This window comes from Blastococcus sp. OS1-29 (genome assembly GCF_057628075.1).
This window is the reverse complement of sequence record NZ_JBXXJK010000004.1, coordinates 445,354-495,628: the sequence shown is the minus strand read 5'-3', so window position 1 is coordinate 495,628 and position 50,275 is coordinate 445,354. Positions and strand designations below refer to the sequence as shown.

Genomic DNA, 50,275 nt, shown 5'->3' with positions numbered 1-50,275 from the left:
TGCGCCAGCTCGTTGTGCGGGCGGGTGGCGGCGGCGTCGGCCAGCACCGCATCCACCGCGGCCAGCTCCACCCCGGCAGCCGCGGCCGCGGCCCGGTGCTCGTCGCGGGCGACCGGCGCGATCGCGGCGACCGCCTCGGCGGTCACCCGCCCGGCGGCGAACGCCGCCGCCACGGCGGGCAGGTGGGCCAGCGCCCGCCCGGAGTGCACCAGCCGCCGCGCCGCGCCCTCCGAGAAACGGCCGTGCCCGCGCAGCCAGGCCTGCATCGTCTTCGCCCCGTCGTGCTCGGACGCCTGCGTCAGCTCCCCTTCCCGCACGGTGCGGGCCAGCTGCGCATCCAGCCGGTTCTTCGCGGTCAGCAGCGAGCGGGACCGCTCCAGCAGCTGCGGGCCGAACAGGCTGCTCAGGTCCTGGTCGGCCAGACGCTCGAGGGCGGACACGAGATCCGTCAGCGGGTCACCCGAACCGTTCGAACACATGTACGAATAATACCGGTCCCGCCGACCGTTCAACCCCAGAATCCCCAGATCAAAGGCTTGTCCACAGATGCGGGAACCCCCTTGCGCCTACGCGTCCATCCGGTGCAGGCATCGACCGGTCGTCGTCCCAACCCTGGGCACGCGGCGCCTGCGGCGCTAGCGTGCCGCCATCCTCGTTCCGACGAAGGGACAGACGTGCTGCGCAGGCTCGGTTTTCTCGCCGCGACGACCGTCGCTGCCGTGACGGTGGGCTTCTCCCTGACCGGCCCCGCCACCGCGGCCCCGCCGTCCCAGACGGGCGAGCACGACTGCCGGTCGACGGCGGTGTGCAACCCGGGTCAACACCTGGGCTGGGACCACCACCGCAACGTAGGAGGCTGACTGAGGTGAGGGCCACGCACCGCAGACTCGCTGTGCTCCTGACCGCCACGGCGATCGTGCTGGGCGGTGGCGTTGTCACAGCGGCCACGGCGAGCGCCGCCCCGAACGCCAACAGCCAGCACGGCCAGTGCACCAGCGCGGCCGCCGGCAAGCACCTGGGCTGGGCCAAGCAGGCGGACGGCGGCCGGAACATCGGGGGTACCTGCGAGGGGCCATCCTAGAGGCTCACCCCCCGGGGCAGCATGCGTTCGGAGCTTGCGTGCCCTCAGGGGATGATGAACGCATGACCCACGTGCTCGATCCCGACGCGCTGCCCGATGACGCGCGCGCGTTGACCGCACCCCTGCCGCCCTACGACGACGTCACCCGCTCCGACGCCGCCTTCCGTGCGTTCCTGCACGGTCTGCCCGGCGTCGACCAGGTCGGCGCGGAGCAGCGGGTCGCGATGCTGGGCACGCGGTCGATCAAGACGACGTCGAAGGCCTGGGCGATCGACACCGCCATCTCGATGGTCGACCTCACCACCCTCGAGGGGTCGGACACACCCGGCAAGGTGCGGTCCCTCGCCGCGAAGGCCCGCCGCCCCGATCCGGGCGACCCGACCACCCCTCAGGTCGCGGCCGTGTGCGTCTACGGCGACCTCGCCGGCGTCGCCCGGGAGGCGCTCGGGGACAGCGGCATCCACGTCGCAGCGGTCGCCACCGCCTTCCCGAGTGGACGGGCGAGCCGCGCGGTCAAGCTGGCCGACGTGAAGGACGCCGTCGCCAACGGCGCGGACGAGATCGACATGGTCATCGACCGCGGAGCCTTCCTGGCCGGGCGCTATCTCGACGTGTTCGAGGAGATCGTGGCCGTGAAGGAGGCCTGCGGGAGCGCGCACCTCAAGGTCATCCTCGAGACCGGCGAGCTGGTCACCCTCGACAACGTCCGGCGCGCGAGCTGGCTGGCGATGCTCGCCGGCGGCGACTTCATCAAGACCTCCACCGGCAAGATCTCTCCCGCGGCCACGCTCCCGGTCTGCCTGGTCATGCTCGAGGCGGTCCGCGACTTCCGCGCCGCGACCGGTACCCAGATCGGCGTGAAGCCCGCCGGTGGCATCCGGACGACGAAGGACGCCATGAAGCACCTCGTCCTGGTCAACGAGACCGCCGGGCCCGACTGGCTCTCCCCCGACTGGTTCCGCTTCGGCGCCTCCAGCCTGCTGAACGACCTCCTGCTCCAGCGGCAGAAGCTCCGCACCGGCCACTACTCCGGTCCCGACTACGTCACGGTGGACTGACCCCAGATGAGCAGCCCCTTCCAGTACGCCCCCGCGCCCGAGTCGCGCTCGATCGTCGACATCGCGCCGTCCTACGGCCTCTTCATCGACGGCGAGTTCGTCGACGGCACCGGCGAGCCGTTCAAGACGCTCAACCCGGCCACCGAGGAGGTCCTCACCGAGGTCTCCAGCGGCAGCGAGGCGGACGTCGACCGTGCTGTGGCCGCCGCCCGCCGAGCGTTCACCCGCGTCTGGGGCCCGATGCGCCCCGCCGACCGCGGCAAGTACCTGTTCCGCATCGCGCGCATCCTGCAGGAGCGCGCCCGCGAGTTCGCCGTCCTCGAGTCGCTGGACAACGGCAAGCCGATCCGGGAGTCGCGGGACGTCGACATCCCCCTCGCCGCGGCGCACTTCTTCTACCACGCCGGCTGGGCCGACAAGCTCGACTTCGCGGGCCTCGGGGCGAACCCCCGGCCGCTCGGCGTAGCCGGTCAGGTCATCCCGTGGAACTTCCCGATGCTGATGCTGGCGTGGAAGGTGGCGCCGGCGCTGGCGACCGGCAACACCGTCGTCCTCAAGCCGGCGGAGACCACCCCGCTGACGGCCCTGCTCTTCGCCGAGGTCTGCCGGCAGGCCGACCTCCCACCCGGCGTCGTCAACATCGTCACCGGTGCCGGCGAGACCGGCCGCGCCGTCGTCGAGCATCGGGACGTCGACAAGGTCGCCTTCACCGGATCCACGGACGTCGGCCGGTCGATCGCCCGCGCGGTCGCCGGCACCCGCAAGTCGCTGACCCTAGAGCTCGGCGGCAAGGCGGCGAACATCGTGTTCGACGACGCCCCGATCGACCAGGCCGTCGAGGGCATCGTTCAGGGCATCTTCTTCAACCAGGGCCACGTCTGCTGCGCCGGGTCGCGGCTGCTCGTGCAGGAGAACATCCACGACGAGGTCATCGCCTCGTTGCAGCGACGCATCGGCACCCTGCGCGTCGGCGACCCGCTGGACAAGAACACCGACATCGGCGCGATCAACTCCGCGGAGCAATTGGCCCGCATCAAGGAGCTGTCGGACTACGGCGAGGCGGAGGGGGCCAACCGCTGGCAGCCCGCCTGCGACCTGCCCGAGCGCGGCTACTGGTTCCCGCCGACGGTGTTCACCGACGTATCCCCCGCGCACCGCATCGCGCGCGAGGAGGTCTTCGGCCCGGTGCTGTCGGTGCTGACCTTTCGCACTCCTGACGAAGCCGTCGCCAAGGCGAACAACACGACCTTCGGCCTCTCGGCCGGCATCTGGACGGAGAAGGGCTCGCGGATCCTCAAGATCGCGAACCAGCTCCGCGCCGGCGTCGTGTGGGCCAACACGTTCAACAAGTTCGACCCGACGTCGCCCTTCGGCGGCTACAAGCAGTCCGGGTACGGCCGCGAGGGCGGCCGCCACGGGCTGACCGGCTACCTGAAGGGTGCAGCGCAGTGAGTGCCGACCGTCTCGCCGTCCGCAAGACCTACAAGCTCTACGTCAACGGCGCCTTCCCGCGCTCGGAGTCCGGCCGCAGCTACGAGGTCACCGACACCAAGGGGCACTTCCTGGCCAACGCCGCGTGGGCCTCGCGCAAGGACGCCCGGGACGCCGTGGTGGCGGCGCGGGGCGCCTTCGGGAAGTGGTCGGCGATGACCGCCTACAACCGCGGGCAGGTGCTCTACCGCGTGGCCGAGGTGATGGAGGGCCGGCACGTCCAGTTCTGCGAGGAGGTCGCCGCCGGCGAGGGCTTGTCGCAGTCGAAGGCCCGGGCCGCCGTGGACGCCGCGATCGACCGCTGGGTCTGGTACGCCGGGTGGACCGACAAGCTGGCCGCCGTCCTCGGTGGCGCCAACCCGGTCGCCGGCCCGTACTTCGACTTCTCGATGCCCGAGCCGACGGGTGTGGTCGCGGTCCTGGCGCCTCAGCAGTCGTCGCTGCTGGGGCTGGTCAGCGTGCTCGCGCCGGTGCTCGCCGGGGGGAACACTGCGGTCGTCGTGACGTCGAAGGAGCGCCCGCTGCCCGCCGTGACGCTCGGCGAGGTGCTGGCGACCAGCGACGTCCCCGGTGGCGTGGTCAACCTGCTCACCGGCGACTCGGCTGAGCTGGGGCCCTGGCTCGCCGAGCACGCGGACGTCGACGGAATCGACCTCACCGGCGCTCCCGCCGGCCGGGCGATGGAGTTCGAGCGGGAGGCGGCCGGCACGATCAAGCGCGTCGTCCGTCCGCCGGCGGCCGAGCCCGACTGGATGGCCGACCCCGGGCTCTCCCGGATGACGCCGTTCCTGGAGACGAAGACCGTCTGGCACCCGATCGGCGTCTGACCGACGACCGGCTGACTAGGGCATGTCTTCCACGTCCCGCGTCGAGTAGACGACATGCGTCGCGTTCGGCGACGCGTGCACCTCGATCGGCCGCAGCCGGAGGTTCGTGAGGCCGGCGAAGGGCGACTCGCCGCCGCCGAGGACGATCGGCGCGTGGTTGAGCATGATCTCGTCGATCACGCCCGCCTCGAAGCCCTGCCGGACCGCGCTCGCTCCCCCGGCGATGGTCACCGTGTCGTCCCCGGCCGCCTCGAGTGCGCGCTCCATCGCCTCGTCGAACCCGGTCACGAAGTGGAAGGTGGTGCCGCCTTCCATCTCGACCGGGTCGTGCGGGTAATGGGTGAGCACGAAGACCGGCGCATGGTAGGGCGGGTTCTCGCCCCACCAGCCGCGCCACATCTCGCCCCCGGCGGCGTCTGCCCACTCGCCACGGTCCGGGGCGTACATGTTGCGGCCCATCACGTAGGCGCCGCGCGGCGCAAGGAGCCGCGCGGTCATCGCGCGGTCGACGTCGTTGTCGCCCTGGCCGAAGTGCCAGAGGTGCAGGTCCTCGCCGAGAACGCCCAGCGGCTCCTCCCGGGTCTGGTGGGGTCCGGCGACGTATCCGTCGAGGGAGATGGACAGGTGCGCGGTGACCTTCGGCATGCGGGGCTGACTCCTGCCCGGCCCCGGACTCATCGGCCGGCGCCGGCTGAACGACACGTTCTGATCAACCCGGGGGCGCGGCGCCAGGGAGACCTGGCAGGGTGTCCCCGTGGCCAGGCCGAGCATCGTTCCCATCGCACTGACCCTCGACGACCGCACCGGGTACACCCTGTGGGCACCGCCGTGGGAGGAGGACGGCGAGGAGTGGCAGGCGTTCCTCGGCACCACCGAGGACGACATCGCGACGGTGCACCTGTTCCCCACGCCGTCCGCCCTCGCCGCGTACTGCAAGACGCACACCGACCACGACCTGGCCGACCACCCGGTCTGGCCGGTCGTGACCCAGCTCGACGCCGCGGACCTCACGCCTGACGACGACCACCGGTTCGACCTCGACGGCGTCTACGACATCGCGGCCGAGAACCCCGACCGGTGGGCGGTGGAAGAACTGGCGGCGACGATCGACATCGTCAGCCGCCTCGCCGAGTGCCTCGACACCACACCCGAGCCCGACGAGGAACTCGACGACGCCGACACCGAGGACCAGTTCGAGGCGGTCGCGGAGCTCGCCGCGAAGCCCGAGATCGGTTCCCTGGGCCTCGGCGTCGAGGCGTTCGTCGGCCGCTCCGGCGAGGACGCCTGGGTCGGCGTCGGTGGCGTGCTCGACGACCTCTGGGAGGACGTCGTCGAGGAGCTCTCCGAGCACTTCGACTGGACCGGGGCGGGCAGCGTCGACATCGACGACTACCCGGCCGCCTCGGAGGTCGAGGACGTCGACGCCGAGGACGTGCCCGAGGACGTGGTGACCGCCGAGGACGACCAGCCGGGCGTCCGGACGATCGCCCGCGGTGGCCGGATCTCCGCCTCCGCCGCCGAGGTGGCCGAGGCGGGCAAGTTCTGGGAGTCCGTCGGCATCCTGCCGGTGGAGATCGTGGTGCCGGAGGGCGCCGGGCTCACCCTGCGTTGCTACGTGGAGGACGTCGCCCGCTTCCTCGGCCGCAACGGCGAGGTGTTCCTCTTCGACACCCCCGCCGATCTCGCGCGGTTCGTGAAGGGCTCCGAGCAGCACGACCTCATGGAGATCGCCTCCTGGGCCGAGGTCGCCGACACCGACACCGCGCCGCTGCCGGCCGACCAGGACCGCTACGACCTCACCGAGCTGTCGGAGGTCCTGGGCGAGGTCGCGGACGGCGCGGCCGGACTCGTGCACCACAGCGCTTTCGTCCAGCCGGTCGAGGGCGTCCGCGACCTGGCCGAGTACGCGAAGCTGACCCGCGTCGAGGACCTGCTCTCCCCGAGCTCCCCGTTGGGCCGCGAGATCGCCCGCGGCGAGCGCGAGCCGGCCGCGACGCTCCTCGCCCAGGACGCCGCCGCGCTCCGCCCGCTGTGGGACGAGCTGGTGCGGGAGGTCAGCGGAGCCCTGGTCTTCCGCGACTGAAGAAACGACGAAGCGGCCGGCCCCGGGGTGACCCGGGACCGGCTGCTTCGTCGTTCAGCGCCCCGTCCAGAGGCTCGCCGCGAGCGTGCGAGCGGTGAGGAGGACGGGGTGCTTTCTCAGCTGGAGTAGCGCGACGGACGGCTGGGCCGCCCACCGGAGCGCGGGCCCCGGTCGCCGTAGGAACGCTCACCCGAACCGGACGGGCGGTCGCCGTACGAACGGCGCGGACCGCCACGGTGGCCGCCGGGACGGTCGCCGTCCCGACGCGGACGCCCGCCGGGCCCACCCGGGCCACGGCGCATGTCGCGCTGGGTTCGCTCCTTGGGCTCGACGTGCACGCCCTTGGCCACCAGGTCGGTGATCGCCTGGTCGCCGGGACGGATGCGGTCGATGGCGGGGTCCCCCACCTTGGCGGTGCGGAACCGGCGCTTGGCCTGGCCCACCTGGTCGGGCAGGAGCAGCGAGACGACGACACCGGCGGCACCGGCGCGGGCGGTGCGGCCCGAGCGGTGCAGGTAGGTCTTGGCGTCCGTCGGCGGGTCGTAGTGCAGGACCAGCGACACGTCGTCCACGTGGATGCCGCGGGCGGCGACGTCCGTGGCGACCAGAACCGGCGAACGGGCGTCGGTGAACTCCTCCAGCGCGCGCTTGCGCGCCGACTGCGGGAGCCCGCCGTGGATCGCCTCGGCCTTGATGCCGGCGGCCTTCAGGTTCTCGGCCAGCCGGTCCACACCCAGCTGGGTGCGCGCGAAGACGATCGTGCGGCCAGGCCGCGACGCCAGCTCGGTGGCGACCTGCAGCTTGTCGCGGAACGCGAGGCTGAACGCCAGGTGCTCGGCGGGCGGGGCGTCGTCGCCGGCGCGCTTGACCTCGTGCCGCGCCGGGTCCTTCAGGTAGCGGCGGACGAGCGAGTCGACCTCGCCGTCCAGCGTGGCCGAGAACAGCAGGCGCTGCGCGTCGGAGACGGTCTGGTCCAGCAGCTCCTTGACGACCGGGAGGAAGCCCAGGTCGGCCATGAAGTCGGCCTCGTCGAGGACCGTGATGACGACCTCGGCGAGGGTGGCCTCGCCCTGGTTGATCAGGTCCTGCAGGCGGCCGGGGGTCGCGATGATGACGTCGACCCCGCGGCGCAGCTGCTGGATCTGGCGGTACATGGGCGCGCCGCCGTAGACGGTCGCCAGCTGCACACCGGTGGCCTGGCCGAGGGGCGCCAGGTTGTCGTGCACCTGCTGGGCGAGCTCACGGGTGGGCACGAGCACCAGGCCACGCGGGGCGCGGCGACCCTGCTTGACCTCGGCGCCGATGCGGGCGAGCAGCGGCAGGCCGAAGGCCAGCGTCTTGCCCGAGCCCGTCGCGGCCTTGCCGAGCACGTCACGGCCGGCGAGCGCGTCCGGGAGTGCGGAGGTCTGGATGGCGAACGGGCGGTGGATGCCGCGCCGCTCGAGGGCGGTGACCAGCGGCTGGGGCAGACCCAGCTGGTGGAACGTCGGGCCCTCGGGGACCTCGACGGGAGTGGTGGGAACGGCGTCGTCGGCCGAGTTGGACTCGAACGAGACAGGGTGGACCACAGTCATGCGGGGTGGGGCTCCGTTACAGCTCGGAGCGCGGTCCCGTGGAATTGGAGGGCGCCGCAGGCGACGACCTCGCGGGAGATCAGCTGCGCCCAGGTGTGGAACGCGGGATCTGCACGGATGGCGCTCATGCCCGGACAAACCGTCCGGGAGGATGACCGGCCGATGTGCCGGTACGCCCAGGTTAGCAGCGAAGATCGCTCGGGGATTCCCCAGCACGAGGTGGCCGTGGTCACCCGACCCGGTCGGACGTCAGTCCCGCAGCGCCGCGTAGCCCGGGCGGACGAGGACGTCGAGCAGGTGCTTCCGGTCGGATTCCGGCAGGAACGCCGCCGCGAGCGCGCGCTCGGTGACCGTCTGGACGTCGTCCCAGGACCACCCGAACGTGGCCGCGACGTCGGTGAGCTCGCTGCTCGCCGACACCCCGCTCATCAGCCGGTTGTCGGTGTTCACGGTGACCGCGAAGCCCAGCCGGTGCAGGCGGTCGACGGGGTGCGCCGCCAGTGACGGGTAGGCGCCGGTCTGCACGTTGGACGACGGCGCGATCTCCAGCGTCACCTGCTCGTCGCGCACGCGGCGCGCGAGCGGGCCGAGCTCTCCCTCCGAAGGAACCTCGTCGGCGATCCGCACGCCGTGGCCGAGCCGCTCGGCGTGCGCACCGTCCAGGGCCGCGCGGATGCTCTCGATGCCGTCGGCCTCACCGGCGTGGACGGTGCGGTGCGCCCCGGCACCCACGAGCATCCCGATGGCCGACGGCAGCCGGTCCGGGGGGAAACCGATCTCCGGTCCGGCCAGGTCGAAGCCGACCACGCCGACGTCGCGGTAGCGGATCACCAGCCCGGCGACCTCGTCCCAGCGGTCGTTCTGCCGCATGGCGCACAACAGGGCACCGACCCGGATCGGCGTGCCGGCCTCGGCCGCCTCCCGGCCGCCCACCGAGAAGCCGTCGACCATCGCCTCCACGACGTCCTCGATGGCCAGACCCTGCGCCGTCGAGAGCTCCGGGGCGAACCGTACCTCGGCGTAGACGACGCCGTCGGCCGCGAGGTCCAGCGCGCACTCCCGGGCGACCCGGTGGATCGCGTCGGGGGTCTGCATGACCCCCACCGTGTGCGCGAACGTCTCCAGGTACTGCACGAGCGACCCGGAGTCGGCCGCCTGCCGGAACCAGGTGCCCAGCCGCTCGGGGTCCGCGGCAGGCAGCTCGCCGTAGCCGAACTCGTCGGCGAGTTCCAGCACCGTGCCGGGCCGCAGGCCGCCGTCCAGGTGATCGTGCAGCAGGACCTTGGGGGCGCGGCGGACGGAATCGGCGTTCAGCGGTGCGGGCACCGAGGAAACGTAACTCAGCCGGCGTCGCGGTCCTGCCAGCGGAAGGTGGCGACACAGAGGAGCAGCCCGACGACACACCAGACGCCGAGGACCAGCGCCACGCGGCCCAGCTCCCAGGAGCCGGCCGGTTCCTGCCGCGCCATGACCTCGGGGAGGAAGACCGAGCGCAGACCCTGCGCCATCCACTTCAGCGGGAAGAGGGAGGCGATCGTCTGCATCCAGACCGGCACCTGGCTGAACTGGAAGAAGACGCCGGAGATGAACTGCAGGACCAGCGCGATGGGCGTGATCATCGCCGACGCCGACCGGCCGTTCTTCGCGAGGCTGGAGACGGAGATGCCCAGCAGCGTGCACGCCGCCGAACCCAGCGCCGCGACCCACACGAAGGTGACCCAGTCGCTGCCCGACGGCAGGTCGATGCCGTAGGCGAAGACGCCGACCGCGAGCAGGATCACGATGATCAGCACGGTGACGGCGAGGACCTGGACGATCTTGCCGACGAAGTACGCGCTCTTCGGCATCGGCGTGCCGACCAGGCTCTTCAGCGTCCCGTCCGAGCGTTCGGTCGCGATGCTGATCGCCATGTTCTGCAGGCTGGCGCCGAGGATGCCCGCGGCGATGATCCCGGCCATGAAGTACTGGGTGAAGGTGACGCCGGCGCCGAGGTCGTAGTTCAGCACCGCGCCGAACACGGTCAGCAGGATCACCGGGAACAGCAGGGTGAAGACCACGGACTCCCGCTGACGGAAGAACTCCTTGAGCTCCACTCCCCCACGGATGCGGTAGACCGAGGCCACGGACGGGAGCGCGACGTCGGTCCGGGTCGTCGTCGTGGTGGTCATCGCGACTGTCCGATCATCGACAGGTACACGTCCTCGAGGGTCGGCCGGGTCACGGCCAGCTCCGGGATCTCGCCGGGGAAGCGGCCGGCCAGTTCGCGCAGGAACGCCGTGGGGGTGGCGGTCGCCTCGGTGCGGCGGGTGCCGTTCTCGGTCCAGCTGACGACGGCGGGTGCGGTCTCCCGGCCACCGAGGGCCGAGGGGACGGCGACCTCGACCAGGCGCCCGCGGGCGATGACACCGACGCGGTCGGCGAGCGCCTCGGCCTCGTCGAGGTAGTGGGTGGTGAGCAGCATCGTCGTCCCCAGGTCGCGCAAGGACCGGATCAGCGACCAGAACTGGCGGCGGGCCTCGGGGTCGAAGCCGGTGGTCGGCTCGTCGAGGAACAGCAGGGTCGGGCCGCCGATGATGCCGAGGGCGACGTCCAGCCGCCGGCGCTGCCCACCGGAGAGCGACTTGCCCCGGGACTTCGCCTTCTCGGCCAGGCCGACCAGCTCCAGCACCTCGTCGGGATCCCGCGGGTCCGGGTAGTAGGCGGCCTGCGCCTGCAACATCTCCCGGCAGGTGAGCTGGCTGTCACCGGCCCCCGACTGCAGCACGATGCCCAGCTGCGCCTTCCACCGCCGTGCGCCGTCCGCCGGGTCCGCGCCGAGCACCCGCACCTGGCCGGCGTCGCGCGCGCGGTAGCCCTCGCAGATCTCGACCGTCGTCGTCTTGCCGGCGCCGTTGGGGCCGAGCAGCGCGAAGATCTCACCGCGCCTGATGTCGAGGTCGAGCCCGTCGACGGCGACGAACTCGCCGTACCGCTTTCCCAGGCCGCGGATCGAGATGGCGGCGTCGGGGTCGAGTGGAGCACCGGCGAGCGGCCCACCGCGAACTGCGGGGGCCGTGGAAGTCGACGTCACGAGGGCACAGTCTCCTCCCTGACCCTGAGTGTGCCGCGTCACTCCTGCGTGATGCGGTCCAGGATCAGCGGAAGGGGCCGGTCGTCGGTGTCGACGCCGATCGCGTCCTCCAGTGCCTCCAGCGCCCGCGGGATGCGGTCGGCGTCGTCGGTCTGCAGCTCCAGCAGCGGCTGACCGGCGGTCACCTGCTCCCCCACGCCGGCACGCCAGACGACGCCGGCCGCCGCCGACACCGGGTCCTCCTTGCGCGCCCGCCCGGCACCGAGCCGCCAGGCGGCCACGCCGAGGGCGAAGGCGTCGAGGCGGGTCAGCGTGCCGGTCGCCGGCGCCGTGACCACGTGGGTCTCGGCCGGCGTCGGCAGCGCCGCGTCGGGGTCTCCGCCCTGCGCGGCGATCATGCGCCGCCAGACGTCCATGGCACGCCCGTCGACCAGGGCATCGGCGGGATCGACGTCCGGACGTCCGGCCCCCGCGAGCATCTCGCGGGCCAGCGCCAGGGTCAGTTCGACGACGTCGGCCGGCCCTCCGCCGGCCAGCACCTCGACGGACTCGGCGACCTCGACGGCGTTGCCCGCCGCGCGGCCCAGCGGCCTGTCCATCGCCGTCACCAGGGCGACCGTGCGCACCCCGGCGGCCTCGCCGAGCCCGACCATGGTGCGCGCCAGCTCGCGGGAGGCCTCGGGATCCTTCATGAAGGCCCCGGAGCCGGTCTTCACGTCCAGGACCAGCGCGTCGGCGCCCTCGGCGATCTTCTTGCTCATGATGGAGCTCGCGATCAGCGGGATCGACTCGACCGTGCCGGTGACGTCGCGCAGGGCGTAGAGCTTCTTGTCCGCCGGCGCCAGGTCGTTGCCGGCCGCGCAGATCACGGCACCCACCTCGCGCAGCTGCCGGAGGTAGGCCTCCTCGTGCACGTCGGCCCGCCAGCCGGGGATCGCCTCCAGTTTGTCCAGCGTGCCGCCGGTGTGGCCCAGACCCCGGCCGGACAGCTGCGGCACCGCCACTCCGCACGCCGCCACGAGAGGCGCGAGCGGAAGGGTGATCTTGTCGCCGACGCCACCGGTGGAGTGCTTGTCGGCGGTCGGCCGGCCCAGCGAGGAGAGGTCCTTGCGCTCGCCGGAGTCGATCATCGCCTGGGTCCAGACGGCGAGCTCCTCGGCCGACATCCCGCGGAAGAACACCGCCATCAGCAGGGCGCTCATCTGCTCGTCCGGGACCACGCCGCGGGTGTAGGCGTCGATCACCCAGCGGATCTGGTCGGCCGAGAGCGTGCCGCCGTCCCGCTTGGTCCGGAGGACGTCGATCGCGTCCACTACGCGCCCCGCTCGGCGGCAGCGACCAGGTCCTCGGGGCCGAACGCGTCCGGCAGGACGTCCCGCATCGGCACGATGCCCAGCGACACCGTCTCGATGAGCATGTCCGCCCCACCGTGCTCCCACAGCAGCTGCCGGCAGCGCCCGCAGGGCATCAGCGGCTGCCCGTCGCCGCCGACGCACGCCACCGCGACCAGCCGGCCGCCGCCGGTGCGCGCGAGGTCGCTGACCATGCCGCACTCGGCGCACAGGCCCAGCCCGTAGGAGGCGTTCTCGACGTTGCAGCCGGTCACCAGCCGTCCGTCGTCTACCAGGCCGGCAACACCCACCGGGAACTTCGAGTAGGGCGCGTAGGCGTGCGTCATCGCCTCCCGGGCCGCCGTGCGCAGCGCGGCCCAGTCGATCGGTTCGCTCACTAGTGCTCTCCTCGTCGGTAGACCAGCCCGTCGGCCTTTGGCATGCGCAGCCGTTGCGTGGCGAGGGACAGCACCAGGAGCGTGGTCAGGTGGGGGGTGAAGGACACGATGCCCGGGGGCAGCTGGTCGATGAGCAGGAAGCCGACCAGCGCGGCGGCGGCCACCACCGCGGAGAGCACCGCCTGCACCAGCCGGCGCTGGACCGCCTTCCAGATCGCGACCGCGACCAGGATCAGGGCGACGAGCAGCAGCAGGGCCACGACCGCACTCCGGCTGCGCAACTGCAGGGCGTCGGAGAAGCCGAACAGGGCCGCGCCGGCCGCCAGCCCGCCCGGACGCCAGTTGCCGAAGATCAGCGCCGCCAGACCGATGAAGCCACGTCCCCCGGTCTGGTTCTCGCGGTAGATGCCGGCGATGAAGACCAGGAAGACACCGCCCATGCCCGCGAGCGCCCCGGAGATGATCACCGCGATGTACTTCATCCGGTAGACCCGGACGCCGAGGGAGTCGGCCGCGGCCGGGTTCTCGCCGCAGGCGCGCAGGCGCAGGCCGAAGGCCGTGCGCCACAGCAAGAAGTAGGTCGCCGGGATGAGCAGCACGGCCAGCAGGGTGAGGACGCCGACCCCCTGCGTGACGCCCCGCAGGACGCCGGCGAGGTCGCTGAGCAGGAACCAGTGGCGGGCCTCGAGGTCGCCGAGGAGATCCGGACCGGAGGAGAGCACCGGCAGCGACAGCGACGGCGGCTTGCTCGACAGCGCGGGTGACTGCGTGACGCCGCCACCGGCCGGGTTGTCGGTGTAGAGCAGCTCGGAGAGGAACCGGGCCACTCCGGCGGCAAGGATGTTGATGGCGACGCCGGAGACCACGTGGTCGACCCCGAAGGTGACCGTGGCGACCGCGTGCAGGAGGCCGCCGAGGGCGCCGAACACCAGGCCACCGGCGAGCGCGGCGCCCCAGCCCCACTGGTAGCCGGCCCAGCCGGCACCCCAGGTGCCGAGGATCATCATGCCCTCGAGGCCGATGTTGACGACGCCGGCCCGCTCGGAGAAGAGACCGCCGAGGGCGGCCAGGCCGATCGGCACGGCCAGCAGCAGCGCAGCGGACATCGTCGAGGACGACGTGAGCGCGTCCTGGCCGCTGATGAGGCGGACCACCGACAGCAGCACCAGCACCCCGGCCAGGATCCACAGCGCCCCCCGGGACCGGCCCCCGCCGGTGAGCAGGTGGGTGATCGGCCCGCGGCCGGGTTGCGTGGCGGGCGTCGTCAGGACCGTGCTCATGCCTGCACCTCCTGGCGCTCGTCGACGGGCCCACCGGCCGGCGGCGTCCCACCGGGACCGGCGCCGGCGGCGGGCTCGACCCTGCTGCGCTCGGCGGACCGCCGGGCGACGCGCTTGGCGACCTCGTTGGAGACGACCACGGCCAGCACGATCGTGCCCTGGATGATCGTGACCACCGACGCGGGGAAGTCGGCGATCTGCAGGGGCACGAGGGCACGGTCGAGGAACGCGAACAGCAGCGCCGCCAGCGCGATGCCACCCGGCTTGTTGCGCCCGAGCAGCGCCACCGCGATCCCGAGGAAGCCCAGGCCGGCGGTGAAGTTGGTGGTGTAGGCGTGGGTGCTGCCGAGCAGGTCGGGCAGCCCGATGAGCCCGGCGACGGCGCCGGACAGCAGCATGGTCTTGACGACCATGCCGCGGGCGTCGACCCCGCTCGCGCTGGCCGCCGACGGCGACAGCCCGCTGGCGCGCAGGTCGAAGCCGAAGCGGGTGCGGTTCAGGAGCACCGAGACTGCGATCCCGACGATCGCCGCGATGATCAGGAAGCCGTAGAGCTGGCGCGGGGGGTTGGCCAGCCCGAACAGGTCGAAGATGCTGTTGAGGCCGGGCACCCAGCCGGACTCGGGGATGTCCGCGGTGCCCACGATCTGGCTCCCCGGCGGGCTCCCCCGGAAGGGCCCGGTGAGCAGGTACGAAGCCAGCCCCAGGGCGACGAAGTTCAGCATGATCGAGCTGATCACCTCGCTGACGCCCCGGGTCACCTTCAGCACGGCCACCAGCCCGGCCCAGAAGGCCGCCACGAGCATCGCGACGGCGACGATCAGGACGACGTGCAACGGGCCCGGCAGGCTGACGGCGGCACCGGCCGCGGCGGCGATGATGGTGGCCAGGCGGTACTGGCCCTCGACCCCGATGTTGAACAGCCCCATGCGGAAGGCGATGGCCACGGCCAGCCCGGCCAGGAAGAGCGGGATCGCCCGGTCGAGGATGACGACGAGCGCGGTGATCTGCTGGCTCGGGGTCTCGCCGAAGTCGACCATCACCTCGAAGACGCGGAACGGGTTGACCTGCAGCGCGGCCATGACCGCCGAGGAGATGACCACGGCGACGACGACGGCGAGCACGGGCGCGAGCAGGGCCGGTCCCAGCCGCCGGACGGCGTTCACGCGGCACCTGCCGTTCCGAGCGCGCCGGTCATGTGCCCGCCGAGCTGTTCGGGCGTGACCGTGCCCGGGTCGAGCGTCGCGACAAGCCGGCCCCGCAGCATGACGTGCAGCGTGTCGGACAGCCCGATCAGCTCGTCCAGGTCGGCGGAGATGAGCAGGATGGCCATCCCTTCGGCACGGGCGTCCTTGAGCAGCTCCCAGATCGCCGCCTGCGCGCCGATGTCGACGCCGCGGGTCGGATGAGCCGCGATGAGCACACGGGGCCCGGACTCCATCTCGCGGCCGACGATCAGCTTCTGCTGGTTGCCGCCGGAGAGGGCGACGGCGAGCGTGTCCGGTCCGGGGGCCCGCACGTCGTAGTCCTTCATCACCCGCTCGGTGTCGGCGCGGGCGGCCTTGCGGTCGATGAACCAGCCCTTCGCGGCCGGTGGACGGGTCTGGTGGCCGAGGATCCGGTTCTCCCAGAGGCTCGCCTCGAGGAGCATGCCCTGGCGGTGCCGGTCCTCGGGGATGAAGCCGATGCCCGCCTCCCGGCGGGCCCGCGTGCTCCACGCGCTGATGTCCTCGTCGCCGAGCCGGACGGTCCCGGCGGCCAGCGGCCGCAGGCCCATGATCGCGTCGACGAGTTCGGCCTGACCGTTGCCCTCGACGCCCGCGATGCCCACGACCTCGCCCTCGCGGACGACGAGGCTCACGTCGTCGACGGCCGCCCGGCCACCCGTGGTCGGCACCGTCACCCTCTGCAGCTCCAGCACGGAGGTCGTGCGGACGGTGGAGGTGCGGGTCTCGGGCGAGGGCAGCTCGGAGCCGACCATCATCTCGGCCAGCTGGCGCACGGTCGTCGTCTTCGGGTCGGCCTCGCCGACGGTCGTGCCGCGGCGGATGACGGTGATCGCGTCGGCGACCTTGCGCACCTCGTCCAGCTTGTGCGAGATGAAGATGACGGTCAGGCCCTCGCGCTTGAGCTCGGTCAGGTTGCCGAACAGCTCGTCGACCTCGTGGGGCACCAGGACGGCGGTGGGCTCGTCGAGGATCAGGATGCGGGCGTCGCGGTAGAGCACCTTGGCGATCTCGACGCGCTGCCGGTCGCCGACGCCGAGTTCCTCGACCAGGACGTCGGGCTCGAGGTCGAGCGCGTACCGGTCGGAGATCTCCAGGATCCGACGACGTGCCTCGCCACGGTCCAGGCGGCCGCCCTTGGTCGGCTCGCTGCCGAGGACGATGTTCTCGAGGACGGTGAAGTTGTCGGCCAGCATGAAGTGCTGGTGCACCATGCCGATCCCGGCGGCGATGGCGTCGGCCGGGCTGCGGAAGCTCACCTCGCGGCCGTCGATGGAGATGGTGCCCTCGTCGGGCCGGTGCTCGCCGTACAGCGTCTTCATCAGGGTGGACTTGCCCGCCCCGTTCTCCCCGACGATCGCGTGCACCTCGCCGCGGGCCACCCGGAGCTCGACGTCACGGTTGGCCACCACTCCCGGGAACCGCTTCGTGATGCCGTGCAGTTCCACCGCGTACGGCACGCCTCCTGCCGGTGCAGGCATGTGTGGCCCTCTCCCTCGGCCGCGGGTGTGCGCGGCGCGTCTGAACTCTGTGCCGGTCCGTGCGGGGTCGTCCGCAGGCTCCGTCGCATGATGTCGTACCGGGGCGACTCTCCGGGAGCCCGCACCCGGGTGGGTGTACCGGAACACGAGGGCGGGCCCGGGCACAGAGTGCTGCCCGGGCCCGCCCCGTGGTGCGCGATCCGACGTCGGGCCGTCGCGGCGACCCCCCGTCAGCTCATCACGGCTGGGTCGGAACCTTGATGTCGCCGTCGATGATCTTCTTCTTGTAGTCGTCGATCTTGCTCTTGATGTCGTCGATGAAGCCACCGCTGGTGGCGAGGCCGACGCCGTCGGTCGAGAGGTCGTTGACGACGTCCTTGCCGCCCTGGACCTTTCCGTTGACGAAGCTGTCGATGTACGCCTGGACGGCGTTGTCGACCCGCTTGAGCATCGACGTCATGATCACGGCCTGGAGGGCCGGGTCGTCGACGGTGTTGTACTGGTCGGAGTCGACACCGATCGCCCGCTTGTTCGCGGCGGCGGCCGCCTGGAAAACGCCGAGGCCGGAGCCACCGGCGGCGTGGTAGACGATGTCGGCGCCGGCGTCGTACATGCCCTTCGCCACGATCTGGCCCTTCGCCGGGTCGTTGAACCCGGAGAAGTCACCCTCGGGCGAGATGTACTGGCGGTCGATCTGGATGTCCGGCTTCACGGCCTTGGCGCCCGCGACGTAACCGGCCTCGAACTTGTGGATCAGCTGGGTGTCCACGCCGCCGACGAAGCCGATGTGGCCGGTCGTCGACTTGAGCGCGGCCGCGACGCCCGCGAGGAAGGACCCCTCGTTCTCGGCGAACAGCAGACCGGTCAGGTTCTTCAGGCCGGCCTGGGCCACCGACGAGTCGATGATCGCGAAGCTCGTGTCGGGGTACTGCTTCGCCACCGCGGCCACGTCCTCGCCGTAGGCGAAACCGACGGCGATGATCGGGTTGTAGCCGCCGTCGGCGAGCTGGGTCAGCAGCTCGGCGCGGTTGGAGGCGTCGGAGTTGGGGCTCAGCTCGGAGACCTTGGCGCCGTGGTCCTTGATCGCGGCCTCGACGCCCGCGTAGGCGGAGTCGTTGAAGGAGCGGTCACCGCGGCCGCCGGTGTCGTAGGCGAGACCGATCTTGAGGTCACCACCGCCGGAGCTGCTGTTGCCGCCGGCGCTCCCGCTCTTCTCGTCGCTGGCACAGGCCGCGAGGGCCATGCTGCCGGCCAGCAGCAACGCCGCGGCCTTCGTCATCCGCGCTGCGCGCAAGACGATCTCCTCTCTGGGGGGACGACCACCTGGGTTCGAGGCACGTCCCGTTGGGTGCAAGGGATCCGCTGCCGTTCTGCCGCACGTGGTCGGCCGAAGATGGCTTAGGACTGAGGAACGTTAGCGTCGTGACGGCGGGTCGCCCCCGGCCGGAACCCATCTGAGACCCGATCGTTGCGAACGCTCCCGCCGGGACTCGGCTGCTCATCGCTGCGTCCGCGCGCCTACCGTGCCTGCATGCGGTGGTCACGGAGGGGTGCACGTCGGGCCGTCGCCGCACTCGTCGCCGGGCTCTGTGCGGTCCTGCTGACCGTCGGCCCGGCCGCGGCGGACGACGCCCGGCCCACCGCCGACCCGTCCGCGCCTACCCCCACCTCGCCGTACCCGGTCCGACCGCCGCAGGGTCACGGGCCAGGCGGCGGAACCGTCGGCGGACCTGAGCTCGGGACCCGGGGCCTGGTCGTCGCCGACGGCGCACCGACGCTGCCCGCGGGGATCCCCGCCGCCGGCTTCCTGGTGGCCGATGCCGGCACCGGCGAGGTCCTGGCCGCCCGCGACCCGCACGGCCGTTACTACCCGGCGAGCACGCTGAAGACCCTGACCCTGCTCACGCTCCACCCGCTGCTGGACCCCGCGCGGGTCGTGGTGGGCACTGCGGAGGACGCGAACATCGAGGGCAGCCGGGTCGGCCTGGTCGAGGGCGGGCAGTACCCGGTGTCGCTGCTCTTCCAGGCGCTGATCCTGCAGTCGGGCAACGATGCGGCCAACGCGCTGGCCCGTGCCGCGGGCGGGGTCGACGTCACGGTCGCGGCGATGAACGAGACCGCCCGCGCCATCGGCGCCTACGACACGGTCGCGGGGACGCCGTCCGGGCTCGACATGGCGGGCCAGTCGACATCCCCCTACGACCTGGCGTTGATCTTCCGCGCCCTGATCTCCGATCCGGGCACCGCGGCGGTCCTCGCGACCCCGACCGCGCAGATGCCCGCGGTCGAGGGCCGCTCCCCCGGCTTCCAGATCCAGAGCCAGAACCCGCTGCTGGCGACCTACCCGGGCGACCTCGGCGGGAAGACCGGCTTCACCGACGCCGCACGGCACACGTTCGTGACCGCGGCCACCCGCAACGGCCGCACGCTGGTGGTCAGCCTCATGGACACCGAGAACAAGCCGCTGCTGGGGCCGCAGCAGGCGGCGTTGCTCCTGGACTGGGGCTTCGCGCTCCCGGCCGGCACGAGAGGGGTGGGGCGCCTCGTCTCGCCGGGCGAGGTCGCCGCCGCGCCGTCGGCGTCGGCGAGCCCCACCCGTCCCGCGCCGCGCCGCTTGACGGCCGCCGTCCGGGTTGGGACCGGGACCACGTTCCCGGTCGTGCCGGTCACGCTGGGGGGCACGGCGCTGCTGATCGTCGTCGCCACGGTCACTAGTCGCCGTAGCGCCGTCCGTACCGCCCCGTCGCCCGGCCCTGCGGGCCAGGCGGTCAGGCGGCCGCCGGGACGACGTCCGGCCGGGGCTCCGGAGACTCCGCCGCCACCGCCGGCAGGGTTGCCGTCCACGCCGCCGTGAAGAACGCGAAGCGGGCGACCAGGTTGATCCAGACCAGCAGTCCGACGGCCCCGCCGAACGCCGACGCCGTGACGCTGCCCGAGATCAGCGACAGGTAGTAGCCGCCGATCAGCTTCAGGATCTCGAACCCGACCGCGCCGAAGAGAGCGCCCGGCAGCAGCCGCCTCAGCGGGTGCGAGATCGACGGGACGACGCGCAGCAGCCACAGGAAGATCACCACGTCGCTCACCAGTGCCAGTGCGAGGCCGACGAACCAGGTCAGCACGCCGTAGCCGGTCTCGTCGGCCAGACCCACCAGGTGCAGCACCCACGAGGTCGCCTGGGTGACCCCGCCGGTCAGCCCCAGGCCCGCCAGCCCGACGGCGCCGAGGACCACGAGCGCGAGAACGTCCTGCACGTTGTCCCGGAGCATGTCCGGGGGGTCGACGTGGCCCTTCCAGATGCGCTCCATGCCGACCCGGAGCTTGTCCATCGTCCGCAGCCCCGCGTACAGGAAGCCGGCGAGCCCGATCAGGCCGGTGACACCCGCACCGTCGACCGCGTCGGTGAGCTGCCGCACGAGCTGCCGCCCCACCGTGCCGGGAAAGGTCTGCCGGATCGCGTCGAAGAGCTCCTGCTGGAGCAGGGCGTCACCTGCGAGCACCAGCCCGATGATCGAGGCGACCAGCAGCAGCACCGGGAACAGTGAGAGAAAGGCGAAGTAGGTGACCCCGGCCGACATGAGGTCGCCCTGGGTCCGCTCGTAGCGTCCGCCGGCGCGGGCCAGGTGGTCGAACCACGGATGACGGCGCCGCTGCTCCGCGATGCCCCACTCCACGCGGGCGTAGAGCCGGGTCAGCAGGGGCTGACGTCCGGGCCCGTCCGAGGAACTCACCGTCCGAGTCTGCGGCTTCGCCGCGCGGTGCGCCTCGTTACCGGGGCGGTCCGGTCAGCCGGTACTCGCGGGCGACCGCCCAGGCCCCGCTCGGGGTCTGCTCGAACTCGGTGAACGCCTCCACGGGGAAGGCCGCTGAGAGGTCGGCCAGCCCGTTGTAGGCGAACTCGAGCATCTCGGCCGGCACGTCGTGGGCGACCGTGACGTGCGGGTGGTACGGGAAGGACAGCGGCCGGGCCAGCGGCCCGCTGCGGACGTCGGTGGCGAGGAGCTCGCAGTTGCCGATGCCCTTGGCCACCGTCACGAAGACCACCTCCGACACCGGCGAGAAGGTGCCCGTGCCCGACAGGTGCATCTCGAAGGGCGGGTGGTCGCGGGCGACCTCGGCGAGGTGGGCGCTGATCGCGGGCCGGTCGGCCACCGCGACCTCGGTCGGCGGCAGCAACGTCACGTGCGGCGGCACGAGGTTGGCCTGCGGGTCGCCCACCTTGGCCCGCCAGTCGACCAGCAGCTGCGCCCACGGCTCGGGGATGGGGACGACGATGCCGAGCACGGTGTGCTGCTCCACGGCCCGGCTGCGGGGTACGAACGTGTCGTCGTTCATGCGCCCGCCCCCGCCGCCGGGGGCAGGAACCCGACCCGCTCGTACGCCTGGGCCACCGTCGCACCGGCGACCTCGCGGGCCCGGGCGGCACCTGCGGCGAGCACGCGCTCGAGCTCGGCGGGGTCGCCCAGGAGCTCCTGGGTGCGGGCCCGCACGGGGGTGACGAAGTCGGTGACCACCTCGGCGAGCTCCTTCTTCAGGTCCCCGTACCCGCGGCCGGCGAAGGAGTCCTCGAGCTCGGGGATGCTGCGCCCCGACAACGCGCTGTGGATGGTCAGCAGGTTGCTGACCCCGGCCTTGGTCTCCGGGTCGTAGACGACCTCGCGGCCGGTGTCAGTGACCGCGGAGCGGATCTTCTTCGCTGTCACGGCCGGGTCGTCGAGCAGGTTGACGCAGCCGGCGGGCGGCAGGCTCTTGCTCATCTTCTTGTCCGGCGACTGCAGGTCCATGACGCGCGCGGCGGCCTCCGGGATGAAGCCGCTGGGCACCGTGAAGGTGTCGCCGAACCGTCCGTTGAAGCGGATCGCGAGATCCCGGGTGAGCTCGAGGTGCTGCCGCTGGTCGTCGCCCACGGGCACCTGGTCGGCCTGGTAGACCAGGATGTCGGCCGCCATGAGCACCGGGTAGGTGAACAGGCCGACCGAGGAGCCGCTGGTGCCCTCCCGCTGGCTCTTGTCCTTGAACTGGGTCATCCGGCTGGCCTCGCCGAACCCGGTCAGGCACTCCAGCACCCAGGAGAGCTGCAGGTGCTCCGGCACGTGGCTCTGCACGAACAGCGTGCTGCGGTCGGGGTCGACGCCGAGGGCGACCAGCTGGGCCGCAGCGACGAGGGTGTTCCGGCGGAGCTCGGCGGGGTCCTGCGGCAGCGTGATCGCGTGCAGGTCGACGACGCAGTAGAAGGCCTCGTGACCGTCCTGGAGGGCGACCCACTGGCGGAGGGCCCCCAGGTAGTTCCCGAGGTGGAAGGAATCCGCCGTCGGCTGGATGCCGGAGAGCACACGGGGCAATGGCATGACAGACGGTGGCACGTCGGCCATCAAACCAGCCGCCGTCGGGTCACGTTCCGGCCCTCCCCGTTCCGTACCGGCTCGAGGGAACGGTCGCGCAGGTCATGACGCCGGAAACCCGCGGCAGACGTCGTCGAGTGCCGCGAGGAAGATGTCGTCCTCCTCGGGGGTGCCGACCGTCACCCGGACGCCCTCGCCGGCGAACGGCCGGGTGATGACGGCGCGCGATTCGAGGGCGGCCGCCAGCGACGCCGTCTGCTCCCCGACGGGCAGCCACACGAAGTTGGCCTGGCTGTCGGCGACGTCGAACCCCCGGTCGCGCAGCGCCCCGGTCAGCCGCGCGCGCTCCTCGGTGACCGCGGCGCAGCGGGCCCGCACCTCGTCCTCGCTGGCCAGCGCGGCGACCGCGGCCGCCTGGGCGAGCATCGAGACGCTGAACGGCACGTGGGTCTTGCCGACCGACTCGGCGACGGCCGGGTCCTCGGCGATCAGGTAGCCCACGCGGATGCCGGCCAGCCCCCAGGCCTTCGAGAAGGTGCGGAGGACGGCGACGTTGGGGCGGCCGCGCATGAGCTCGAGCCCGTCGGGCACGTCGGGGTCGGTGACGAACTCGCGGTAGGCCTCGTCGAGCACGACCAGCGTCTGCTCCGGGACGGCGTCCAGGAACTTCTCCAGCTCCGCCCGCCGCACCGCCGTCCCCGTGGGGTTGTTCGGGTTGCAGACGAACGCCAGGCGGGTGGTGTCGTCGATCGCCGCGGCCATCGCCTCGAGGTCATGGGTGTCCGCGGGGCCGCCCGGGACGCCGGGCACGAGCGGCACCTGGATCGCCCGGGCGCCCGCGACGCGGGCCAGGAGCGGGTACATCTCGAAGGAGCGCCAGGCGTAGGCGATGCTCGTGCCCGGGTCGTTGAAGGCCTGCGCCAGCTCCTGCAGGATCGTGACGGCGCCGCAGCCGGTGGCCACCTGCGTGGGGTCCACCCCGTAGCGGTCGGCGAGGGCGTGCGTCAGGACGACGGCCCCGTTGTCCGGGTACCGGTTGGTGTCTGCCGCGGCGGCGGCCAGCGCCTCGACGACGGCCGGCAGCGGCGGGAAGGCCACCTCGTTGCTCGCGAGCTTGATCGCGCGGTCGACACCGATCTCGCGGGCCAAGTCGGCCGGGTTGCGACCGGGCTTGTAGGAAGGCAGCTCCTGGACGGCCGGCCGAGCGCTCACCACGACGTTTCCGACCTCCGACCTAGGGTGACTCCATGCGCGTACTCGTCGCCGGTGGGGCCGGCTACATCGGCAGCGTAGTCACGGCCGCCATGCTGGCCGAGGGTCACGAGGTCACGGTGCTCGACGACCTCTCGACCGGCCATGCGGACGCCGTCTCGCCGGGCGCCCGATTCGTCCAGGCCTCGCTGCACGACTCGGCGCCGGTGCTCGCCGCCGTCCGTCCCGAGGCGGTGCTGCACTTCGCCGCCAAGAGCCTCGTCGGGGTGTCGCAGCAGCAGCCCTACGAGTACTGGCACACGAACGTCGGTGGCTCGCTCGCCCTGCTCGAGGCGATGCGTGCCGCCGACTGCCGGCGGATCGTCTTCTCCTCCACGGCGGCCACCTACGGGGAGCCCGAGTCGGTGCCGATCCGCGAGGACGCACCGACCCGGCCGACCAACACCTACGGCGCCTCGAAGCTCGCCGTCGATTCCATGCTGACCTCGTACGCCGTCGCCCACGGCTTCGCCGCGGTGAGCCTGCGCTACTTCAACGTCGCCGGCGCCGCCTTCGGGCTGGGCGAGCGGCACGCCACCGAGACGCACCTCATCCCGATCGCGCTCCAGGTCGCCGCCGGTCAGCGGGAGGTGCTGACCGTCTTCGGCGAGGACTACCCGACGCCCGACGGCACGTGCATCCGCGACTACGTCCACGTCGCCGACCTCGCCGACGCCCACCTGCTCGCGCTGCTCGCGCCGGCGCCGGGCGAGCACCGGATCTACAACCTCGGCAACGGCACCGGCTTCTCCGTGCAGGAGGTCGTGGACGCCGTCCGGTCGGTCACCGGGCACGCCGTCCCCGTGGAGGTCGGCGCGCGCCGCGCCGGCGACCCCGCGCAGCTGGTCGCCTCCAGCGAGCTCATCCGCGCCGACCTGGGCTGGGAGCCGCGGCACACCGACCTGGCCGGCATCGTGCGCGACGCCTGGGTCGTGAGCCGGCGGCGCTAACCGCTGGTCGCCTCCGTGCGGTGGTCCTCGTCGTTTGCCGGCGCCGGACCGACCAGCAGCCGGGCGATCCGCCGTCCGTCGAGTTCGACGACCGCGATCGTGCGCCCCTCGACCTCGATGGTGTCGCCGATCTCGGGTAGTCGGCCCAGCTCGGCCAGGACGTACCCGGCGGCGGTCTCGTAGGGGCCGTCGGGGAGCTCCAGGCCGGTGGCCTCGGCGAAGTCGTCCAGGTTGAGCAGGCCGTCGACCTCGCGCGGGCCGCCGGGTGCCTGCTTGCCCTCGGGTGCGACCTCCTCGTCGTACTCGTCGTAGATCTCGCCGATGACCTCCTCGATGAGGTCCTCGAGGGTGACGATCCCGTCGGTGCCGCCGTACTCGTCGATGACGATCGCGAGGTGCTGGTTCTCCCGGCGCATCTCCGACAGCGCGGTGAGCACACCCGCCGTCCCGGGCAGACGCTTCACCTCGCGGGCGAGGTCGCCGACCGTGGCGGCGCGACCCGCAGGGTGGTTGGGGAGGAAGAGGTCGCGGACGTGCACGAAGCCGACGACGTCGTCCTCGTCGCGCCCGGCGACCGGGAACCGTGACCAGTTGGAGTCGGCGACCTGCTTGGCCGCGCGGCTGGCGGTCATGGACGCGTCGAGGAAACCCACCTCCGTGCGCGGCGTCATCACCTCGCGCACCTCGCGCTCACCGGCCCGGAACACCTCGTCGATCAGCCGGCGCTCGTCGCTGCTGAGCGACTCGTGCGCGGCGACCAGATCGCGCAGCTCCTCCTGGCTGATCGACTCGCCGCTCACCTTCGGGTCGCCGCCGAACAGCCGGACGAGGACGTTGGTCGACGCCGACAGCAGCCAGATGACCGGCCGGGACAGCTTGGCGATCGCGTTCAGCGGCGCGGCCACGATCAGCGCGAAGCCCTCGGCCCGCTGCAGCGCCAGCCGCTTGGGGGTCAGCTCGCCGACCACCAGCGACAGGTAGCTGATCGCGATCGTGACCGCGACGAGGGCCAGGGTGTCGGACAGCCCGGGGCTCAGGCCCCACGTGACCATCCGGTCGGCCAGCGGGGCGGAGAGCGTGCTGGCGCCGAAGGCCGCGGAGAAGAAGCCGGCCAGGGTGACGCCGACCTGGACCGCGGCGAGGAAGCGGTTGGGATCGCTGAGCAGGCGCTGCACGGCCTTGCCGCGTCGTCCGCCGTTCTCGGCGAGTCCGCGGACCTGGGACTCGCGGAGGGAGACCAGTGCGATCTCGGCCCCGGAGAAGACGCCTCCGATCAGGACGAAGGCCACGACCATGACGATGTTGAGCCAGACGTCGCTCACCGGCGGCGCACTCCTCGAGGTATTCGGTTGGGGCTCACGCCGTCCATGGTGCCTGGTCGCCGGGGCCGGGACCGTCAACTGGCACAACGTGACATTTTCCTCGGGGACTTTCCGTAATCAACTCGATACGTTTAGTCTCGGTCGGGTAACGAATCGTGATCAAGCCCCGTGAGGTCCTCGTGCGCCATCGTCCTGCCCCCGCCTCGCCGTCCGATCGGCTGGCCCGGTTCCTGGACGTCGCCGTCGGCCTCCTCGGCCTCCGCTCGCGTCGGCGCGGCGTGCGACTCGCCCTGGGTGCGCTGGTCAGCACCGTCCTGACCGCACTGGTCCTCTCGGTGCCGGTCGTCTCCGGAGCCGTCGACGGGACGCCGTTCGTCGCGCTGGACTCGTTCGCCGCGTCGAGCGCCGCGCGGACGACCGGGGGCGACTCCCCCGTGGTCATGGGCCGCGACGGGCGCCCGGCCTCGTCGTCCACGTTCGCCGGCGTGAGCACGTCGTCCGACGCGCCGGAGCGGTCCTCGACCGACGCGTTCGCGGGTTCGGCGAGCACGGCCCCGGTCACGCCGGACGCCGCTCCCGTGGCACCTGCCCCGGCCCCAGCGGCCGCGCCGGCACCCGCTCCGGCACCCGCGCCCACTCCTGCTGCGACACCCGCGCCCGCTCCTGCTGCAGCGGCCGCCGCTCCCGCTCCGGCCGCGGCGCAGCCGGCGGACCCGAGCGCCGAGGGCCGGGTGCTCGCGCTGGTGAACGTGCAGCGCGCCGCCGCCGGCTGCGGCGCACTGACCGCCGACCCCGCCCTGGCCGCCGTGGCCCAGGCGCACAGCGCGGACATGCGCGACCGCCACTTCTTCGACCACGTGAACCCCGACGGGCTCGACCCGTTCGCCCGCGCCGCCAAGGCGGGGCTGGTCGCCCACGCGGAGAACATCGCGTACGGCCAGCCCGGTCCCGCCGCCGTCATGGACGCGTGGATGAGAAGCGCCGGCCACCGGGCGAACATCCTCGACTGCGACCTGACCCGGCTCGGGGTGGGCGTCGCCGAGGGCGCCGGCGGCCCCTGGTGGACCCAACTCTTCGCCTGACGTCCCCGGGCCGGGCCGGCGAGATTGGGGAATCCGGGCTCAATGTGCGCTCGACGAGCCCGATTTCCCGCATTTCGCGATGAGCGCGCGTAGGCGGGCCACGAGCAACACCGGGTCGTGCATGTCAGCCGCCGTCACGTAGAAGACAGTCCACCCCGCGGCGGAGAGACCGTTCATCCGGCGTCGATCCCGGCTCAGCTGCCCCGCCTCGCCGTGCCACGTGCCGTCGTACTCGATCGCGAGCCGCAACTCGGGGAACGCGAGATCCACCCGTGCCACGAAGTGGCCCTCCTCGTCCCGCACCGTGTACTGCGGGACAGTGAGCAGCCCGGCGAGACTCAGCAGAACCCGGAGCCGCGACTCCTGGGGTGACTCCGCACGCCCGTCCGCCAACTCGATCACCCGCCGGGCCCGGCGCGTCCCGCGTCCCGGCGCGAGCTCGGCGACGGCCTCTCCGAGTTCGGACGCACGCACGATCCGCCGCCCCAGCAGGATGTCCAGCGCAACGACTCCGTCGACCATCGTCTCGAATCGCGCCAGGTCCAGCGCCGTGCGCAGCTCCGAGGTGCAGGGGCGGTGCGCGATGACCGTGACATCCGATGCGGGCAGCGGCCCTCGCCGGATACGAAGGCCGGCCACCGGGCCGAAGGACGTGCCCGGCGGGACGGTGACCTCGACGGGTGCGGCGAGGTCGACCAGCTGCACCGCGCCGAACAGATGCGCAGCGGTGCGCCCGCCGAATACGCCGCCAGGAGGGAGCAGGAGACGTGCACCCGCGATGCGGAGGTCGTGGGTGTCCGGCAGCTCGGCATCGGCGTAGACGCCCCGGTAGAGCCGTCGCCATGCCGGTCCACGGAGCGCATCGGGGGTCAGCAGCCCGGCGGAGACAGCATCGCGCCCCCGGAACACGCGCCCGCGCAGCGGATCGGGGCGTCGGGGGGCGGGCACGCGCGGACACTGCCAAAAACCGGCGTTCCCGCGCTGTCGTCGTCCACAGGCAGACGCGAGATCGGCCTGTCGGGCCCGCATGAGACGCAATGAGCCCGGATTCCCCGATCTCGCGGAAACGCCAGCGGCCCCCCACCCGGAGGTGGGGGGCCGCTGCGCTACGTCAGACCGTCAGTTGGCCATGGCCTTCTGCAGGTTGGCGTCGATGGCCGCCAGGAAGTCCTGGGTGTTCAGCCAGGGGCTGTCCTTCGAGATGAGCAGGGCGAGGTCCTTGGTCATCTGACCGCCCTCCACGGTCTCGATGCAGACCCGCTCGAGCGTCTCGGCGAACCGGGTGACCTCGGGGGTGTTGTCGAGCTTGCCGCGGTGGGCCAGGCCCCGGGTCCAGGCGAAGATCGACGCGATCGGGTTGGTCGACGTCTCCTTGCCCTGCTGGTGCTGCCGGTAGTGCCGGGTGACGGTGCCGTGCGCGGCCTCCGCCTCCACCGTGCGGCCGTCGGGCGACATGAGCACCGACGTCATCAGGCCCAGCGACCCGAAGCCCTGCGCGACCGTGTCGGACTGCACGTCACCGTCGTAGTTCTTGCACGCCCAGACGTAGCCGCCCTCCCACTTGAGGGAGGCCGCGACCATGTCGTCGATCAGCCGGTGCTCGTAGGTGATCCCGGCGGCGTCGAACTTGTCCTTGAACTCGGATTCGAAGACCTCGGCGAACAGGTCCTTGAACCGGCCGTCGTAGGCCTTGAGGATCGTGTTCTTGGTCGACAGGTACAGCGGGTACTCGCGCTGCAGCGAGTAGTTCATCGACGCACGCGCGAAGTCGCGGATCGACTCGTCGAGGTTGTACATGGCCAGCGCGACGCCCGAGCCGGGCGACTGGAAGACCTCGTGCTCGATGGGCTCCGAGCCGTCCTTCGGCGTGAAGGTCAGCGTCAGCGTGCCCTCGCCCGGGAAGCGGAAGTCCGTCGCCCGGTACTGGTCACCGAACGCGTGACGGCCGACGACGATCGGCTTGGTCCAGCCCGGCACCAGCCGCGGCACGTTGGACATGATGATCGGCTCGCGGAAGATGACGCCGCCGAGGATGTTGCGGATCGTCCCGTTCGGGGAGCGCCACATCTTCTTCAGGCCGAACTCCTCGACGCGCGCCTCGTCCGGCGTGATCGTGGCGCACTTGACACCGACGCCGTGCTTCTTGATGGCGTTGGCCGAGTCGATGGTGATCTGGTCGTCGGTCTCGTCGCGCTTCTCGATGCCCAGGTCGTAGTACTCGAGGTTCACGTCGAGGTACGGGAGGATCAGCTGGTCCTTGATGAACTGCCAGATGATCCGGGTCATCTCGTCGCCGTCGAGCTCGACGACGGTGCCCTCGACCTTGATCTTGCTCATGATTCCCCTGTCGTGGTACGGGTTCTGCGCAGCAGTTCGCTTGACCTCAAGGTATCCCGAGGCTCAGGCGCCCCTGCCCACCGGCCCGGAGCAGGGGCCGCCCGCGATCACAGGTCGGCGACGTCGGCCTGCTTGGCGCGCACCGCCTCGGCGGCCTCCTTCAGCCCGGCCAGCTCGGTCTCGGTCAGGTCGCCCTCGACGACCCGGCGCACGCCCTCGCGCCCGATCTCGGCCTCGACGCCGAGGTACACGCCGTTGATGCCGTACTCGCCGTCGACCCATGCGCACACCGGCATCACCGCGCCGGAGTCCTCCATGACGGCCTTCGCCATGCGGGCCGCGGCCGCGGACGGCGCGTAGTACGCCGACCCGGTCTTGAGCAGGGCCACGACCTCGGCGCCGCCGTTACGCGTGCGGTCGACCAGGTGGTCGATCCGGTCCTGCGCCAGGACGTCGGACAGCGGCTTGCCGTCGACGGTGCAGCGCGAGGGCACCGGCACCATCGTGTCGCCGTGCGAGCCGAGGGTCAGCGTCTTCACCGACCCGACCGGTACGCCCAGCTCCTCGGCGACGTTGTTGGTGAAGCGCGCGGTGTCCAGCATGCCGGCCTGGCCCATGACCCGGTTCTTCGGGAAGCCGGTGGCCAGCTGCGCCAGGGCCGTCATCTCGTCGAGCGGGTTCGAGACGACGATGATCACCGCGTCCGGCGACGTGGCGGCGATGTTCTCGGCGACCTGCCGGACGATCTTCGCGTTGGTCTCGATCAGGTCCATCCGGCTCATGCCGGGCTTGCGCGGGAGGCCGGCGGTGATCACGACGACGTCGGACCCCTCGGTGCCCTCGTAGGACCCGCCGCCGACGCCGACGATCTTGGTCTCGAAGCCCTCGATCGGCCGCGACTGGTTCATGTCGAGCGCGATGCCCTCGGGCTTCCCCTCGACGATGTCGGTGAGCACGACCGTCTCGAAGACGTCGTACTCCGCGAGGCGGAGAGCGGTGGTGGAGCCGTAGAAACCGGCGCCGACGACGGTGACCTTGCCCTGCCGGGCCTTCTCAGACATGCCCAGCAACCTAGCGCCGAGGTCGGCGCACCGCACCGGGGGCTCAGGTGAAGGGGAGAGTCAGCACGATGACGGTGAGCAGCAGGCCGGTGCCGGCGAGCAGGACGACGTCCACCGACCGGCTCCGGACGGCGAGGAAGCCCACCCGCCGGACCGGCAGCAGCAGCCGCAGGACCGCGGCGCCGATCAGCGCCAGCCCGATGACGACGATGCCGCGGCGCCAGTGGTCGAAGGTGACCAGGAGCAGGCCGATGGCGACCGCGACCAGGACGGCCAGCAGCGGCAGCTGGCGGAGCAGCCCCGCGAGGAACGGCCGGCGGACGTAGAGCGGCTGGGTCACGACGTCACCCCGGCGATGACGCCGCGGAGACGTGCTCCGCGGCGAGGACGACGTTCTGCAGCAGCATCGCGCGGGTCATGGGGCCGACTCCCCCGGGGTTCGGGGCCACGTGGCCGGCGACGTCGGCGACGTCCGGAGCGACGTCCCCGGCGATCTTCCCGTCCACCCGGCTGACCCCGACGTCCAGGACGGCGGCACCCGGCTTCACCATCGCGGCGGTGATCAGCCCGGGGACCCCGGCCGCGGCGACGACGATGTCGGCACCGCGCACGTGGGCGGCGAGGTCGCGCGTGCCCGTGTGGCAGAGGGTCACGGTCGCGTTCTCCGAGCGGCGGGTGAGCAGCAGCCCCAGCGGGCGGCCGACGGTCACCCCCCGGCCGATCACGACCACCTCCGCACCGGCGATCGGCACGTCGAAGCGGCGCAGCAGTTCGACGATGCCGACGGGCGTGCAGGGCAGCGGGCCGGGCACGCCCAGCACCAGGCGACCGAGGTTGGTGGGGTGCAGCCCGTCGGCGTCCTTCTCCGGGTCCATCGCCTCGAGGACGGCGTACTCGTCGATGTGCCGCGGCAGCGGCAGCTGGACGATGTAGCCGGTGCACGACGGGTCGGCGTTGAGCTCGGCGACCACCGCCAGGACGTCGTCCTGGGTCGCCGCGGCCGGGAGCTCGCGCTGGATGCTGCCGATGCCGACCTGCGCGCAGTCGGAGTGCTTGGCGTTGACGTACCAGCGGCTGGCCGGGTCGTCACCGACCAGCAGCGTGCCGAGCCCCGGACGGTGGCCGGCGGCGCTCAGCGCGTCGACGCGCGCCGTCAGTTCGTCGCGGATGGCGGCCGCGGTCGCCTTGCCGTCCAGGATCGTCGCGGGCACGACCGACAGTCTGCCCGAGCGTCGCCACGAGCGACGCCGCGGTCCTAGGCTCGGGTGATGAGCGAGCCCTTCCCACCGGCCACGCCCGGCACCACGGCCTACAGCGCAGCCGAGCCGACCACCCCGCCGTACTCGGCCCGGCCGGTGGCGATCCGCGGGCCGGAGAGCCTCGGTGGGCTCCTGCTCATCCTGGCCGGCCTGGTGGCCGCCGTGAGCCTGGTCCTGCACTGGATCGCCGACCGCGACGTCAGCGGCTGGGGGCTGCTGCGCCAGGGGTTCGACGACCTCGGCGGGGCGTTGTCCAGCGGACTGTGGCAGCCCCTGGTGATCGTGCTCGGGGGCGGCCTGCTGTTCCTGCTCGGGCTGGCGCTGTGGTTGCCGGCCCGCTCGCACCGCTTCGTCGGCCTGCTGGCCCTGATCGTGAGCCTGGCGATCACTGCCGCGGTGCTCGTGCCGCTGGTGGATGCGAAGTGGAAGCTCGGCTTCTTCGGGCCCGGCTTCTGGTGCGCGATCGCCGTCGCCGTCCTCGGCCTGCTCGGCAGCCTGAAAGCGGTGCTCACCCGGCCCCGGAGAGCTTAGTCCGAGACCAGCGCTCCGTGGGCGCGGGCGAACTGCACCGCGTGGACCAGGTCGATCCGGACGCCGGTCAGCTCGAAGCCGCGCCAGTTCACCTCGTCCATCGAGGCGCGGCGCAGGTCGGCCCCTCGCAGCTTGGTCGACTGCAGCCGGGCCCGATCCAGGTTCGCGCCGGTCAGGTCGCACTCGCGCAGGTCGGCGTCGGTGAGGTCGGCCTCGCGGAACCGCTGCCGCGACAGGTCCAGGCCCGAGAGGTCGGCGCCGCGCAGCGAGGTGAAACTCCAGTCGCTGTCGGTCGAGGTCATCGGCCGGAGGTCCGCGCCGAGGAACTGCGACCCGGTCAGCTTGCAGCCCTCCCAGACCACGTCGAAGAGCTTGGCGCGGTCGAACCGGCAGGACAGGAACGCCGAGCCGTGGTGCTTCGCGCCGCCCATCCGGACGCCGGTGAGCACGCACTGCTCGAACACGCACCGGCGGGTGATCAGCTCCTCCAGCCCGGCGTCGTCGAACCGGCATCGGGTGAACGTGACACCGGAGAGCTCGGCGCCCCACCAGTCGACCCGTGCGAAGTCCTCGCCCTCGACCTCGGATCCCTCCTCCGGCGGTTCGACGTGCGGGCGGCCGCGCATCAGTGCGCGAAGTGGCGGGTGCCGGTCAGGTACAGCGGCACCCCGGCCGCGGCCGCGGCAGCCACGACCTCCTCGTCGCGCACCGACCCGCCGGGCTGGACGACGGCGCGCACGCCCGCGTCCAGGAGCACCTGGAGCCCGTCGGCGAAGGGGAAGAAGGCGTCGGACGCCGCCACCGACCCCGCGGCCCGCTCCCCCGCCCGCGCCACGGCGAGGCGCGCGGAGTCGACCCGGTTGACCTGGCCCATGCCCACACCGACGGTGGCGCGGTCGTGGGCGAGCAGGATCGCGTTGCTCTTCACCGCGCGCACGGCCCGCCACGCGAACACCAGGTCGTCGAGCCCGGCGGCGTCCAGCGGCTCCCCGGTAGCCAGGGTCCAGGTGGTCGGGTCGTCACCGGGGGCGTCGAGCCGGTCCTTCACCTGCAGCAGCAGCCCGCCGCTGACCGGCCGCATCTCCGCACCCGGGCCGGGGATGTGCGGCAGCCGCAGCAGCCGGATGTTCTTCTTCGCGGTCAGCACCGCGACGGCGTCGTCGGTGAAGGACGGCGCCACCACGACCTCGGTGAAGACCTGGGCCACCTGCTCGGCCATGGTGAGGTCGACCTCGCGGTTGGCGGCGATCACCCCGCCGAACGCCGAGATGGGGTCGCAGGCGTGCGCCTTGCGGTGGGCCGAGGCGATGTCGGCGCCGACGGCGATGCCGCACGGGTTCGCGTGCTTGATGACGGCCACGCACGGCTCGGCGTGGTCGTGCGCTGCCCGCCAGGCCGCGTCGGTGTCGATGTAGTTGTTGTAGGACATCGCCTTGCCGTGCAGCTGCTCGGCGTGCGCCAGTCCGCGCTCGACTCCCCGGTAGAGCGCGGCGCCCTGGTGCGGGTTCTCGCCGTACCGCAGCACCTCGGCCCGGTCCCAGCTGGCGCCGACCCACGTGGGAAAGCCGCTGTCGTCGTCCGGAGCCAGGACGTTGCCCATCCACGAGGCGACCGCGATGTCGTAGGACGCCGTGTGCCGGAAGGCGGCCGCCGCCAGCTTCTGCCGCTCGGCCAGGGTGAAGCCGCCGGCGGCGACGGCGCTCAACACGTCCGGGTACCGGGCCGGATCGACGACGACGGCCACCGACGGGTGGTTCTTCGCCGCGGCGCGCACCATCGCCGGACCGCCGATGTCGATCTGCTCGACGCACTCGTCCGGGGTCGCGCCGGAGGCCACCGTCTCGGTGAAGGGGTACAGGTTCACCACCACGAGGTCGAACGGCGCGATGCCGAGATCCTCGAGCTGGCCGACGTGCTCGGGCTTGCGCCGGTCGGCGAGGATCCCGGCGTGCACGGCCGGGTGCAGCGTCTTCACCCGGCCGTCGAGGCACTCGGGAAAACCGGTGACCTGCTCGACCGGCGTGACCGGGATGCCGGCGTCGGCGATCCGGCGGGCCGTCGCTCCGGTGCTGACCAGCTCGACACCCGCGGCGGCGAGACCGGCCGCCAGCTCCTCCACCCCGGTCTTGTCGTAGACGCCCAGCAGCGCGCGGCGGATGGGGGTGCGGTCGCTCATCGGTCGCTCTTCCTCTTCGATTCCAGGACGGCGGGAACCAGCTGCGCCACCGTCTGCACCAGGAGCTCGCGCTCCACGTCCTTGATCCGTTCGTGCAGGCGCGCCTCGTCGTCCCCGGGCAGGACGGCGACCTCCCGCTGAGCCAGCACCGGACCGGTGTCCACGCCGGCGTCGACCACGTGCACGGTCGCACCCGTCGCGCCGACGCCGGAGGCCAGGGCGTCGCGAACGGCGTGCGCGCCCGGGAACGAGGGCAGCAGGGCGGGGTGGGTGTTGATCAGGCGGCCCCCGAACGCCTCCAGCACGGCGGGCCCGACGATCTTCATGAAGCCGGCGGAGACGACCAGGTCGGGCTCGAACCCGGCCAGTTCCGCGGCGAGTGCGCGGTCCCAGGCGCTCCGGTCGCCGTGGTCGCGCACCGCGCAGACGAAGGTGGGCAGGCCGCGGCGGCGCGCATGCTGCAGTCCCTCGGCGTCGCGGTCGCTGCCGACCGCGACGACCGCGGCCGGGTAGGCGGGGTCGTCGGTGGCGGCGAGCAGCGCGGCGCACAGCGACCCGGTCCCGGAGAGCAGGACGGCGATGCGGGCCCGCGAGATCGGCGACGCTGCGGGCACGGCATCGACAGTAGCCGGGGCGACCGGCCGCCCCGACGGGCCGGGTTCAGCCCAGCGACCGCCAGCGGGCGACAGTGGCGGCGATCGCGGCGGCGATCCCGCTCTGCGCGGCGACGGCGATCCCCGTGCCGAGCGCGGGGGCGCCCACCTCGGCCAGCGCGCCGTCACCCAGCGAGCCGCCGGCCACCCACACGAGCAGCCCGCTCACGACGCCGAGCAGCACTCCGGCCAGCAGCCCGGTGAGCCCCGCCACGAGCGAGCCGCCGTCCTCGTCGCCGAACCAGCGGCCGACCGTGCGACCGGCGACCAGGCCGGCCAGGGCCGGGATCGCCTGCGACGCGAAGGCGATCAGCGGTACCGCCTGCGTGTCGGGCAGGGCGGCCAGCAGCGGCAGCGCCGGCACGGCGCCCAGCGTGACCCCGTGCACGGACACGAGCGTTCCGGCGCCGACCGAGAAGCCGGGGCCGGCCGCCAACCCGAGGACGGCGGCCGCCGCGTTCGGCAGCAGCAGCACCTCGAGGCCGAGCAGCCCCAACGCGCCGGCCGCGGCCCCACCCAGCGAGCCGGAGAGGGCCGCGTAGCCGTGCGCGTCGGCGGCCACCGCGACGGCGACGACGGCGGTGCACAGGGCCAGCGCGGTCAGCAGGCCTGCCAGCACACCCCTCAGCATCGGCCGTGGGGCCCCGGGCAGCCGGTCCACGGTGGCGTCGAGGACCCCGGACTCCCGGCCCACGCCCCAGCCGACGGCGAGCACGCCCAGGACGGCGGCGCCCGCGAGCGTCCGGAGCATCCCGACATCAGCCCGCGGCGAGTCGACGACGAGGGCCAGCACGAGGGTGAGCGCGACGTGCACGGCGACGAGCAGGCCGGCCGCCCGAGCGGCGTCCGGAGCGGCGTCCACGTCGTGCAGGCGCGCCAGCCCGCGGCCGGCCCACGACAGACCCCAGGCGATGCCGAGGGTCAGCAGCAGCGGAGCCACGACCAGCGGCCCGCTCCCGATGTCCAGCTCGCCGCCCTGGGCCAGCAGCCAGAGCCGCCCGGCCAGCGCGAGTGACTCCCCCGTGCCGAGACCGCCCGTCGGGTCCAGGGTCTGGACGACGACCAGCGCGAGTCCCAGCCCGGTCAGCCCCGCCGCCGTGACCGCGAGGCCACCGGCCAGGGCGAGCCAGATCAGGGACAGCGGCGAACGTCCGGCTGCGCCCCGCCGCGGAAGGCGTGCGAGCAGGGAGACCACGTCCCCATGCTCGCAAGCCCGCGCGCCGAAGGCCCGGCGCACGCGCCGGGCGACCGGAAAGGGCGATCGCCCGACCCCGGCGCGCCCGTACGGAGAGCGACGTCCGCCCCGGCGCCCGGTGTGCGGGCGCCGGGGCGGACGGCCCTCGGTCGATCAGGTGCCTGCGGGGCGCTCCGGTGGGTTCTCGCCCGCGGCGGTGGCCCCGCCCGGTGCGGGTTCCGGTGGCGCCGCAGGCGGCGGGCCGGCCGGGCCTCCGGACGGCGGACCGTAGGCCGGCGGACCGCCCGGCGACGGCGGCGGGGGCGGGGGCGCGTACTGCTGCTGCCCGTACGGCGGGGTGGGCTGGTGCTGGGGCCGCGGCTGGCCCGGCTGACCGAACTCGGGCGCCTGCTGGTTGGCCCAGTGCGCCGCGCTCGCCAACCCGCCCGGGAGCGCCGGACGGTTGCGCAGTTCGGGCAGCAGGGTGAGCACGGAGAACAGCAGGATCGCCGTCGCCGTCAGGAAGCCGAGCAGCGCCCAGATCGAGAAGTTCCACTTGAACGTGTCGATCCACGCGATCAGCGTGAGCACGAAGCCGAGCGCGGCCAGGCCCACGGTGACCCAGGCGTGCGGGAAACCGAGCTTCAGGTCGGTGAACGCCGGGAGCAGCGCCCACAGGGTCGCGAGCAGGAAGAGGAAGAACGCCGTCTTGACCTGGCCCGAACCGACCCATCCACTGACGTTGAACCCGACCCCGAAGAAGTCCTCGCTGCTCAGGTCGTACCAGGTGAAGAAGCTGAGGATCAGGTAGAGCAGCGTCAGCCCGGCGATCACGTACGAGGCCATCGTCAGCTTCTTGGCGTCGAACGAGACGCCACTACCGGTGGCCTGCGGGTGCCCGTACGGGTGCGGGGCCTGCTGCGGAGGGCCGTATCCCGGTGGGGGCGGGGGCTGCTGCCCGTAACCCGGCGGAGGCGCGTACCCCGGCGGCGGCTGCTGCGCGTACCCCGGCGGCGGCCCGGACGGGGGCGGCGCGGCGTAACCGGGCGGCGGCTGCGGGCCCGGTTGCGGTGGCTGGGCGCCCATGGGCGGCTGCGGGGGCTGGCTGGACGTCATCGCGGGGTTCTCCTCGCTGAACGGCGGGGGTGCGAGCCGCATCGTGGCCGCACCGGAGCCCCGTCCGCAACAGAATGTCGCCCGCCGTCGCCCAGAAGGACCCCCCTTCCCCCCACGCCTCGCACGCTCGGCGCGGGACCCTGAAGGGGGGCCTTCCCAGAAGAACTACCCGCCGACGATCTCCCGCATGAGCTTCGCGGTCTCCGACGGCGTCTTGCCCACGCGCACGCCGGCGGCCTCGAGGGCCTCCTTCTTCGCCTGGGCGGTGCCGGCCGAGCCGGACACGATGGCGCCGGCGTGGCCCATCGTCTTGCCCTCGGGGGCGGTGAAGCCGGCGACGTAGCCGACGACCGGCTTGGTGACGTTGGCCTTGACGAAGTCGGCGGCCCGCTCCTCGGCGTCGCCACCGATCTCGCCGATCATCACGATGGCCTCGGTCTCCGGATCGTCCTGGAACGCCTGGAGGCAGTCGATGTGCGTGGTGCCGATGACCGGGTCGCCACCGATGCCGACGGCGGTCGAGAAACCGATGTCCCGGAGCTCGTACATCATCTGGTACGTCAGGGTGCCGGACTTGCTGACCAACCCGATCTTGCCCTGCTTGGTGATGTTGGCCGGGATGATGCCGGCGTTCGAGCGCCCGGGGCTGATCAGGCCCGGGCAGTTCGGCCCGATGATCCGCGTCGAGCCGCCCTGGGCGTGCGCCCAGAAGTAGGTCGAGTCGTGCACCGGGATGCCCTCGGTGATGACCACGGCGAGGCCGATGCCGGCGTCGACGGCCTCGATGACGGCGGCCTTGGCGAACGGCGGCGGCACGAAGATCACGCTGACGTCGGCGCCGGTCTCCTTCATCGCCTCGGCGACCCCGCCGAAGACCGGGACGCTGGCGCCGTCGAAGTCGACGCTGGTGCCGGCCTTGCGGGGGTTCACGCCGCCGACGATCGCGGTGCCCGAGGCGAGCATGCGCTGGGTGTGCTTGCTGCCCTCGGAGCCGGTCATGCCCTGGACGATGACCTTGCTGTTCTCGTTGAGGAAGATCGACATTCTGGTGTCCTGTCCGAAGTGGGGGCGGCGATCAGGCGGCGAGTTCGGCGGCCCGGCGCGCTGCGCCGTCCATCGTGTCGACCACGGTCACCAGGGGGTGGTTGGCCTCGGCGAGGATCCGCCGGCCCTCCTCGACGTTGTTGCCGTCGAGTCGGACGACGAGCGGCTTGGTGGCCTCGTCACCGAGGTGCTGCAGCGCGGAGACGATGCCGTTGGCCACCGCGTCGCACGAGGTGATGCCACCGAAGACGTTCACGAACACGCTCTTCACGGCGGGGTCGGACAGGATGATGTGCAGCCCGTTGCCCATGACCTCGGCCGACGCGCCACCCCCGATGTCGAGGAAGTTGGCCGGCTTGACGCCACCGAACTCCTCACCGGCGTAGGCGACGACGTCCAGCGTGCTCATGACCAGCCCGGCGCCGTTGCCGATGATCCCGACCTCGCCCTCGAGCTTGACGTAGTTGAGGTGCTTCTCCTTGGCGGCCGCCTCGAGCGGGTCGGCGGCGGCAGTGTCCTCCAGCGCCGCGTGCTCCGGCTGCCGGAAGGCGGCGTTCTCGTCGAGGGTCACCTTCGCGTCGAGGGCGAGGACGGTGCCGTCGGGCGCCTTCGCCAGCGGGTTGATCTCGACCAGGGTGGCGTCCTCCTGGGTGAAGACCTCCCACAGCCGCATCGCGATGGCGATCACCTGGTCGCGCACCTCGGCCGGGAAGTTCGCGGCGTCCACGATCTCGGCGGCCTTGGCCTCGTCGACGCCCTTGCTCGCGTCGACCGGGATGCGGGCGAGCGCCTCGGGCCGCTCGACGGCGAGCTGCTCGATCTCCATGCCGCCCTCCTTCGAGGCCATGGCCAGGAAGGTGCGGTTGGACCGGTCGAGCAGGTAGGAGAAGTAGTACTCCTCGGCGATGTCGCTGGCCTGGGCCACCATCACCTTGTGGGTGATGTGCCCCTTGATGTCCAGACCGAGGATGTCCTGGGCGCGCGCCTTGGCGTCCTCAGGGCTGTCGGCGAGCTTCACGCCGCCGGCCTTGCCGCGGCCGCCGACCTTCACCTGCGCCTTGACGACGACCGGCGCGGCGATCTCCCGCGCGATCGACGCCGCCTCCTCGGGCGTCTCGGCGACGCCTCCGGGGAGCACGGGCACGCCGTGCGAGGCCAACAGGTCACGGGCCTGGTACTCGAAGAGATCCACGAAAAGGCACCGTAGCCCGCCCGTATCCGACACGCGCCCCCGGGCGTTGTACGTACGCGGGACCGGTGGGGCGCATCACAGCGCGCATCACCCCTTCGGACCGCCTCACGCTGCCCGCCCGTGCCCGTTCCACCCGTCTCGACGACGAGGAGACCCAGTGCGACGCGCCGCCACCGTCCTGCTGTCCGCCACCCTGACCTCCGGCGGGATGGCGGCACTCGCCCCGGCCGCGTCGGCGGCCGACATCGTCCCGCGCGACCTGACGATCACCGTCACCGGCCTCGGCCCGGAGGACCGGACGTGCGACATCGACGCCGACCTGTACGTGCCGGCCGGTGTCGACGCCGCCCACCCCGCCGCTGCCCTGCTGGCCACCAACGGCTTCGGCGGCGACAAGACCGACCAGGCCGACCTCGCCCAGGGCTTCGGGGAGCAGGGTTACGTGACGCTCTCCTACACCGGTCTCGGCTTCGTCGACGGCGACAACTGCCCGATCACCCTCGACGACGTCGAGCACGACGGCGCCGCGGCCAGCCAGCTCATGCGATTCCTGGGCGGCGACCCGTCGATCAAGGCGGTGGACGACGCGACCGGCGACGACGTGCACGTCGACCAGGTGGTTCGTGAGGACACCACCACCGGGACCCCGTTCGACCCGCAGGTCGGCATGACCGGCGGCTCCTACGGCGGGCAGATCCAGTTCGCGGCAGCCGGCTACGAGAAGCAGGCGGGCACCGACCGGCTCGACGCGATCGTCCCGCTGATCACCTGGAACGACCTGTCCTACTCCCTGGCGCCGGAGAACGGCAGCCTGCCGCAGGGCACCGCGCGCAGCGGGTCGGTCACCTACGGCGGCACCGGCGTCTTCAAGTACGAGTGGGCCTCACTGTTCACCACGGTCGGCGTCGGCGACGGCGCGGCCGACGCCGCCGCCCTGCTGGACCCGGCGAACGCCGACAACCTCCGCAACAACTGCGGCAACTTCGAGCCGCAGGTGTGCCAGGCCCTCGCCGAGGTCAGCACCCTGGGCTACCCGAGCCAGGCCTCGATCGACTTCCTGCGGTCCAACTCCGTCGCCTCGTACATGAGCGACATCACCGTGCCCACGCTGCTCGGGCAGGGACAGGCCGACACCCTGTTCAACCTGCAGGAGTCCGTGGCCACCTACACCGCGCTCAAGAAGCAGGGCACACCCGTCTCGCTGACCTGGCAGTCCTGGGGACACAGCGACCAGACCCGCGACCCCAGCGAGCTCGACATGCGCCACCCGGCGCAGTCCCTCGAGGGCCGGGCGGCGCTGGCCTGGTTCGACTACTACGTCCGCAACCACGGCACGGCCCCGCCGCAGGGCTTCGCCTACTACCGCGACTGGGTCTTCCAGGCCACCCAAGACATGACCAAGGCCTACGCGACAGCGCGGTCCTACCCGGTCGGCAAGGAGCGGACGTACTACCTCTCCGGCACCAGCACGCCGGGCACCGACGGGGCACTCGTCAGCGACCCCCGCCGGGTGGTTCCGGGAGCGAGCACGTACGGCAACCTCGGGCCGATCGGCCCGAACTACACCGAGACGTCCGGGCTCGACCAGAGCCGGCCGGTGACCGATCCTCCCGGGACGGCGATCCGGTACGCGACGGCTCCCCTGGCCAAGCCGATGGACGTCGTCGGCTCGCCGCGGCTGACCGTGCAGCTGTCGGCGCCGTCCGTCGCGCTCACGCAGGCCGATCCGGCCGGCCAGCTGGTCGCGTTCGCCAAGCTCTACGACGTCGGGCCGGACGGCGCCGTCGAGCTGCCCCACCGGCTGATCTCACCGGTGCGCGTCACCGACGTCACCCAGCCGGTGACCATCGAGCTGCCGGGCATCGTGCACCGCTTCGCGGCCGGCCACCGGCTCGTGGTGGTCCTGGCCGGCGGCGACATGGCCTACCGCGGCTCGGCGGCGACGCAGCCGGTCACGCTCACCACCGGTGGCGCGACCCAGCAGCTGACCGTGCCGGTGGTCTAAGCGGCCGACGCGCCCACGTGCTCGCGCACCCAGTCGACGATCTCGTTCGTCGTCGCGCCGGGCGTGAAGACATGGGCGACGCCGAGGCGCGCGAGCTCGGGGATGTCCTCGTCCGGGATGATCCCGCCGCCGAACACGACGACGTCGTCGATGCCCCGCTCACCCATGAGCTCGGCGAGCCGGGCGAACAGGGTCATGTGGGCGCCCGAGAGAACCGACAGGCCGACCGCGTCGGCGTCCTCCTGGACGACGGTCTCGACGATCTGCTCGGGCGTCTGGTGCAGGCCGGTGTAGACCACCTCCATGCCTGCGTCGCGGAGTGCGCGCGCCACGATCTTGGCGCCGCGGTCGTGCCCGTCGAGGCCCGGCTTGGCGATGACCACCCGGATGCGTTCGTCCACGCCCGCAGCTTAGTGAGGACCCCCGTCAGCGGCGGCGCAGTCTCCAGGCCAGCACGGTGAGCAGGACGTAGCCGAGCCCCGTGAGCAGCAGGCCGGCACCGGGCACCGTCCACTCGAGGGACGACGACGCCACCGCGTCGTGCAGTCCGCCCAGGGCGGCCGCCAGGACGGCGACCGCGATCGCCAGCAACCCACCGACCGCGGCCAGCCTGGGCCGGAGCGAGGGCGCGACGACCGAGCACAGCAGGATGGCGCCGGCGAGGAGCAGCCCGCCGAGGAGGGCGAGGCCGGGGCGTTCCAGCAGGGCCTGGGGTCCCTCGCTGGTCACGACCGTCTCGAGGCCGGTGGTCGGGTCGGTGACCAGCCGGTCGGGGACGTCGACCGGCGGTAGCGCGAGCGACAGCACGGTGACGACACCGAGCAGGACCGCGGCACCGGCCAGCCCCGAGCGGACCGGGTCCAGCGCACCGCCGTCCTCCATGACCGTGCGCCCCCACGCGACCGTGGCGACGACACCTGCGAGGACCACGAGCACCAGCGCGGCGACCTCGAGCACCCACCCGCCCCGGATGCCGACGCCGCTGGTGAGCACCCGCTCGCCGGCGATCACCTCGACCGCCGGCCGGGTGGTGGAGCTCCGCCCGCGGTAGATCTCGATCAGGAGCTGGCCGACCGCCAGCGCGCCGGCGACCGCCGCGTACGCCAGGCCGAACTTCGGCACCCGGCCGCGGGCCAGCACGACACCGACGGCCAGGTGGGCCACGGGCACGAGCAGGGCGACCAGCGCGCCACCGAAGCCGCTCACGAGGGACAGCTGCTTGCCACCCACGACGAGGTAGACCGGGACGAGGGCGGCGACGCCCGCCAGCGCGGCCAGGGCCAGCAGCGCCCCGCTCAGCCGGGCCACCGCGGGAACGGGCCCGACGATCAGGTCGTCCCGCGCCGGGCTCATCGAGCGGGCCACCCCGGGGGGCCCACCCTGTCCCCGCCGGCGCATCGGCGACGCCGGCCGCGCGGCCGCGCCGCGGCGCGGAGTCGATGCGACCGGTCGGCCGGCCGCTCTGGAACGGGCGTCGCGGGACACGGTTCCCCCTTCGGTCGCCTCGTCGTCGTTCATCAGTCTGCGGTCATGGTCGCCGCTCGGCCGGTCACCGACCGCGGGCGTCCGGTCACGAACCGGACTCGATCGTGCGCGTCGCTACGCAGCCCGTGTGAACTCCGCCACACAGGAGCATTACCGTCCGGTGAACGGCTACACGACCGGGCATCTGCAGCGCCGAGACCGGCGCCGCCGCCGGGTGGACCAGGAACGGGGGGCAGCGCCGTGCGCGCAACGGATGACGCGGGCCTGCGCCCAGACTGGCACACGAACCCGCCGCCCGACATCGCGCCCCAGCGCGGGCTGCGCGGCCTCTGCCGCTCTTCGACGCTGACCGGCGGGCTGACCGAACTGGCCTGGGTCGGGGCCCACGTGCTCATGTATCCCCTCGGCACCCGCACGGCGGCCCTGCGCCCGGATGCGCGCAACCGGCCGGGCAACCAGCCCCCCGCCGTCCGGGCGCTCTTCGCCGCCGACCCGCTGGCGGCGCGCATCCCCGTGCTGCTCGTGCACGGACTGGTGGACAACCGGTCGGTCTTCTCCGTGATGAGCCGGAGCCTGCGCCGTCGCGGCTTCGCCCACGTGGGCACCTGGAACTACAGCCCGCTGCTGACCGACATCGCAGGCGGGGCCACCGACCTCGGCGAGCACGTCGAGCGCATCTGCGAGCAGACCGGGCACGACCGGGTGCACGTCGTCGGCCACAGCCTCGGTGGACTCATCTCCCGCTACTACGTGCAGCGCCAGGGCGGCGACCGACGGGTCGCGTCCCTGGTCACCCTGGGCACACCGCACGCCGGCTCCCTCTGGGCGCACGTCGTGCCCACGCCGCTGATCCGCCAGCTGCGGCCGGGATCGGCGGTCGTACGCGAGCTGGCCGAGCCCGCACCGGACTGCCGGACCCCGATCACCGCGGTCTACAGCGACCTCGACCAGATGGTCGTGCCGACCGCCTCGGGCCGCTGCGACCACCCCGACCTGGCGGCGCGCAACGTGCTGATCCAGGGCGTGGGGCACCTCTCCCTCCCCCGGCACCGCGGCGTCGTCGACGAGGTCGCCGCGACGCTGGCCGGCGTCCGCCCGGTGCCGGCGCGCCTCGGCCCGGGCTCTGCTGTCGCCTGATCCCGTTCGTCACACCCGCACCGCGGGTCCCACGACACGGCCGGGGTCCTGGCTCAGCTCTCACGCGTCGTTACGGTCCGATCACGGCACGGGTGACCACCTGCGCCGCCGTCGCTCCCCCGACGGGCCGACTCGCGGCACCGCGCAGGGAAGCGCTCGACCGGAAGGTGCGCCGTGTCCCGCAGCAGTGCGCCGCAGGTCCTCGAGCGCCCCGCGGTTCGGCGCGACGTCCGACGCCTCATCCCCGCGCCACGGACGGCGGCCGACGACATCGACCCGCCCGTCGACGAGGCGGGTCCCTCCGCCCCCCGTCGGCGGCGTGTCCCCCACCCGCCCGGCCGGCGGGCTCCCCTCTGGTTCGCCGCCCTCATCGCCGGCGCACTGCTGGCCGCGGCGCCCAGCCTGCTGGGCAGCCCCGTCGGCGCGACCGCGGCAGCGTCGGACTACGGCCTGGGCGGCAGCTCCGAACTGGGCCTCACCAGCGAGGTCGACGACGCCGGCGTCCGCCGCGGGATCACCGAGGCCGAGGCACAGGCGCGCCTGGGCGAACTCGCCGCCTCGCGCGCCGCACGGGCCCCGAAGACGGTCCTGCCGGCCCAGGGGCGCCTCACGACCTGCTACTGCATGCGCTGGGGACAGATGCACTGGGGCATCGACCTCGCCGCCCCGCTGGGCACGCCGATCTACGCGGCGACCGACGGCGTGGTGCTGCGGGCCGGCCCGGCATCGGGCTTCGGCAACGCCGTCTACATCCAGGACGCCGACGGCAACGTCCACATCTACGGCCACATGCGCTACTACAGCGTGCGCGCCGGCGACGTGGTCAGTGCCGGCGACCAGATCGCCAAGGTGGGCAACCAGGGCCAGTCGACCGGCCCGCACCTGCACTACGAGATCCACCGTGGCGGCATGCAGGGACGTCCGATGAACCCGCAGACGTACCTGAACGACCACGGCGTCGAGCTATGACACTGTCGGCCTCCGGCCGACACCCGCGGCCACACTTGTTGATCGGGCTCCATTGATCGGGCTCCGCCCAATCGACCCCGGCCACGAGCCGCGCGCCTGCTGCGTTGAGCCCACCCTGCTCGCTCGTCGGGGACGCTCCGCGCCCCGCTCCTCGCGACACCTCGCGGGGCGCCCACGTAGCCCTCGTCGGGGAACCCTCCGGGTTCCCCGCCTCGGGCTACAGCTTCACGAGGGGGGCGTAGCGCAGGACCAGGCGCTTGGTGCCGCCGGAGCCGAAGTCGACCGTGGCCTGCGCCTTGTCGCCCGCGCCGGTCACCTCGACGACCGTTCCGAGCCCGAATGCGTCGTGACTCACCCGGTCGCCGACGTCGACCGAGATGACCGCGCGGTTCCCGGCGCCGCCACGCAGGCCGCCGGTCGACAGCCCGGTCGCCGCGACGCGGGCCTGCGCCGACCCGAAGCCGCTGGACGCCGGCGCGGGCTCGAGGCGTGACCAGTGCACGGTGTCGGCGGGCAGCTCGTCGAGGAACCGCGACGGCGGGTTGTACGAGGGCTGGCCCCAGCTGGTGCGCACCTGGGCGCGGGAGAGGAACAGCCGCTGCTGCGCCCGGGTGATGCCGACGTAGGCCAGCCGGCGCTCTTCCTCGAGCTCCCGGGGGTCGCCGAGAGCCCGCAGGTGCGGGAACACCCCGTCCTCCAGCGCGGTCAGGAAGACGACCGGGAACTCCAGGCCCTTGGCGGTGTGCAGCGTCATCATCGTGACCACGCCGGCGTCGTCTCCGCTGACCGGGATCTGGTCGGCGTCGGCGACCAGGGAGACCTGCTCGAGGAAGTCGGTGACCGTGCCGTTCGGGTTCGCCGCCTCGAACTCCGCGGCCACCGAGATGAGCTCGTTGAGGTTGTCGACGCGACCCTCGTCCTGCGGGTCGGTGCTGGCCTGCAACTCGGTGAGGTAGCCGGTGCGGTCGAGGATGCTCTCCAGCAGTGCGGCCGGGCCGGAGCCGGTCGCGACCAGCTGCTCGAACTCCTCCAGCAGGGCGACGAACTCCTGGATCGCCTTGAGCGAGCGCGTGGCGAGCTCCCCGACCTCCGAGCAGCGGCGCAGGGCGGAGGCGAACGGGATCCGTTCGCGGTCGGCGAAGTTCTCGATGCAGGCCTCGGCACGCTCGCCGATGCCGCGCTTGGGGGTGTTGATGACCCGGCGCAGGCTCACGATGTCGGTCGGGTTGGCGACGACCTTGAGGTAGGCCAGCGCGTCGCGGACCTCCTTGCGCTCGTAGAACCGCACCCCGCCGACGACCTTGTAGGGCATGCCGACACGGATGAACACCTCTTCGAAGACCCGGGAGGCGTTGTTCGTGCGGTAGAAGACCGCGATGTCCTTGGGCTGGACGGTGCCCTCGTCGACCAGCGCGTCGATCTGCTCGGCGACCCAGGCGGCCTCGTCGTGCTCGTTGTCGGCGACGTAGCCCTCGATCAGCTCCCCGTCGCCGGCATCGGTCCAGAGGTTCTTCGGACGGCGGCCGGTGTTCTTGGCGATGACGGTGTTCGCCGCGCGCAGGATCCGCTGGGTGGACCGGTAGTTCTGCTCGAGCACGATCGTCGTGGCGTGCGGGTAGTCACGCTCGAACTCGTCGATGTTGCGGATGGTGGCGCCGCGGAAGGCGTAGATCGACTGGTCGGCATCGCCGACGACGCAGAGCTCCGCCTGCGGCACGGGACCGTTCTCCGGGCCGACCAGCTCGCGGACCAGCATGTACTGGGCGTGGTTGGTGTCCTGGTACTCGTCGACCAGCACGTGCCGGAACCGGCGCCGGTAGTGCTCGGCGACGTCGGGGAACGCCTGCAGCAGGTGCACCGTGTTCATGATCAGGTCGTCGAAGTCCATGGCGTGCGCCTGGCGCAGCCGCTGCTGGTAGAGCTTGTAGGCCTCCGCCAGCACCTTCTCCGGCGCCGTCTGGGGGACGTAGCCCTCCTCGTCGATCAACTCGTTCTTCAGGTTCGAGATCTGGGCGGCGAGGCTGCGTCCGGGGTATCGCTTGGCGTCGAGGTCGAGGTCACGGGCCACCATCGTCATCAGCCGGACCGAGTCACCCTGGTCGTAGATGGTGAACGACGACTTCAGACCCAACTTGGCGGCCTCGGCCCGCAGGATGCGCACGCACATGGAGTGGAATGTCGAGACCCACATGGCGCGGGCGCGGGGCCCGACCAGGTGCGCCACCCGCTCCTTCATCTCGCCCGCGGCCTTGTTGGTGAAGGTGATCGCGAGGATCTCACCGGGCTGGGCGTGCCGGGCGCCGAGGAGGTAGGCGATCCGGTGCGTGAGCACGCGGGTCTTGCCCGAGCCCGCCCCGGCCACGATGAGCAGCGGCCCGCCCTCGTGGATCACGGCCTGCCGCTGCGGCCCGTTGAGGCCGGCGAGCATGCGGTCGAGCTCCCGGCCCACCGACCCGGGGGCCGAGCGAGGGAGGGCGGCGGTGCCGGGAAGGGCCTGCTGGACGCTGCTCATGTCCCTGCCACTGTAAGCCGGACGGGTGACGCGACCGCAGGGCCGCGGAACGTCCGCCACACCCGTCCCGGCGGGCGCCCGCGGGCCCCGTGCCGACCGGGTGATGGGTGCCGCCGTCCACGCGTGTGGCAGACTCCTCCCGTGCTCGCCACGGTCAGCTTTTTCTACGGTCACCGGGATCCGGTGTCCGTCACCGCCGGCTGAGCACTCCGCCGCAACAGACGCCCCGGGCCCGAAGAGCCCCGGGGCGTTCTTCGTCTTCAGGGGTCGACGGGCCACCAGCACCCCGAAGGACATCCGATGAACACCGCCACCGCCTCCCCCGTCGTCGTCGACGATCCGTCGGCACGGATCGGTGAGCTGCGCAGCTCGATCGACGCCTGCGACACCGCGATCATCGAGCTCGTGCAGCGCCGCCTGGCGATCTCCCGCGAGATCGGCGCGCTCCGCGCGGCCAGTGGCGGCACCCGCCTCTCGCTCTCCCGGGAGCAGCGGATCCTCGATCGGTTCCGTTCCGCGCTCGGGCCGGACGGCGCCGCGCTGGGCATGCTGCTGCTCCGCCAGGGCCGCGGCCGGCTCTGAGCTAGGGCGTCCCCCGCCACACCAGCTGTCGCTCGTCGTCCATCGCCGCGACCTCCTCGACCGCCAGGTCGGAGGTGGTCCTGGCGAGCAGTCCGCCCGCGAGCTCGCGGCCGTGGGCGAGCGCCGCGTCCAGGTCGACGGCGTCGCACTCGATCGAGCCCCGCAGCACGCTGGGATCGGCGTCGTCCTGCCACAGGCGGAGAGCTTCGTCCTGACCCCTCAGCGTCTCGATCACCGGACCGGCGAATCCGGACGGGGTCCGGAGAACGAAGACGAGGGTGAAGGTGTCCATCTGCGGAGTCTGCGGGACGTATCCGCAGCTGCGCGGCTCGACTCTTCCCCACGTCAGCACACGCCCCAGGAGACGGAAAGGTCCCATGCCCGAGCCGATCCCGCTCCCGCCGTTCCTGCGGCGGCTCCCGGCCGAGATCGTCGCGCGGATCAGGGCCACCGCCGCACGCCCCTCGGGCCGCGATCGCTGACGGCACGTCCGGCTCGTCCACCCCGCCCTGACCCGCGGGTGACCAGGTCGACGCCGGGGACCGGCATTCCGCCAGTCGAGAGGACGGCCAGCGGGATGCTCCGGTCAGGGGGCCGGTCGGGTCGCCAGGGGGAGGACCCGACCGGCTTCCCCTCCCGCATGTCACGTTCCGCGCGGCCGCGTCGTCTCCATGGGTGACACCCCGACGGAGAGGAACTGCCATGACCCCCCGCATCTCGATGCAGCCGCCCCGCACCCTCGTCTACCGGCTGGCCGAGTGGTACTCCCGCCGTAGCTGGGGGGTCGTCGCCGACCCGCTCGCTGCCATGGGGCACAACCCGCGCGTCCTCATGACCGATGCCCGTTTCGAGACCTCGCTCAAGCGGTGGAACAGGCTCGACCCCACGCTGAAGGCACTCGCCGAGCTGACCTCGGCCGTGGCCATCGGCTGCTCATGGTGCGTCGACTTCGGCTACTGGAACAGCGCCAACGAGGGTGTGGACCAGCGCAAGCTGCGCGACGTGCCCCGCTGGCGGGACAGCGACGTCTACACCGACCTCGAGCGCCAGGTGATGGCGTACGCGGAAGCGATGACCACCACGCCGCCGTCCGTCACCGACGAGATGGTCGCGGGCCTGCGGCGCGAACTGGACGACGCGGAACTGGTCGAGCTGACCATGATGGTCGCCGTGGAGAACGTCCGGTCACGGTTCAACAGCGCGCTCGGCCTGACCAGCCAGGGCTTCAAGGACCGCTGCGAGCTCCCGGCGGCGGCATCGTGACCGCTGGTCCCGCGAGCACGGGGCTCGGCGCGTTCGACCGGCACCGGCGGCTGCTGTTCTCCGTGGCGTACCAGATGCTCGGCAGCGTGGCCGACGCCGAGGACGTCGTCCAGGACACCTGGCTGCGCTGGTCGGCGGCCGACCGGAGCGACGTGCTCGACGAGCGCGCCTACCTCGTGCGGATCGCCAGCCGGCTGGCCCTGGACCGCTTGGACTCCGCCCGGGCGCGACGGGAGAGCTACGTGGGGCCGTGGCTGCCCGAGCCGCTGCTGACCGGTAGCTCGCCGGTCGCGGCGGCCCCGCAGGAGGCGCAGCCGGAGGACGCCGCGGAGCTCGGGGAGCAGGTGTCCCTGGCCCTGCTGGTGGTGCTGGAGACGCTGTCCCCCGCCGAGCGCGCGGTGTTCGTGCTGCGGGAGGTGTTCGGCATGTCCGTCGCGGAGGTCGCGGGCGCGCTGGACCGCAGCGACGCCGCCGTCCGGCAGATGGCCCACCGGGCCCGGGAGCACGTGCACGCCAGGCAGCCGCGCTTCGACACCGACCCCCGCGAGCAGCGCCAGGTCACCGAGCGCTTCCTCGCGGCCGCGGTGAGCGGGGACGTCGAGAGCCTGCTCGCCGCCCTGGCGCCGGGCGTCGTCCTCATCGCCGACGGCGGGGGCAAGGTCACGGCCGCCCGCCGGCCGATCGTCGGTGCGGACAAGGTGGCCCGATTCCTGGCCGCCGTCGGACCGCAGGGCGCGGATCTGCCCGGCCTGCGCGTGGAGGTCGCGGGGATCAACGGCGCACCGGCGGTCGTCGCGTGGACCGACGCGGGACCGTTCATGGCGCTGCAGCTGGTCCTGGTCGACGGGCTGGTCGAGCAGGTGCTGTACGTGGCCAATCCCGACAAGCTGGCCGGACTGATCGTTCCGTGACGGCCCTCCTGCAGGGGCCCGCCG

49 protein-coding genes are annotated in these 50,275 nt (G+C 72.5%); 16 read left to right on the top strand and 33 right to left on the bottom strand.

Annotation, left to right across the window (positions count from 1 at the left end; translation table 11 throughout):
• Nucleotides 1-479, bottom strand: a 479-nt coding sequence (locus AC2H4J_RS13545; RefSeq protein WP_487465393.1) for a DUF222 domain-containing protein, incomplete at its 3' end; no start/stop codon positions are given.
• A 195-nt stretch (nucleotides 480-674) separates the two neighbouring features.
• On the opposite strand from AC2H4J_RS13545, the gene AC2H4J_RS13540 reads away from it, so the two are divergent.
• The 5 genes from AC2H4J_RS13540 (at nucleotide 675) to AC2H4J_RS13520 (ending at nucleotide 4,457) form a co-directional block, all read left to right on the top strand.
• The gene (locus tag AC2H4J_RS13540; protein ID WP_487465392.1) at nucleotides 675-860 is read left to right on the top strand and encodes a hypothetical protein; all 186 of its coding nucleotides are present in this window, start codon (nucleotides 675-677) and stop codon (nucleotides 858-860) included.
• A gap of 5 nt (nucleotides 861-865) precedes the next feature.
• On the top strand, nucleotides 866-1,081 hold the full coding sequence (locus AC2H4J_RS13535) for a hypothetical protein (RefSeq protein WP_487465391.1): 216 nt from the start codon (nucleotides 866-868) through the stop codon (nucleotides 1,079-1,081).
• A 62-nt stretch (nucleotides 1,082-1,143) separates the two neighbouring features.
• Entirely contained in the window at nucleotides 1,144-2,139 is a 996-nt protein-coding gene (gene deoC, locus AC2H4J_RS13530; protein ID WP_487465390.1) for a deoxyribose-phosphate aldolase, read from the top strand.
• 6 nt (nucleotides 2,140-2,145) lie between these two features.
• Nucleotides 2,146-3,591 carry an aldehyde dehydrogenase family protein gene (locus tag AC2H4J_RS13525; protein WP_487465389.1) on the top strand — a complete coding sequence of 482 codons (1,446 nt, stop codon included), beginning with the start codon at nucleotides 2,146-2,148 and terminating at the stop codon, nucleotides 3,589-3,591.
• Nucleotides 3,588-4,457, top strand: coding sequence for an aldehyde dehydrogenase family protein (locus AC2H4J_RS13520; protein ID WP_487465388.1), 870 nt, complete (start codon nucleotides 3,588-3,590; stop codon nucleotides 4,455-4,457). Before AC2H4J_RS13525 ends, AC2H4J_RS13520 begins: the two co-directional genes overlap by 4 nt.
• 15 nt (nucleotides 4,458-4,472) lie before the next feature.
• On the opposite strand, the gene AC2H4J_RS13515 is transcribed toward AC2H4J_RS13520, so the two are convergent.
• Nucleotides 4,473-5,102: a dihydrofolate reductase family protein gene (locus AC2H4J_RS13515; protein ID WP_487465387.1), complete on the bottom strand. Its 630-nt coding sequence runs from the start codon at nucleotides 5,100-5,102 to the stop codon at nucleotides 4,473-4,475.
• Between the two features lie 109 nt (nucleotides 5,103-5,211).
• Here AC2H4J_RS13515 and AC2H4J_RS13510 point away from each other — a divergent pair, with 109 nt between their 5' ends.
• The gene (locus AC2H4J_RS13510; RefSeq protein WP_487465386.1) at nucleotides 5,212-6,540 is read left to right on the top strand and encodes a hypothetical protein; all 1,329 of its coding nucleotides are present in this window, start codon (nucleotides 5,212-5,214) and stop codon (nucleotides 6,538-6,540) included.
• A 116-nt stretch (nucleotides 6,541-6,656) separates the two neighbouring features.
• Here AC2H4J_RS13510 and AC2H4J_RS13505 read toward each other — a convergent pair whose 3' ends face one another.
• The 10 genes from AC2H4J_RS13505 to AC2H4J_RS13460 form a co-directional block, all read right to left on the bottom strand.
• The gene (locus AC2H4J_RS13505) at nucleotides 6,657-8,114 is read right to left on the bottom strand and encodes a DEAD/DEAH box helicase (protein ID WP_487465385.1); all 1,458 of its coding nucleotides are present in this window, start codon (nucleotides 8,112-8,114) and stop codon (nucleotides 6,657-6,659) included.
• A gap of 249 nt (nucleotides 8,115-8,363) precedes the next feature.
• Nucleotides 8,364-9,440, bottom strand: a complete 1,077-nt coding sequence (locus AC2H4J_RS13500) for an adenosine deaminase (RefSeq protein WP_487465384.1) — start codon at nucleotides 9,438-9,440, stop codon at nucleotides 8,364-8,366.
• 14 nt (nucleotides 9,441-9,454) lie between these two features.
• Nucleotides 9,455-10,282, bottom strand: a complete 828-nt coding sequence (locus AC2H4J_RS13495) for an ABC transporter permease (protein WP_487465383.1) — start codon at nucleotides 10,280-10,282, stop codon at nucleotides 9,455-9,457.
• A complete protein-coding gene (locus AC2H4J_RS13490) occupies nucleotides 10,279-11,184 on the bottom strand; it encodes an ABC transporter ATP-binding protein (RefSeq protein WP_487465382.1) in 906 nt (301 codons plus the stop codon). Before AC2H4J_RS13490 ends, AC2H4J_RS13495 begins: the two co-directional genes overlap by 4 nt.
• Before the next feature lie 38 nt (nucleotides 11,185-11,222).
• Nucleotides 11,223-12,497 carry a thymidine phosphorylase gene (locus AC2H4J_RS13485; protein ID WP_487465381.1) on the bottom strand — a complete coding sequence of 425 codons (1,275 nt, stop codon included), beginning with the start codon at nucleotides 12,495-12,497 and terminating at the stop codon, nucleotides 11,223-11,225.
• Nucleotides 12,497-12,913, bottom strand: a complete 417-nt coding sequence (locus AC2H4J_RS13480; RefSeq protein ID WP_487465380.1) for a cytidine deaminase — start codon at nucleotides 12,911-12,913, stop codon at nucleotides 12,497-12,499. The genes AC2H4J_RS13485 and AC2H4J_RS13480 overlap by 1 nt, the downstream gene beginning before the upstream one ends.
• On the bottom strand, nucleotides 12,913-14,193 hold the full coding sequence (locus AC2H4J_RS13475; RefSeq protein ID WP_487465379.1) for an ABC transporter permease: 1,281 nt from the start codon (nucleotides 14,191-14,193) through the stop codon (nucleotides 12,913-12,915). Before AC2H4J_RS13475 ends, AC2H4J_RS13480 begins: the two co-directional genes overlap by 1 nt.
• Nucleotides 14,190-15,359 (bottom strand): ABC transporter permease, encoded by a 1,170-nt coding sequence (locus AC2H4J_RS13470; RefSeq protein WP_487465378.1) that lies wholly within the window; start codon nucleotides 15,357-15,359, stop codon nucleotides 14,190-14,192. The genes AC2H4J_RS13475 and AC2H4J_RS13470 overlap by 4 nt, the downstream gene beginning before the upstream one ends.
• Entirely contained in the window at nucleotides 15,356-16,900 is a 1,545-nt protein-coding gene (locus tag AC2H4J_RS13465) for an ABC transporter ATP-binding protein (protein WP_487465377.1), read from the bottom strand. Before AC2H4J_RS13465 ends, AC2H4J_RS13470 begins: the two co-directional genes overlap by 4 nt.
• 238 nt (nucleotides 16,901-17,138) lie before the next feature.
• Nucleotides 17,139-18,194 carry a BMP family lipoprotein gene (locus AC2H4J_RS13460; protein ID WP_487465376.1) on the bottom strand — a complete coding sequence of 352 codons (1,056 nt, stop codon included), beginning with the start codon at nucleotides 18,192-18,194 and terminating at the stop codon, nucleotides 17,139-17,141.
• Nucleotides 18,195-18,431: 237 nt separating this feature from the next.
• Here AC2H4J_RS13460 and AC2H4J_RS13455 point away from each other — a divergent pair, with 237 nt between their 5' ends.
• On the top strand, nucleotides 18,432-19,754 hold the full coding sequence (locus AC2H4J_RS13455) for a D-alanyl-D-alanine carboxypeptidase family protein (protein WP_487465375.1): 1,323 nt from the start codon (nucleotides 18,432-18,434) through the stop codon (nucleotides 19,752-19,754).
• On the opposite strand, the gene AC2H4J_RS13450 is transcribed toward AC2H4J_RS13455, so the two are convergent.
• The 4 genes from AC2H4J_RS13450 to hisC all read right to left on the bottom strand — a co-directional run bounded on the left by AC2H4J_RS13450 (nucleotide 19,669) and on the right by hisC (nucleotide 23,451).
• Entirely contained in the window at nucleotides 19,669-20,628 is a 960-nt protein-coding gene (locus tag AC2H4J_RS13450; RefSeq protein ID WP_487465374.1) for a YihY/virulence factor BrkB family protein, read from the bottom strand. The two genes, AC2H4J_RS13455 and AC2H4J_RS13450, sit on opposite strands and share 86 nt — an antisense overlap.
• 37 nt (nucleotides 20,629-20,665) lie before the next feature.
• The gene (locus AC2H4J_RS13445) at nucleotides 20,666-21,232 is read right to left on the bottom strand and encodes a 2'-5' RNA ligase family protein (protein WP_487465373.1); all 567 of its coding nucleotides are present in this window, start codon (nucleotides 21,230-21,232) and stop codon (nucleotides 20,666-20,668) included.
• Nucleotides 21,229-22,245 carry a tryptophan--tRNA ligase gene (trpS, locus tag AC2H4J_RS13440; RefSeq protein WP_487465372.1) on the bottom strand — a complete coding sequence of 339 codons (1,017 nt, stop codon included), beginning with the start codon at nucleotides 22,243-22,245 and terminating at the stop codon, nucleotides 21,229-21,231. The genes AC2H4J_RS13445 and trpS overlap by 4 nt, the downstream gene beginning before the upstream one ends.
• 96 nt (nucleotides 22,246-22,341) lie before the next feature.
• Nucleotides 22,342-23,451 (bottom strand): histidinol-phosphate transaminase, encoded by a 1,110-nt coding sequence (gene hisC, locus AC2H4J_RS13435; protein ID WP_487465371.1) that lies wholly within the window; start codon nucleotides 23,449-23,451, stop codon nucleotides 22,342-22,344.
• Nucleotides 23,452-23,486: 35 nt separating this feature from the next.
• Here hisC and galE point away from each other — a divergent pair, with 35 nt between their 5' ends.
• Entirely contained in the window at nucleotides 23,487-24,440 is a 954-nt protein-coding gene (gene galE, locus AC2H4J_RS13430; RefSeq protein WP_487465370.1) for a UDP-glucose 4-epimerase GalE, read from the top strand.
• Here galE and AC2H4J_RS13425 read toward each other — a convergent pair.
• The gene (locus AC2H4J_RS13425; protein ID WP_487465369.1) at nucleotides 24,437-25,762 is read right to left on the bottom strand and encodes a hemolysin family protein; all 1,326 of its coding nucleotides are present in this window, start codon (nucleotides 25,760-25,762) and stop codon (nucleotides 24,437-24,439) included. The genes galE and AC2H4J_RS13425 overlap by 4 nt on opposite strands.
• A gap of 155 nt (nucleotides 25,763-25,917) precedes the next feature.
• Between AC2H4J_RS13425 and AC2H4J_RS13420 the strand changes: the two genes are divergently transcribed.
• On the top strand, nucleotides 25,918-26,844 hold the full coding sequence (locus tag AC2H4J_RS13420) for a CAP domain-containing protein (RefSeq protein WP_487465368.1): 927 nt from the start codon (nucleotides 25,918-25,920) through the stop codon (nucleotides 26,842-26,844).
• A 39-nt stretch (nucleotides 26,845-26,883) separates the two neighbouring features.
• Here the strand turns inward: AC2H4J_RS13420 and AC2H4J_RS13415 are convergent, their stop codons facing one another.
• From AC2H4J_RS13415 to AC2H4J_RS13395, 5 genes are all read right to left on the bottom strand, one after another.
• Nucleotides 26,884-27,792, bottom strand: a complete 909-nt coding sequence (locus tag AC2H4J_RS13415) for a type IV toxin-antitoxin system AbiEi family antitoxin (protein WP_487465367.1) — start codon at nucleotides 27,790-27,792, stop codon at nucleotides 26,884-26,886.
• Nucleotides 27,793-27,963: 171 nt separating this feature from the next.
• Nucleotides 27,964-29,181 (bottom strand): NADP-dependent isocitrate dehydrogenase, encoded by a 1,218-nt coding sequence (locus tag AC2H4J_RS13410; RefSeq protein WP_487465366.1) that lies wholly within the window; start codon nucleotides 29,179-29,181, stop codon nucleotides 27,964-27,966.
• A gap of 107 nt (nucleotides 29,182-29,288) precedes the next feature.
• Entirely contained in the window at nucleotides 29,289-30,242 is a 954-nt protein-coding gene (gene mdh, locus AC2H4J_RS13405; protein WP_487465365.1) for a malate dehydrogenase, read from the bottom strand.
• 43 nt (nucleotides 30,243-30,285) lie between these two features.
• The gene (locus tag AC2H4J_RS13400; RefSeq protein ID WP_487465364.1) at nucleotides 30,286-30,582 is read right to left on the bottom strand and encodes a DUF3017 domain-containing protein; all 297 of its coding nucleotides are present in this window, start codon (nucleotides 30,580-30,582) and stop codon (nucleotides 30,286-30,288) included.
• 4 nt (nucleotides 30,583-30,586) lie between these two features.
• Nucleotides 30,587-31,453 carry a bifunctional methylenetetrahydrofolate dehydrogenase/methenyltetrahydrofolate cyclohydrolase gene (locus AC2H4J_RS13395; protein ID WP_487465363.1) on the bottom strand — a complete coding sequence of 289 codons (867 nt, stop codon included), beginning with the start codon at nucleotides 31,451-31,453 and terminating at the stop codon, nucleotides 30,587-30,589.
• Between the two features lie 57 nt (nucleotides 31,454-31,510).
• Here AC2H4J_RS13395 and AC2H4J_RS13390 point away from each other — a divergent pair, with 57 nt between their 5' ends.
• Nucleotides 31,511-32,032 carry a hypothetical protein gene (locus tag AC2H4J_RS13390; RefSeq protein ID WP_487465362.1) on the top strand — a complete coding sequence of 174 codons (522 nt, stop codon included), beginning with the start codon at nucleotides 31,511-31,513 and terminating at the stop codon, nucleotides 32,030-32,032.
• Here the strand turns inward: AC2H4J_RS13390 and AC2H4J_RS13385 are convergent.
• From AC2H4J_RS13385 to sucC, 7 genes are all read right to left on the bottom strand, one after another.
• On the bottom strand, nucleotides 32,029-32,658 hold the full coding sequence (locus tag AC2H4J_RS13385; protein ID WP_487465361.1) for a pentapeptide repeat-containing protein: 630 nt from the start codon (nucleotides 32,656-32,658) through the stop codon (nucleotides 32,029-32,031). The genes AC2H4J_RS13390 and AC2H4J_RS13385 overlap by 4 nt on opposite strands.
• The gene (gene purH / locus AC2H4J_RS13380) at nucleotides 32,658-34,208 is read right to left on the bottom strand and encodes a bifunctional phosphoribosylaminoimidazolecarboxamide formyltransferase/IMP cyclohydrolase (RefSeq protein WP_487465360.1); all 1,551 of its coding nucleotides are present in this window, start codon (nucleotides 34,206-34,208) and stop codon (nucleotides 32,658-32,660) included. Before purH ends, AC2H4J_RS13385 begins: the two co-directional genes overlap by 1 nt.
• Entirely contained in the window at nucleotides 34,205-34,822 is a 618-nt protein-coding gene (gene purN / locus AC2H4J_RS13375; RefSeq protein WP_487465359.1) for a phosphoribosylglycinamide formyltransferase, read from the bottom strand. Before purN ends, purH begins: the two co-directional genes overlap by 4 nt.
• Nucleotides 34,823-34,868: 46 nt before the next feature.
• The gene (locus AC2H4J_RS13370) at nucleotides 34,869-36,056 is read right to left on the bottom strand and encodes a cell division protein PerM (RefSeq protein WP_487465358.1); all 1,188 of its coding nucleotides are present in this window, start codon (nucleotides 36,054-36,056) and stop codon (nucleotides 34,869-34,871) included.
• A 153-nt stretch (nucleotides 36,057-36,209) separates the two neighbouring features.
• Complete coding sequence (locus AC2H4J_RS13365) at nucleotides 36,210-37,193, bottom strand: hypothetical protein (protein ID WP_487465357.1); 984 nt, start codon at nucleotides 37,191-37,193, stop codon at nucleotides 36,210-36,212.
• Between the two features lie 123 nt (nucleotides 37,194-37,316).
• A complete protein-coding gene (gene sucD / locus AC2H4J_RS13360) occupies nucleotides 37,317-38,195 on the bottom strand; it encodes a succinate--CoA ligase subunit alpha (RefSeq protein WP_487465356.1) in 879 nt (292 codons plus the stop codon).
• Nucleotides 38,196-38,226: 31 nt separating this feature from the next.
• Complete coding sequence (sucC, locus tag AC2H4J_RS13355; RefSeq protein WP_487465355.1) at nucleotides 38,227-39,387, bottom strand: ADP-forming succinate--CoA ligase subunit beta; 1,161 nt, start codon at nucleotides 39,385-39,387, stop codon at nucleotides 38,227-38,229.
• 157 nt (nucleotides 39,388-39,544) lie between these two features.
• Between sucC and AC2H4J_RS13350 the strand changes: the two genes are divergently transcribed.
• Complete coding sequence (locus AC2H4J_RS13350) at nucleotides 39,545-41,392, top strand: CocE/NonD family hydrolase (protein WP_487465354.1); 1,848 nt, start codon at nucleotides 39,545-39,547, stop codon at nucleotides 41,390-41,392.
• Here the strand turns inward: AC2H4J_RS13350 and icmB are convergent.
• On the bottom strand, nucleotides 41,389-41,793 hold the full coding sequence (gene icmB, locus AC2H4J_RS13345) for a coenzyme B12-dependent isobutyryl CoA mutase small subunit (RefSeq protein ID WP_487465353.1): 405 nt from the start codon (nucleotides 41,791-41,793) through the stop codon (nucleotides 41,389-41,391). The genes AC2H4J_RS13350 and icmB overlap by 4 nt on opposite strands.
• A gap of 25 nt (nucleotides 41,794-41,818) precedes the next feature.
• Nucleotides 41,819-42,745 carry a hypothetical protein gene (locus tag AC2H4J_RS13340; RefSeq protein ID WP_487465352.1) on the bottom strand — a complete coding sequence of 309 codons (927 nt, stop codon included), beginning with the start codon at nucleotides 42,743-42,745 and terminating at the stop codon, nucleotides 41,819-41,821.
• A gap of 372 nt (nucleotides 42,746-43,117) precedes the next feature.
• On the opposite strand from AC2H4J_RS13340, the gene AC2H4J_RS13335 reads away from it, so the two are divergent.
• Nucleotides 43,118-44,014, top strand: a complete 897-nt coding sequence (locus tag AC2H4J_RS13335) for an esterase/lipase family protein (RefSeq protein ID WP_487465351.1) — start codon at nucleotides 43,118-43,120, stop codon at nucleotides 44,012-44,014.
• A 174-nt stretch (nucleotides 44,015-44,188) separates the two neighbouring features.
• Nucleotides 44,189-44,983 (top strand): M23 family metallopeptidase, encoded by a 795-nt coding sequence (locus tag AC2H4J_RS13330; protein WP_487465350.1) that lies wholly within the window; start codon nucleotides 44,189-44,191, stop codon nucleotides 44,981-44,983.
• Nucleotides 44,984-45,200: 217 nt separating this feature from the next.
• Here AC2H4J_RS13330 and pcrA read toward each other — a convergent pair whose 3' ends face one another.
• Complete coding sequence (gene pcrA / locus AC2H4J_RS13325) at nucleotides 45,201-47,495, bottom strand: DNA helicase PcrA (RefSeq protein ID WP_487465349.1); 2,295 nt, start codon at nucleotides 47,493-47,495, stop codon at nucleotides 45,201-45,203.
• A 300-nt stretch (nucleotides 47,496-47,795) separates the two neighbouring features.
• On the opposite strand from pcrA, the gene AC2H4J_RS13320 reads away from it, so the two are divergent.
• Nucleotides 47,796-48,077: a chorismate mutase gene (locus AC2H4J_RS13320; RefSeq protein WP_487465348.1), complete on the top strand. Its 282-nt coding sequence runs from the start codon at nucleotides 47,796-47,798 to the stop codon at nucleotides 48,075-48,077.
• Between the two features lies 1 nt (nucleotide 48,078).
• Here AC2H4J_RS13320 and AC2H4J_RS13315 read toward each other — a convergent pair whose 3' ends face one another.
• A complete protein-coding gene (locus tag AC2H4J_RS13315; RefSeq protein WP_487465347.1) occupies nucleotides 48,079-48,369 on the bottom strand; it encodes a hypothetical protein in 291 nt (96 codons plus the stop codon).
• Nucleotides 48,370-48,779: 410 nt separating this feature from the next.
• Here AC2H4J_RS13315 and AC2H4J_RS13310 point away from each other — a divergent pair, with 410 nt between their 5' ends.
• Both AC2H4J_RS13310 and AC2H4J_RS13305 read left to right on the top strand, forming a co-directional pair.
• The gene (locus AC2H4J_RS13310) at nucleotides 48,780-49,340 is read left to right on the top strand and encodes a carboxymuconolactone decarboxylase family protein (RefSeq protein WP_487465346.1); all 561 of its coding nucleotides are present in this window, start codon (nucleotides 48,780-48,782) and stop codon (nucleotides 49,338-49,340) included.
• Nucleotides 49,337-50,251, top strand: a complete 915-nt coding sequence (locus AC2H4J_RS13305) for an RNA polymerase sigma-70 factor (protein WP_487465345.1) — start codon at nucleotides 49,337-49,339, stop codon at nucleotides 50,249-50,251. The genes AC2H4J_RS13310 and AC2H4J_RS13305 overlap by 4 nt, the downstream gene beginning before the upstream one ends.
• Nucleotides 50,252-50,275: the final 24 nt, after the last annotated feature.

Bases quoted from the DNA above. Each gene is read 5' to 3' on its own strand.
- AC2H4J_RS13385 (WP_487465361.1), bottom strand. From the start codon at position 32,658: ATGCGCGGCCGCCCGCACGTCGAACCGCCGGAGGAGGGATCCGAGGTC.
- sucD (WP_487465356.1), bottom strand. From the start codon at position 38,195: ATGTCGATCTTCCTCAACGAGAACAGCAAGGTCATCGTCCAGGGCATG.
- deoC (WP_487465390.1), top strand. From the start codon at position 1,144: ATGACCCACGTGCTCGATCCCGACGCGCTGCCCGATGACGCGCGCGCG.
- AC2H4J_RS13310 (WP_487465346.1), top strand. From the start codon at position 48,780: ATGACCCCCCGCATCTCGATGCAGCCGCCCCGCACCCTCGTCTACCGG.
- purH (WP_487465360.1), bottom strand. From the start codon at position 34,208: ATGAGCGACCGCACCCCCATCCGCCGCGCGCTGCTGGGCGTCTACGAC.
- trpS (WP_487465372.1), bottom strand. From the start codon at position 22,245: ATGCCATTGCCCCGTGTGCTCTCCGGCATCCAGCCGACGGCGGATTCC.
- AC2H4J_RS13495 (WP_487465383.1), bottom strand. From the start codon at position 10,282: ATGACCACCACGACGACGACCCGGACCGACGTCGCGCTCCCGTCCGTG.
- AC2H4J_RS13475 (WP_487465379.1), bottom strand. From the start codon at position 14,193: ATGAGCACGGTCCTGACGACGCCCGCCACGCAACCCGGCCGCGGGCCG.
- galE (WP_487465370.1), top strand. From the start codon at position 23,487: ATGCGCGTACTCGTCGCCGGTGGGGCCGGCTACATCGGCAGCGTAGTC.
- AC2H4J_RS13515 (WP_487465387.1), bottom strand. From the start codon at position 5,102: ATGCCGAAGGTCACCGCGCACCTGTCCATCTCCCTCGACGGATACGTC.
- AC2H4J_RS13465 (WP_487465377.1), bottom strand. From the start codon at position 16,900: ATGCCTGCACCGGCAGGAGGCGTGCCGTACGCGGTGGAACTGCACGGC.
- AC2H4J_RS13365 (WP_487465357.1), bottom strand. From the start codon at position 37,193: ATGCGGCTCGCACCCCCGCCGTTCAGCGAGGAGAACCCCGCGATGACG.
- AC2H4J_RS13455 (WP_487465375.1), top strand. From the start codon at position 18,432: ATGCGGTGGTCACGGAGGGGTGCACGTCGGGCCGTCGCCGCACTCGTC.
- AC2H4J_RS13505 (WP_487465385.1), bottom strand. From the start codon at position 8,114: ATGACTGTGGTCCACCCTGTCTCGTTCGAGTCCAACTCGGCCGACGAC.
- pcrA (WP_487465349.1), bottom strand. From the start codon at position 47,495: ATGAGCAGCGTCCAGCAGGCCCTTCCCGGCACCGCCGCCCTCCCTCGC.
- AC2H4J_RS13340 (WP_487465352.1), bottom strand. From the start codon at position 42,745: ATGAGCCCGGCGCGGGACGACCTGATCGTCGGGCCCGTTCCCGCGGTG.
- AC2H4J_RS13410 (WP_487465366.1), bottom strand. From the start codon at position 29,181: ATGAGCAAGATCAAGGTCGAGGGCACCGTCGTCGAGCTCGACGGCGAC.
- AC2H4J_RS13315 (WP_487465347.1), bottom strand. From the start codon at position 48,369: ATGGACACCTTCACCCTCGTCTTCGTTCTCCGGACCCCGTCCGGATTC.
- mdh (WP_487465365.1), bottom strand. From the start codon at position 30,242: ATGTCTGAGAAGGCCCGGCAGGGCAAGGTCACCGTCGTCGGCGCCGGT.
- AC2H4J_RS13445 (WP_487465373.1), bottom strand. From the start codon at position 21,232: ATGAACGACGACACGTTCGTACCCCGCAGCCGGGCCGTGGAGCAGCAC.
- AC2H4J_RS13320 (WP_487465348.1), top strand. From the start codon at position 47,796: ATGAACACCGCCACCGCCTCCCCCGTCGTCGTCGACGATCCGTCGGCA.
- AC2H4J_RS13525 (WP_487465389.1), top strand. From the start codon at position 2,146: ATGAGCAGCCCCTTCCAGTACGCCCCCGCGCCCGAGTCGCGCTCGATC.
- AC2H4J_RS13390 (WP_487465362.1), top strand. From the start codon at position 31,511: ATGAGCGAGCCCTTCCCACCGGCCACGCCCGGCACCACGGCCTACAGC.